Annotated in this window: 48 protein-coding genes and 2 tRNA genes (2 of these 50 cut by a window edge); 21 read left to right on the forward strand and 29 right to left on the reverse strand. The window is 35.6% G+C overall.

Annotated features, from left to right (window positions below):
* From OD90_RS10345 to OD90_RS10365, 5 genes are all read left to right on the forward strand, one after another.
* On the forward strand, positions 1–186 hold the 3' portion of the coding sequence (locus OD90_RS10345; RefSeq protein ID WP_144669094.1) for an MGMT family protein. It extends 153 nt beyond the left edge of the window; only the last 186 of its 339 coding nucleotides appear in the window; the start codon falls outside the window, past its left edge; it ends in the stop codon at positions 184–186.
* Between the two features lie 217 nt (positions 187–403).
* On the forward strand, positions 404–1,540 hold the full coding sequence (locus tag OD90_RS10350; RefSeq protein WP_144669095.1) for an Mrp/NBP35 family ATP-binding protein: 1,137 nt from the start codon (positions 404–406) through the stop codon (positions 1,538–1,540).
* 1 nt (position 1,541) lies between these two features.
* Positions 1,542–1,784 carry a NifU family protein gene (locus OD90_RS10355; RefSeq protein ID WP_144669096.1) on the forward strand — a complete coding sequence of 81 codons (243 nt, stop codon included), beginning with the start codon at positions 1,542–1,544 and terminating at the stop codon, positions 1,782–1,784.
* Positions 1,785–1,886: 102 nt separating this feature from the next.
* Complete coding sequence (locus OD90_RS10360) at positions 1,887–2,939, forward strand: NAD(P)/FAD-dependent oxidoreductase (protein ID WP_144669097.1); 1,053 nt, start codon at positions 1,887–1,889, stop codon at positions 2,937–2,939.
* 35 nt (positions 2,940–2,974) lie between these two features.
* Complete coding sequence (locus OD90_RS10365; RefSeq protein WP_144669098.1) at positions 2,975–3,304, forward strand: 2Fe-2S iron-sulfur cluster-binding protein; 330 nt, start codon at positions 2,975–2,977, stop codon at positions 3,302–3,304.
* A 7-nt stretch (positions 3,305–3,311) separates the two neighbouring features.
* Here the strand turns inward: OD90_RS10365 and OD90_RS10370 are convergent, their stop codons facing one another.
* Positions 3,312–4,208: a metallophosphoesterase gene (locus OD90_RS10370; protein WP_144669099.1), complete on the reverse strand. Its 897-nt coding sequence runs from the start codon at positions 4,206–4,208 to the stop codon at positions 3,312–3,314.
* 134 nt (positions 4,209–4,342) lie between these two features.
* Here OD90_RS10370 and OD90_RS10375 point away from each other — a divergent pair, with 134 nt between their 5' ends.
* Positions 4,343–5,356: an LLM class flavin-dependent oxidoreductase gene (locus OD90_RS10375; RefSeq protein ID WP_144669100.1), complete on the forward strand. Its 1,014-nt coding sequence runs from the start codon at positions 4,343–4,345 to the stop codon at positions 5,354–5,356.
* Between the two features lie 91 nt (positions 5,357–5,447).
* Here OD90_RS10375 and OD90_RS10380 read toward each other — a convergent pair whose 3' ends face one another.
* Together OD90_RS10380 and OD90_RS10385 are read right to left on the reverse strand one after the other, a co-directional pair.
* Positions 5,448–7,070 (reverse strand): OmpA family protein, encoded by a 1,623-nt coding sequence (locus OD90_RS10380; RefSeq protein WP_144669101.1) that lies wholly within the window; start codon positions 7,068–7,070, stop codon positions 5,448–5,450.
* Positions 7,071–7,232: 162 nt separating this feature from the next.
* Complete coding sequence (locus OD90_RS10385) at positions 7,233–8,750, reverse strand: GH3 auxin-responsive promoter family protein (protein WP_144669102.1); 1,518 nt, start codon at positions 8,748–8,750, stop codon at positions 7,233–7,235.
* Between the two features lie 99 nt (positions 8,751–8,849).
* Between OD90_RS10385 and OD90_RS10390 the strand changes: the two genes are divergently transcribed.
* A complete protein-coding gene (locus tag OD90_RS10390; RefSeq protein WP_144669103.1) occupies positions 8,850–9,644 on the forward strand; it encodes a DUF2797 domain-containing protein in 795 nt (264 codons plus the stop codon).
* A 10-nt stretch (positions 9,645–9,654) separates the two neighbouring features.
* Here OD90_RS10390 and OD90_RS10395 read toward each other — a convergent pair whose 3' ends face one another.
* On the reverse strand, positions 9,655–10,281 hold the full coding sequence (locus OD90_RS10395; protein WP_144669104.1) for a hypothetical protein: 627 nt from the start codon (positions 10,279–10,281) through the stop codon (positions 9,655–9,657).
* Between the two features lie 168 nt (positions 10,282–10,449).
* On the opposite strand from OD90_RS10395, the gene der reads away from it, so the two are divergent.
* The 3 genes from der (at position 10,450) to OD90_RS10410 (ending at position 16,031) form a co-directional block, all read left to right on the forward strand.
* Positions 10,450–11,754, forward strand: coding sequence for a ribosome biogenesis GTPase Der (der, locus tag OD90_RS10400; protein WP_144669105.1), 1,305 nt, complete (start codon positions 10,450–10,452; stop codon positions 11,752–11,754).
* A 491-nt stretch (positions 11,755–12,245) separates the two neighbouring features.
* Positions 12,246–15,026, forward strand: a complete 2,781-nt coding sequence (locus tag OD90_RS10405) for an outer membrane beta-barrel protein (protein WP_144669106.1) — start codon at positions 12,246–12,248, stop codon at positions 15,024–15,026.
* 87 nt (positions 15,027–15,113) lie between these two features.
* The gene (locus OD90_RS10410) at positions 15,114–16,031 is read left to right on the forward strand and encodes a patatin family protein (protein ID WP_144669107.1); all 918 of its coding nucleotides are present in this window, start codon (positions 15,114–15,116) and stop codon (positions 16,029–16,031) included.
* Positions 16,032–16,043: 12 nt separating this feature from the next.
* Here OD90_RS10410 and OD90_RS10415 read toward each other — a convergent pair whose 3' ends face one another.
* Positions 16,044–18,677, reverse strand: coding sequence for an AsmA-like C-terminal region-containing protein (locus OD90_RS10415; protein ID WP_144669108.1), 2,634 nt, complete (start codon positions 18,675–18,677; stop codon positions 16,044–16,046).
* 92 nt (positions 18,678–18,769) lie between these two features.
* Positions 18,770–19,483 carry a queuosine precursor transporter gene (locus tag OD90_RS10420; RefSeq protein ID WP_144669109.1) on the reverse strand — a complete coding sequence of 238 codons (714 nt, stop codon included), beginning with the start codon at positions 19,481–19,483 and terminating at the stop codon, positions 18,770–18,772.
* Positions 19,484–19,589: 106 nt separating this feature from the next.
* On the opposite strand from OD90_RS10420, the gene folK reads away from it, so the two are divergent.
* Positions 19,590–20,711, forward strand: coding sequence for a 2-amino-4-hydroxy-6-hydroxymethyldihydropteridine diphosphokinase (folK, locus tag OD90_RS10425; RefSeq protein ID WP_315897483.1), 1,122 nt, complete (start codon positions 19,590–19,592; stop codon positions 20,709–20,711).
* Here the strand turns inward: folK and OD90_RS10430 are convergent, their stop codons facing one another.
* Entirely contained in the window at positions 20,712–22,133 is a 1,422-nt protein-coding gene (locus OD90_RS10430) for a CotH kinase family protein (protein ID WP_144669111.1), read from the reverse strand. It abuts the gene before it with no gap.
* A 176-nt stretch (positions 22,134–22,309) separates the two neighbouring features.
* A complete protein-coding gene (locus OD90_RS10435) occupies positions 22,310–23,284 on the reverse strand; it encodes a polyprenyl synthetase family protein (RefSeq protein WP_144669112.1) in 975 nt (324 codons plus the stop codon).
* 185 nt (positions 23,285–23,469) lie between these two features.
* On the opposite strand from OD90_RS10435, the gene OD90_RS10440 reads away from it, so the two are divergent.
* The 4 genes from OD90_RS10440 to OD90_RS10455 are packed head-to-tail and all read left to right on the forward strand — an operon-like array spanning position 23,470 to position 30,204.
* Positions 23,470–24,075: a TetR/AcrR family transcriptional regulator gene (locus OD90_RS10440; RefSeq protein ID WP_144669113.1), complete on the forward strand. Its 606-nt coding sequence runs from the start codon at positions 23,470–23,472 to the stop codon at positions 24,073–24,075.
* A complete protein-coding gene (locus OD90_RS10445; protein WP_144669114.1) occupies positions 24,076–25,431 on the forward strand; it encodes a TolC family protein in 1,356 nt (451 codons plus the stop codon).
* A gap of 53 nt (positions 25,432–25,484) precedes the next feature.
* On the forward strand, positions 25,485–26,654 hold the full coding sequence (locus OD90_RS10450) for an efflux RND transporter periplasmic adaptor subunit (protein WP_144669115.1): 1,170 nt from the start codon (positions 25,485–25,487) through the stop codon (positions 26,652–26,654).
* Between the two features lie 4 nt (positions 26,655–26,658).
* Entirely contained in the window at positions 26,659–30,204 is a 3,546-nt protein-coding gene (locus OD90_RS10455) for an efflux RND transporter permease subunit (RefSeq protein WP_144669116.1), read from the forward strand.
* A 129-nt stretch (positions 30,205–30,333) separates the two neighbouring features.
* On the opposite strand, the gene OD90_RS10460 is transcribed toward OD90_RS10455, so the two are convergent.
* Both OD90_RS10460 and OD90_RS10465 read right to left on the reverse strand, forming a co-directional pair.
* Positions 30,334–31,656: a RagB/SusD family nutrient uptake outer membrane protein gene (locus OD90_RS10460; protein WP_144669117.1), complete on the reverse strand. Its 1,323-nt coding sequence runs from the start codon at positions 31,654–31,656 to the stop codon at positions 30,334–30,336.
* Positions 31,657–31,667: 11 nt separating this feature from the next.
* On the reverse strand, positions 31,668–34,619 hold the full coding sequence (locus OD90_RS10465; protein ID WP_144669118.1) for a SusC/RagA family TonB-linked outer membrane protein: 2,952 nt from the start codon (positions 34,617–34,619) through the stop codon (positions 31,668–31,670).
* A 305-nt stretch (positions 34,620–34,924) separates the two neighbouring features.
* On the opposite strand from OD90_RS10465, the gene mutS reads away from it, so the two are divergent.
* Complete coding sequence (gene mutS, locus OD90_RS10470; protein ID WP_186434780.1) at positions 34,925–37,516, forward strand: DNA mismatch repair protein MutS; 2,592 nt, start codon at positions 34,925–34,927, stop codon at positions 37,514–37,516.
* A gap of 57 nt (positions 37,517–37,573) precedes the next feature.
* Here the strand turns inward: mutS and OD90_RS10475 are convergent.
* The 4 genes from OD90_RS10475 to OD90_RS10490 form a co-directional block, all read right to left on the reverse strand.
* A tRNA-Leu gene (locus OD90_RS10475) sits at positions 37,574–37,657 on the reverse strand.
* A gap of 62 nt (positions 37,658–37,719) precedes the next feature.
* Positions 37,720–37,791, reverse strand: a tRNA-Gly gene (locus OD90_RS10480).
* Between the two features lie 184 nt (positions 37,792–37,975).
* Positions 37,976–39,256: a metal-dependent hydrolase family protein gene (locus OD90_RS10485; protein WP_144669120.1), complete on the reverse strand. Its 1,281-nt coding sequence runs from the start codon at positions 39,254–39,256 to the stop codon at positions 37,976–37,978.
* 9 nt (positions 39,257–39,265) lie between these two features.
* Positions 39,266–40,399 carry a DegT/DnrJ/EryC1/StrS family aminotransferase gene (locus OD90_RS10490; RefSeq protein ID WP_144669121.1) on the reverse strand — a complete coding sequence of 378 codons (1,134 nt, stop codon included), beginning with the start codon at positions 40,397–40,399 and terminating at the stop codon, positions 39,266–39,268.
* Positions 40,400–40,536: 137 nt separating this feature from the next.
* Between OD90_RS10490 and OD90_RS10495 the strand changes: the two genes are divergently transcribed.
* A complete protein-coding gene (locus OD90_RS10495; RefSeq protein ID WP_144669122.1) occupies positions 40,537–41,766 on the forward strand; it encodes a 3-deoxy-D-manno-octulosonic acid transferase in 1,230 nt (409 codons plus the stop codon).
* 30 nt (positions 41,767–41,796) lie between these two features.
* Here the strand turns inward: OD90_RS10495 and OD90_RS10500 are convergent, their stop codons facing one another.
* Positions 41,797–42,450: a DUF2461 domain-containing protein gene (locus OD90_RS10500; protein WP_144669123.1), complete on the reverse strand. Its 654-nt coding sequence runs from the start codon at positions 42,448–42,450 to the stop codon at positions 41,797–41,799.
* 145 nt (positions 42,451–42,595) lie between these two features.
* Between OD90_RS10500 and OD90_RS10505 the strand changes: the two genes are divergently transcribed.
* Both OD90_RS10505 and OD90_RS10510 read left to right on the forward strand, forming a co-directional pair.
* Positions 42,596–42,817, forward strand: coding sequence for a hypothetical protein (locus OD90_RS10505; RefSeq protein ID WP_144669124.1), 222 nt, complete (start codon positions 42,596–42,598; stop codon positions 42,815–42,817).
* Between the two features lie 42 nt (positions 42,818–42,859).
* Entirely contained in the window at positions 42,860–43,099 is a 240-nt protein-coding gene (locus OD90_RS10510; RefSeq protein WP_144669125.1) for a PepSY domain-containing protein, read from the forward strand.
* 52 nt (positions 43,100–43,151) lie between these two features.
* Here OD90_RS10510 and OD90_RS10515 read toward each other — a convergent pair whose 3' ends face one another.
* The 4 genes from OD90_RS10515 to OD90_RS10530 all read right to left on the reverse strand — a co-directional run bounded on the left by OD90_RS10515 (position 43,152) and on the right by OD90_RS10530 (position 45,928).
* Positions 43,152–43,922, reverse strand: a complete 771-nt coding sequence (locus OD90_RS10515) for a helix-turn-helix transcriptional regulator (RefSeq protein ID WP_144669126.1) — start codon at positions 43,920–43,922, stop codon at positions 43,152–43,154.
* A 98-nt stretch (positions 43,923–44,020) separates the two neighbouring features.
* The gene (gene fabD / locus OD90_RS10520) at positions 44,021–44,905 is read right to left on the reverse strand and encodes an ACP S-malonyltransferase (protein ID WP_144669127.1); all 885 of its coding nucleotides are present in this window, start codon (positions 44,903–44,905) and stop codon (positions 44,021–44,023) included.
* A 91-nt stretch (positions 44,906–44,996) separates the two neighbouring features.
* On the reverse strand, positions 44,997–45,482 hold the full coding sequence (locus tag OD90_RS10525) for a dihydrofolate reductase (RefSeq protein WP_144669128.1): 486 nt from the start codon (positions 45,480–45,482) through the stop codon (positions 44,997–44,999).
* Complete coding sequence (locus tag OD90_RS10530) at positions 45,479–45,928, reverse strand: 2TM domain-containing protein (protein WP_144669129.1); 450 nt, start codon at positions 45,926–45,928, stop codon at positions 45,479–45,481. Before OD90_RS10530 ends, OD90_RS10525 begins: the two co-directional genes overlap by 4 nt.
* A gap of 82 nt (positions 45,929–46,010) precedes the next feature.
* Here OD90_RS10530 and OD90_RS10535 point away from each other — a divergent pair, with 82 nt between their 5' ends.
* Entirely contained in the window at positions 46,011–47,090 is a 1,080-nt protein-coding gene (locus tag OD90_RS10535) for an aminotransferase class V-fold PLP-dependent enzyme (protein WP_144669130.1), read from the forward strand.
* Positions 47,091–47,113: 23 nt separating this feature from the next.
* On the opposite strand, the gene OD90_RS10540 is transcribed toward OD90_RS10535, so the two are convergent.
* The 10 genes from OD90_RS10540 to OD90_RS10585 form a co-directional block, all read right to left on the reverse strand.
* A complete protein-coding gene (locus tag OD90_RS10540; RefSeq protein WP_144669131.1) occupies positions 47,114–47,395 on the reverse strand; it encodes a DUF427 domain-containing protein in 282 nt (93 codons plus the stop codon).
* A gap of 50 nt (positions 47,396–47,445) precedes the next feature.
* Positions 47,446–48,414: an L-histidine N(alpha)-methyltransferase gene (locus OD90_RS10545; protein ID WP_144669132.1), complete on the reverse strand. Its 969-nt coding sequence runs from the start codon at positions 48,412–48,414 to the stop codon at positions 47,446–47,448.
* 28 nt (positions 48,415–48,442) lie between these two features.
* Entirely contained in the window at positions 48,443–49,612 is a 1,170-nt protein-coding gene (egtB, locus tag OD90_RS10550) for an ergothioneine biosynthesis protein EgtB (protein WP_144669133.1), read from the reverse strand.
* Between the two features lie 240 nt (positions 49,613–49,852).
* Positions 49,853–50,260, reverse strand: coding sequence for an energy transducer TonB (locus tag OD90_RS10555; RefSeq protein ID WP_144669134.1), 408 nt, complete (start codon positions 50,258–50,260; stop codon positions 49,853–49,855).
* 38 nt (positions 50,261–50,298) lie between these two features.
* Complete coding sequence (locus OD90_RS10560; RefSeq protein WP_144669135.1) at positions 50,299–51,123, reverse strand: thymidylate synthase; 825 nt, start codon at positions 51,121–51,123, stop codon at positions 50,299–50,301.
* A gap of 127 nt (positions 51,124–51,250) precedes the next feature.
* Positions 51,251–52,525 (reverse strand): carboxypeptidase-like regulatory domain-containing protein, encoded by a 1,275-nt coding sequence (locus OD90_RS10565; protein ID WP_144669136.1) that lies wholly within the window; start codon positions 52,523–52,525, stop codon positions 51,251–51,253.
* A gap of 210 nt (positions 52,526–52,735) precedes the next feature.
* On the reverse strand, positions 52,736–54,172 hold the full coding sequence (locus OD90_RS10570) for a NupC/NupG family nucleoside CNT transporter (protein ID WP_261374498.1): 1,437 nt from the start codon (positions 54,170–54,172) through the stop codon (positions 52,736–52,738).
* Complete coding sequence (locus tag OD90_RS10575; protein ID WP_144669137.1) at positions 54,150–54,764, reverse strand: bifunctional nuclease family protein; 615 nt, start codon at positions 54,762–54,764, stop codon at positions 54,150–54,152. The genes OD90_RS10570 and OD90_RS10575 overlap by 23 nt, the downstream gene beginning before the upstream one ends.
* A gap of 163 nt (positions 54,765–54,927) precedes the next feature.
* Entirely contained in the window at positions 54,928–55,890 is a 963-nt protein-coding gene (locus OD90_RS10580) for an electron transfer flavoprotein subunit alpha/FixB family protein (RefSeq protein ID WP_144669138.1), read from the reverse strand.
* Between the two features lie 117 nt (positions 55,891–56,007).
* On the reverse strand, positions 56,008–56,748 hold the full coding sequence (locus tag OD90_RS10585; RefSeq protein WP_144669139.1) for an electron transfer flavoprotein subunit beta/FixA family protein: 741 nt from the start codon (positions 56,746–56,748) through the stop codon (positions 56,008–56,010).
* A gap of 317 nt (positions 56,749–57,065) precedes the next feature.
* Here OD90_RS10585 and OD90_RS10590 point away from each other — a divergent pair, with 317 nt between their 5' ends.
* Positions 57,066–57,671 carry the 5' portion of a pyruvate dehydrogenase complex E1 component subunit beta gene (locus OD90_RS10590; RefSeq protein ID WP_144669140.1) on the forward strand. It continues 372 nt past the right edge of the window, so only the first 606 of its 978 coding nucleotides appear in the window; it begins with the start codon at positions 57,066–57,068; the stop codon falls past the right edge of the window.

Consider the following 57,671-nt stretch of genomic DNA (forward strand, 5'->3'; position numbering starts at 1 on the left):
GCAAGTAATTACCCAAGAGTGCCTGCACATAGAGTTGTTAATCGCGTAGGATTACTCACTGGCAAACATCATTTCCCACAAACAAACTTGATGCAACAATTATTAGAGAATGAAGGGTTGAAAGTTGTAAATAATAAAATAGAAGATTTTCATAAGTTTTTTTGGGATCCATGTATAGAATTATAGATCATGAATGATCTCCATTCTTGAGAGGTGTATTTATTCTAAATAAATTGATTTTTTAAATTTAACTGCGTAGTAATTTGGGTTTTGATTCATTGGAGATAATGACTTGGCAGTTGTATCTTTGCATTTAGAATCAGTCTAATTAAAAGCAGGTCTTTTGGTGTGTAAAAGCACTAAATCATACATTTAATAGAATCTGAAAAATTGCAAAAAAAGAATGAAATTACATAAGAAAGATATTCTTGAGGCTTTAAAAACAATTACTGCTCCTGGTGCCGGTGAAAATATGGTAGATAGTGGTGCAGTTACAAATGTCTTAGTTTTTGGAGATGAAGTAATTGTAGATATTACAATTAATAACCCAACACTACAAGCACGGAAGAAAGCAGAAGTTGACATCCTTAAAACAATACACGACAAAGTGTATGATAAAGCACAAGTAAAAGTGAATCTCAAAGTAGTAGCACCTACTAAAGAAGACAAAAATGAAATAAAAGGAAAAGCAATTCCTGGGATTAAAAATATTGTAGCTATTGCTTCTGGAAAGGGTGGCGTAGGTAAATCTACAGTTACCTCAAACATTGCTGTTACCCTTGCAAGAATGGGTTTTAAAGTGGGAATACTTGATGCAGATATTTATGGACCTTCTGTACCTATTATGTTTGATGTAGCAAGTGAGCGACCACTTTCTGTAAATGTTGATGGAAAATCAAAAATGAAACCCATAGAAAGTTATGGTGTCAAAGTCTTATCGATTGGTTTTTTTACTAAACCAGATCAAGCCGTTATATGGAGAGGTCCTATGGCAGCAAAGGCTCTAAATCAAATGATTTTTGATGCTGCATGGGGAGAGTTGGATTTTTTGTTATTAGACCTTCCTCCGGGCACAGGTGACATACATTTAAGTATTATGCAATCACTTCCTATAACCGGAGCTGTGGTGGTAAGTACACCACAAAATGTTGCACTCGCAGATGCAAAAAAAGGAGTTGCAATGTTTCAACAAGAAAGCATTAACGTACCTGTACTCGGTATAGTTGAGAATATGGCATATTTTACTCCAGAGGAACTTCCAGATAACAAATATTATATTTTTGGTAAGGAAGGAGCAAAGCACCTTTCAGAAGACTTAGGAGTACGTTTCTTAGGGGAGATTCCTATTGAGCAAAGCATTCGTGAAGCGGGTGATGTAGGTCGCCCTGCAGCGTTACAAGCAGGAACACCCACTATGGAAGCATTTGACCAGCTTACAAAAAATGTAGTAGAGGAGACAGTACGTCGTAATAAAGACCTGCCAGCTACAGAAGCTATTAAAATAACGACAATGGCAGGATGTTCTGCCGTAAAGAATTAATATGGAAACGGCGCAATTAACAGAAAAAGTAGAAGCGGCACTAGAAGAAATAAGACCTTTCTTACAGAGTGATGGTGGCGATATCGTGCTATTAGGTATAGATGACCTGAAAATTGTACGTGTACAGTTACAAGGCGCTTGTGTAGGTTGCTCTGTAAACCAAATGACCCTCAAGAGTGGCGTAGAAATGACAATAAAAAAGCATGCCCCACAAATTGAAGAAGTAATTAACGTGGTGGCATAGTAATATATACGCTTTCGCGAAACCGTATGCACCCCATAGACTTTTATCAGATTCATTTTACTTTAAACTAAGCAAACGAATCAATCTTGTATCAAAACACCTATGATTAAAACTGATATACTTATTATTGGAGCTGGTCCTACGGGACTTTTTACAGTATTTGAAGCTGGCTTATTGAAATTAAAATGCCATCTTATCGACGCATTACCACAGCCTGGAGGCCAGTGTGCAGAGATCTACCCTAAAAAACCTATCTATGATATTCCCGCTTTTCCAGAAGTGTTAGCGGGAGATTTAGTAGATAATTTAATGAAACAAATAGAGCCATTTCAACCCACATTTACACTCGGTGAGCGTGCACAAACTATAGAAAAACTAGAAGATGGTACTTTTATTGTTACGACAAATAAAGGAACCAAGCACCATGCACCAGTGGTTGCCATTGCAGGTGGTCTAGGTAGTTTTGAGCCTCGTAAGCCTAAAATTACAGGACTAGAAAATTTTGAAGATCGAGGCGTAGAATATATTATTCGAGACCCTGAATTATATCGCAATAAAAAAGTAGTTATTTCTGGAGGAGGTGACAGTGCATTAGACTGGAGTATTTTCTTAGCAGATATAGCAAGTGAAGTCACTTTAGTGCACCGTCGTAATGAATTTAGAGGAGCCTTGGATAGTGTAGAGAAAGTCCAAGACCTAAAAAACCAAGGTAAAATAAAACTTATCACTCCCGCAGAAGTGATAGATGTAGTAGGAGAGTCTTCAGTGCAAGGTGTTTCCATAAAGCAGGGAGCCGAAGTGTTTAATGTTACCTGTGATCACTTTGTACCACTTTTCGGACTTGCACCCAAGCTTGGACCCATAGCAGACTGGGGGCTAGAAATAGAAAAAAATGCTATTAAAGTTGATAATAGTCTAGACTATCAAACTAATATTCCTGGTATTTATGCAATAGGAGACGTAAATACGTATCCAGGAAAATTAAAGCTAATACTTTGTGGATTCCATGAGGCAACATTGATGTGTCAAAGCGCTTATCAGCGTATTTTTCCAGAAAAGAGGTATGTAATGAAATATACAACTGTAGGAGGTGTTGAGGGGTTTGACGGAACTAAAAAAGAAGCTCCTAAGGCAGTTGTAAAAGCCATAAACTAATTTTTACTATTACAAAAAGCTTACATACAAAAACTATGTCTGACATACAGATTGTAATTACAGATAGAGAAGGAGTCACACATAACGTTTCTGCTCCTACAGATATGAATATGAACTTGATGGAAGTGGTCCGTTCATACGAGCTTGCTCCAGAGGGAACTATCGGAATATGTGGCGGGATGGCTATGTGTGCAAGTTGTCAGTGCTATATAGAAAGTGACCACCAGTTGCCTGAGATGAGTGATGATGAAGATGCTATGCTAGCAGAGGCTTTTTATGTTGAGGATAATAGTAGGTTAGGCTGCCAGATCCATATCGCTCCAGATATGGATGGATTACAAGCGAGGTTAGCTCCAGAGGAGTAAAGCACAATCATGTGGTTTTGTAGGATTCTAATTTTTCAGGTCCTTCTAGAATAATTCTAACCACCCTTAAAGTTCCATTAGTAGCAGTAGCTATTTTCCATTTTATAAGTGATATACACCCATTTTCTATTTCAATACCTGTGATACTTCTGGGGTGAACACAGCTACCGTCATTAAAAAATGCAATATCACCAGGCTCTGGAAAACGAGGCCTATGTGTATGTCCAGTGATCTTGAGAATATTGTTGTTTTCTGTTATCCATTTTTTTATACGACGTTCAACTTTTATAAGCTCTTTATAATTTTTTGCGGGACTCGTAGGATCCGTAATACCATAAATCTGTAGAGGTTTCCATAAAAATCTAACTAAGAGCCTATTTAACTTCCATGCATGATAGTTCATCCAGTCTGCTTGATGACCGTGCAACAAAAAAATTTCTTGTCCCGTACTTTGATATTCTAATAAAATAGCTTCATGGTATTCAAGATTTTCAAACAGTATTTCTTCTCTGCCGTCTTTTTTATCAAAATAAGTGCTTAAATGTTTTTCTACATAGGCTTTATTTTGATACACCATATCGTGATTTCCCCAAATGAGGTGCAGCCTATTCTCTTCGTGAAATTTCTGAAAAAGAGTGTATACATTTTTATGAGAATATAAAATATTTTCAAAAGAGCTATTTTTCCAGAGCTCATCTCCATCCCCTAGTTCAAAATAATTAAACCCTTCATTGTAATAGTGTTGTAGAGCATGATAATAGATGTTTTCATTCTTAGCAAAATCGTCTGCATAGCTCTTGTCACCACGATGGCAATCTGAAAAAAAGACCAATTTCTTATTTTCAGAAAATCTTATTCTCTTAGATTCTCTATAGGCTCTATCTAGTCTCTTACGTGAGTTCATTATGATAAAGATCGCTATTTATGATGAATTATAGGTTTGAGAATAGTTACGCTTTCGCGAAAGCGTAGTCTCCTCAAATTTGATCAATACAGTTTATCTTTGAGTTAAAAATTAAATCACTTGATACTAGAGAAATGGAAGTAGGTATAGATAGTTTTGCAATAGCACCCAAAAATAAAAGTGAAAGCGCAGCAGACTCCTTAAGGTTATTGATAGAGAGAATTGTTCATGCAGACAAAGTAGGTATAGATAGTTTTGGGATAGGAGAACATCACAGAAGTGATTTTTTGGATCAATCACCAGCTATGATCTTGGCGGCTGCAGCCGCTATGACAAAGCGTATTAAACTTACAAGTGCAGTTACCGTTTTAAGTGCTGCAGATCCAGTGAGAGTCTTTCAAAATTATGCTACGTTAGACCTCCTTTCTGGTGGAAGAGCAGAAATTGTCGCAGGTAGAGGCTCTTTTACAGATGCTTTTCCATTGTTTGGATTTAATCAAGCAGATTACAATGCTGTCTTCAAAGAAAAGTTAGAGCTCTTATTAAAGTTAAGGGAACAAGAAATAATAACTTGGTCTGGAAAATTTAGACCAGCACTTCATAATCAACCTGTTTTTCCAAGACCACTACAAAAGAAGCTTCCCATTTGGTTAGGGGTAGGAGGAACCCCAGAATCATTTGTAAGAGCTGGTGAGTTAGGTTTACCACTTATGATTGCAGTGATAGGTGGTCAGACACATCGATTTGCACCATTAGTAGATTTATATAGACAAGCAGGCATAAAGTCTGGACACAGTCCAGAAGATTTAAAAGTAGGCTTGCACTCCCTGGGCTATGTAGCAGAAACAACAGAGGATGCTATCAAAGACTACTTTCCAGGATATCAAGAATTATTTACAAAAATAGGTCTAGAAAGAGGATTTCCAGCACCTACTAGACAAAGTTTTGATGCTCAAAACAGCGTTCCACAGGGTGCTTTACTAGTAGGTAGTCCAGAAGATGTAGCTAAAAAAATTCTTCACCATAGCGAGGCTTTAGGAGGAATTTCAAAAGTCACGTTTCAAATGGATGTTGGTATTCCGCATGATAAATTAAAAAAGGCTTTAGAGCTTATAGCAACAAAAGTTAAGCCTCTTTTGAATTCTTAATATGTTATGTTTGACCTTCAAAAAAAACAGCCATCAGTCCCCCAACTGATAGCTGTTTCCTTAACAATGATTTATTACAATTGTTAAGAATCTATTCTTTGATTACGATAAATTCTACTCGTCTGTTTAATTCATTTTGAGCCGCAGAGCAGGGTGAACATTTGATAAGTAATTCTTCTTCTCCGTATCCTTGAGAACTCATTCTTTCTTTTGAAATTCCTTTATTAAAGAGATATTTTAATGCAGATGCTGCCCTCCTCATAGAAAGTTTTTTGTTGTAGATAGCACTACCTTGTATATCTGTATGCGCTTTAATGTGGATTTTTATAGAAGGGTTATTATTTAATGTTGCTACAATTGAATTGAGCGTAATAGTAGAAATAGGCTTAATCCTTGCACTGTTTGTATCAAAAAGTATATTTTCTATTTCAATAATAGTCTCTTTCTCATTCTCTATAATTGCTGCAGGTATTGCTTCTAATGCAATATCATTAACAAAAGTTTTATTTACTTGTGCAGAAGTGTTTATAGAACTTGTTGCTTGCTCAAAACCATCTTTATAAACAATAACTGTATAATTTAAGAAAGTATCTACAGGAAACTCATAGGCGCCAGTTGTAGTAGAAGTAGTATTTGCTACTTCTTCTCCATACTCGTCTATAAGTACAACTTTTGCGTTTTGAAGTGCTATTTGTGTTTCACTATCATATATTTTTCCTGAAACAAATACATTTACAGGCAACTCTCTAACTTTATATATATCATAACCACCCTCGCCACCTTCTCGATTAGAAGTTAAATAGCCAACAGTTGGCGTGGCTTCAATATATGCGATATCATCTGCTTTAGAGTTAATTGTATTTCCTAAATTTCTAGTAGCGACAAAACCTCTAGCTGTTTTTCTCGATCTAAATACATCAAAGCCTCCTTGAGAGTCATGACCTTTTGACGAGAAATATAAATATTTACCATCTATAGATGTACGCGGAAACTTCTCGTCTAAAACAGTATTTACACTACCTTCAACACGCTCTACTGGACTTCTAAAACGACCCATTTCTTGTATAGAAATATCTTTTTCTAGGGCGATTCTAAAAATATCAAATCCTCCGATAGCTTCTGGGCGGTTAGAGGCAAAGTATAGCCAATCACCATTTTTTGAGATATGTGGGTTTTCAATTGAAAAGTCTCCATTAATAGCTAATGAAACAATATTTATCCATTCACCCTCTCTTTTTGGATTCATATCTGCGCGATAGAGTTCAAAACTTTGACTATCAGACTTCTTACTCTTAGTAAAATATAAAGTATTCCCATCCTCTGTAAAAGTTACGCTTCCTAAATTTTCATACTTGTTGAGTATAGATGAGAATAGTTGTGGAGTTCTTAAATCATATTCGTAGGTAATATCAGAACAATATAATTTAGTAAAGGGTTCGCCTGTGTTAGGATCTTTTTTGGCTAAAGCACCTATTTTTCTAGCAGAAAAAGAAATAAATTTTTCTCTAAAAAAACCTACTCCATAGTCGGCATATTTAGTATTTATACCCGTAGTAAAGGTTTCAAATTTAAAACCATTGTCGCTGTAAACTTCTTTTTCATTTTTTGTTTTACTATAACCTGTATCAACAACAGTGTTTGTGTTCTGAGAAAAAATATTGAGGCTTGAGAATAAGCACAGGCTCAATAAGCAGTAAAAAGATAGTTGTTTCATGGGGGATAAATTCGACTGGTTAAAGCCTCCAACAATCGAAAATAATGCTCTAAACTACTTGATTAAAAGAATTTTAAATTTTTTAGACAAGATGAGTTGTTTTGTCGGTGAGACGCTGTATTCTACATGAAGAATGAACTTAATTTTATGTAGGGAGTAGCGTTAGGATTTTTCTAAGCTTATTAAATCTTCTATAAAGTCTCTTTTATTAGATAGCCTAGGAATTTTATGCTGTCCTCCTAACTTGTTTTTTGAACTTAACCAGTCATAAAAGAGATTCTTTCTCGCTACATGTATTGTGGGCGCATTGAGCGTAGTATTATTAAAACGTTTTGCTTGATAATCACTGTTTACTTCTTGTAGCGCTAGATCGAGTTGTTGGTTAAAAGTAGTTATGTCTTTTGGGTCATTTTTAAATTCGATCATCCACTCATGAGCGCCCTTTTCTCTACCTTCCATAAAGATAGGAGCAGCAGTATAATCTTTTATTTCTGCGCCTGTGGCAAGCGATGCTATTTGCAATGCTTTTTCTGCATTTTCAATTATAAGTTCTTCCCCAAAAACATTAATATGATGTTTTGTTCTGCCGCTTACTTTAATTTTATAGGGGCTGAGAGAAGTAAATCTTACAGTATCTCCTATTTTGTACCTCCATAACCCAGCGTTTGTAGTGATGATTACCGCATAATTTTTATCTAATGCTACTTCATTTAAAGGAATAACTTTTTCATCTAAAGTTCCGTAAGTATCCATCGGTATAAATTCATAAAAAATACCGTAATCGAGCATTAATAATAGTTCCTTAGAATCATTTTGATTTTGAATTGCAAAAAAACCTTCTGAGGCATTATATATTTCGTAATACTTAAATGAGTTTGAGGGGAGTATCTTCTTGTATTGATCAATGTAGGGGTCAAAACTTACGCCACCATGAAAATAGACTTCAAGATGAGGCCAGATTTCAAATAAACTAGTTTTACCTGTGGTTTCTAAAACATTATTCAACAATACAAGCATCCATGATGGAACTCCCGCAAGGCTGGTTACATCTTGTTGTATGGTTTCGTTTACGATGGCTTGCATTTTTATTTCCCAATCATCAAGAAGCGAAACATCACTAGTAGGAGTGCTGCTAAATTCTGCCCAAAAAGGCATATTATCAATTAAAATTGCAGAAAGGTCACCATAAACAGTTCCCTTATCTTCATATAACTTCTTACTGCCACCTAGTCGTAAACCTTTGCCAGAAAATAATTGAGACCCTTCATTATTATTAAGATACATACATAGTAAATCCTTACTTGCTGCATAATGACAATCTTCTAGCGACTCTGTACTAACAGGTATATATTTACTACGAGCATTTGTTGTCCCACTACTTTGAGCAAACCATTTAATAGGTGATGGCCATAAAATATTTGCTTCCCCACGGCGACTCCGTTCAATAAACTGATGGTTTTCTTCGTAAGATGTGACAGGCACCCTTTCGGCAAATTCTCGGTAGGTTTTAATAGAAGCAAAATCATATTTTCTCCCTATTTCTGTATCCTTAGCTTTATCTAGAAGCTTTATGCGCAATTCTTCTTGAACCTCTGCAGGGTACTTCATAAAAAGCTCCATCTGATGGATACGCTTTTTGAGAAACCAAGAAGCTATAGAATGGACTAAAGGGATCGCCATAAAGTTGCTATATTTACCGTAGTTTTTATGTTAAGATTATGCTTTCGCGAAAGCTAAATTAACCTTTTTCCTCGCATCTTAAAACCAAAATTTTCATAAATGCAATATCAAGGCGTCCTTAGAAAAATGCAAACGGAGCATACAGATCCTATTAATTATTATTTGATAATGGGCGACGATTTTATTCAAATGAACCAGCTCATTGATAAAAATGTGCATATTGAGTTTTTAAAATACGAATGCCTCGCTTGTGGTGAGAATAAAAAAATTTACAGACAAGGATATTGTTATGATGATTTTTTTAAAGTTCCTCAGGCTGCAGATTGGATAATGAAGCCAGAGCTCTCAAAAGCTCATCTCGATGAAGAAGATCGCGATCTTGAGTATGAGAAAAGTGTACAGTTAAAACCACATATTGTTTACTTAGCAAATTCTAGCAATGTAAAGGTAGGGGTAACACGTAAATCTCAGGTCCCCACAAGGTGGATTGATCAAGGAGCGCATGAGGCAATAGAAATTGTTGAAGTACCAAATAGGTACTTAGCCGGTATCACAGAGGTAGCTCTAAAAAAACACGTTGCTGATAAAACAAACTGGCGCAAAATGCTCAAAAATGAAATAGAAGACCTCAATCTAAAAACTTATCGCGATCATCTTAAACAATTTATACCAGAGGAGGCTCAAAAATACTTTATAATTGAAAATGATGAGACGCATATACACTTTCCTGTATTGCAGTATCCAGAAAAATTGAAAACATTAAATCTAGATAAGACGCCCGCTTACGAAGGTTTGTTGAAAGGTATAAAAGGTCAATATTTACTATTTGATGATAATACTGTTTTTAATGTGCGAAGTTGGGAAGGATATGTAGTTAGAATCGAGATATTATAAATGAGGTTAATCAACTCATATCTACAATAAGCTTTATGGACTGAAAGGTAGCTGCAAGTAGCAATACTATTCCTATAATTTTATTTAACTTTCCCTTAAAGGCAGAAAAATTAGATGTCATATAGTCGCTTAATCTCCCATATAAATATAAAACACCAAGTTTACCTAAAAACACTCCTAGCAAAAATAGTATAATAACGAGCCAAGGTGAGTTATCGCTTATTTGCAAATATTTTGAAAGCATGGACAAAATGGCTGTCCAATAGATAAACATAGGGATATTTAAAGTGCCTAAAAGCAATCCATTTCTAAAACGCACACTTTGAGTTGAAGATATATTTATTTGCTCTTGAGCAGGCTTTCTAAGGAAATAAACTCCAACGAGAATCATAAGTATAATAAAGACTATTTGAATCCAAAGGTTGTTTTCATAAAGATTTTCAATTAACACACCAAATGTTAGTGCGAGACTGGCTACGACAACCTCTCCTACTGCAGCACCATATGCAAATTGCATAGCTTTGGAGATAGTACCATCTGCCGTATACTTCAATACCCCAAGATTTGTGGCGCTGGGGGGGAGCGTGTTTATGGCTGCTGCAATAGCTCCTATTAATAATACTAGTAGTATGATCATAAGTTAAATAGACAGCAAAATTAATCTTTCTGCTCTGTTTTTGTTTTAATTTATAATTTCATTAGTGTTTTTTATAAAAATCTAAAATATTTACAGACATCACAGGACTTAGTTTTTGACTATATAGCGCGATAAAAGCCTATCTTTGCACACCTTAAAAAAATAATAATGAGTACCATAGTAGCTATTGTAGGACGACCTAATGTTGGGAAGTCTACATTTTTTAATCGATTAGTACAACGTCGCGAGGCCATAGTAGATGCCGTAAGTGGTGTGACGAGAGATCGCCATTATGGAAAAACAGATTGGAACGGTCGAGAATTTACAGTGATTGATACGGGTGGCTATGTGCTAGGAAGTGACGATGTTTTTGAAGCCGAAATTGACAAACAAGTAGAGCTGGCTATCGATGAGGCAGATGCAATCATATTTATGGTAGATGTAGAGCACGGTATCACAGGCATGGATGAGGACGTAGCAAAGTTATTACGACGTACTCAAAAACCTATTTTTCTAGCTGTTAATAAAGTAGATAATAACAAGCGAGCAGCAGATGCTGTTGAGTTTTATAACCTAGGATTAGGAGACTATTTTACAATTGCAGCTACTAATGGAAGTGGTACTGGTGATTTGCTAGACGCAGTTGTAGAGGCACTGCCAGAAAAAGAAGAAGAGCCAGAGACAGATTTACCTCGTTTTGCCGTAGTAGGTAGACCTAATGCAGGTAAATCTTCATTCATTAATGCACTCATAGGTGAAGATCGATATATTGTAACAGATATAGCAGGTACCACACGTGATGCGATGGACACAAAGTACAATAGATTTGGATTTGAGTTCAATCTAGTTGACACTGCAGGAATACGACGTAAAGCAAAAGTAAAAGAAGATTTAGAGTTTTACTCAGTAATGAGATCTGTTAGAGCGATTGAACATGCAGATGTCGTGATTCTTATAGTTGATGCCACTAGAGGCTTTGATGGACAGGTGCAAAATATATTTTGGCTTGCAGAACGCAACCGTAAAGGAATTGTTATTCTCGTTAATAAATGGGATTTGGTTACTAAAGAGACCAACACGATGAAAGAATTTGAGAAACACATTCGCTCTCAAATAGAGCCTTTTACAGACGTACCTATTGTTTTTATATCTGTGCTTGAGAAGCAACGTATTTTTAAAGCTATTGAAACGGCAGTAAAGGTTTATGAAAGCAAAACTAAGCGTATCAAGACAAGTGAGCTTAATGAATTCTTTCTGCCACTAGTAGAGGCGTTCCCGCCACCAGCAATTAAAGGAAAATATGTAAAAATTAAATACTGTATGCAGTTGCCCACTCCACAGCCACAATTTGCACTATTTTGTAATTTACCGCAATACTTAAAAGAAGGGTATCGTCGATTTTTAGAAAATAAATTAAGAGCAGCCTACGACTTTTCAGGTGTGCCTATTTCTATCTATTTTAGAAAAAAATAATAGATTGGCAAAGCGTTGATACTGATTAATTTCCGCTTTCGCGAAAGCATGCATTGCTCCGTTAAAATACTTACATAAATGTATAGCAAAATAAAAAAAGGGTTTTGAAATCTACACTTCCAAACCCTTTTTTCTGCTTTGTTATATGAACACATTCAGAACTTTTTAACCGAAAAGTCCTAGTAGCCAAAAAATGATAAAAAAGACGATGATGGTGCTTATACAGCCACCACCTAATTTTTTTGCGCCATAAGCTGCGATAAGTCCGCGAATTAATTTATTCATTTGATCAGGTTTTAAGTGTATAAATGTAACTGTTTATAATAAAGCTAGATGATAAGAAAATGTGAATATTTCTAAGATCAAGCATGGCCGTGTTGTTAAAGGTTTCTTAAAACTCAATTTATGCATATGACTGGTTTTAAAGATTGTTGATTTTTACACAAAATCAATCAATCAATCAGTCAATCAATCAATCAATCAATCAAAAAATGAAAATAATTCAAATACTATCTGTAGTAGGGGTGATATTTACGTCTACTGGTTTGATATCACAAAACTTTACAGTATCAGGAACATTAAGAGATAGTGAGTCAAAACAATCCCTAGAGGCTGCTACTGTATTTTTAGAAACCATAAAGGATAGCACCTTAATAACATATACAATCACAAATCAAGAAGGGTTTTTTCAATTAGAAGGGCGATCACAAACTAGTGATGCACGTGTAAATATTTCTTTTTTAGGATATGAGAATTTCTCAAAAATAGTTGACTTAAAACAAGGTGAGATCTCATTAGGCAGTATAGATCTTGCTACTGCTGCAAATACGCTAGGGGAAGTAGTACTAAAAAGCCGAGCACCTATTACTGTTAAAAAGGATACTCTTGAGTTTAATGTTTCTTCCTTTAAGACTAAAAAGGATGCAAATATTGAAGATTTATTGAAAGAATTACCTGGAGTAGAGGTTAATGATGCAGGAGAAATAACAGTAAACGGTAAACCAGTAAATAAGATCTTAGTGAATGGCAAACCTTTTTTTGGTGATGATCCTACAATTGCAACTCGCAATCTTACTAAGGAGATTGTAGAAAAGATTCAAGTGACAGATACAAAAACAGATGACGAAGCCTTTGCTGGTGAGGATGGAGATCAAGAAAATAAAACAATTAATCTAACCATATCAGAAGAGAAAAATAAAGGAATCTTTGGTAGAATCGCTGCTGGAGGGGGAACTGATAATAGGTTTGAATACGCAGGTATTTTAAATGCTTTTGATAATGATAGAAGAATAAGCGTTCTGGGCGGAGGAAATAATATTAATTCTGCCGGATTTAGTTTTGGAGAGATACGTAAAATGTTTGGTGGAGGCCGTTCAGTTAGATTTAACAGCAATGGAAGTTTTGCTATAGATGGTAGAAGTTTTGGAGGCGGTCAAGGCATTGTAAACAGTCGCAACATTGGTGCAAATTATACAGATCAATATACAGAAGAACTAGATGCAAGTATGGATTACTTTTACTCTGGAGCAAACGCATATGATGAAACCATAATTGCTAGAGAAAATATATTACCACAGGGAAGATTCTTTTCAAATAGTATATCGAGAAGCGATAGTAATGGAGATAATCACAATGTAAATACGGAGCTTAATTTTAAAAAGGATTCTACATTGCTAGTTAATATTAAGCCTTCATTTGAATTTGCAAATAGTGATTCTCGATATACAGCAGATGAAGAATCTTTAAATGAGATGGGAGAAAGAATTAACCAGTCATCAACTATTAATACATCCAATCTTACTGGACGTAATTTTGAAAATAGGTTGAGTGTAACAAAAAAGTGGGGGGATAGAGGTTCTTATTTGAGAGCACGTGTGAATACTGAATATAATCAACAAAAAAGCGAGGACTTTGTAGACTCTAGCACTGAGATTTTTGGAGATAATCCTGATACGATTATAAGAAATCAGTTTACAGATGGATCAACAGATTTAGAAAATTACAACCTTAACCTTACCTATAGAATTCCTTTAGTTTCAAAAAAACTTTTTCTGGATTTAGACGTAGGTCACCGCAATCAAAATAGAGATCGAAAGCAAAGTACGTTTGATTTTGATGAAGCAACACAACAATATTCTTTGTTTAATCAGACGTTGAGTACAAATTTTGAATCTCAAAATTTAAGTACAACTCCAGAAGTAGGGATGAATTATAATTCAAAAAAATTCAATGCAAATGTTAACGTAGGATATGTTTTTAAAACACTAGAGAACAAAGACAGACTTAGACCAGCTTCAGATATTGAACAAGATTTTGAAGCTTTAGAGTTTAGCACTTATATTAATTATAGATTTAGCCCTAAGATGTCACTGTATGCTAATCTTAGTAGACGTAATCAAACTCCAAAATTAGAACAGCTTAACCCATTTGTAGATGTTTCTGATCCTTTAAATATAACCTTTGGAAATCCCAATTTATCTCCATCAAATGCTTATCAATTTTATGCGGGATTCAACAACTATGATTTCCAAAAGGGTGGAGGATACTATTTTAATGCAAATGGAAGTATTACAAATGATGCAGTCATAGGTAAAACTTTTGTAGATGAGAATCTCGTACGTACAACAACCTTTGATAATGTAGATGGTAACTATAATGTAAGCGGCGGCGGCGGTTATAGCAAAAATGTCAAAATTGATTCTTTGAGAACCTTAAAATATGGCGTGGGTGCTTATGCCGTTATAAATCGTAATATCAACTTCTTTAACGGAGTACAATATGCTAGCAATACCAATTCGATTACCCCAAGAATAAACGTTACTTTTACTTGGAAAGATTTATTTGAAGTTAGACCTAATTATAATATCTCTTTTTCTAAGACAAGATTTGGCATAGATAGGTTTGAAGATCAAGAATTTATCACCCATAATCTTGGAATTAATACAGCACTATTTGTTCCAAAAAATTGGGAGTGGCGCAATGATATTAATTTTAATTATAATCCAAATATTCAATCAGGATTTCAACGAAGTGCTTGGTTTTGGAATACAACCTTAGCTTATTCATTTGCAAAAGATAGAGCGACAACAACCTTAAAGGTTTATGACGTGCTCAATCAAAATACAAATGCTCGCCGTACGGCAAATGCAAACTTTATACAAGACGTTCAGAGCACCGTTCTTGAGCAATATATAATGCTTAGTTTTAGCTGGAAATTTAACACGCTAGGTAAGAAAGGAGAGACTGGTAATGGAGGTATGCATTTCTTTTAAGATTACGCTTTCGCGAAAGCGTATACCTCTCACTTAAGATTTTACATATAAAATTGCTATTTTAGGATATCTTAAAATCTAATTATAATGCGTGCACTAGTCATTTCTGGGGGAGGAAGTAAAGGAGCTTTTGGTGGTGGCGTGGCTCAGTATCTGCTGCAAGAGATGGGCAAAAAGTATGATTTATTTGTTGGTACCTCAACAGGTAGTTTACTAGTACCTCATCTTGCTATAGATAACCTAGCAAAAATCAAAAAAATCTACACGTCTGTAAATCAAGATGCCATTTTTAATGTTTGCCCATTTGTTGTCAAGAAAGATAAATGGGGTGAGCAAACAATAGCTATAGATCATTTTAGTGTGTTGCGCAATTTTCTAAAGGGCTCAAAAACCTTTGGAGAAAGTAAAAAACTACGTAAACTTATAGAGAAAACCTTTACTAGAGCAGACTATGAAGCGTTGAAATCGAGTGGTAAAGAGGTTCTAGTTACGGTATCAAATTTATCTCTTCATAAAACAGAATATAAATCTAGTAAAGAAGAAACTTACGAAGATTTTTGTGACTGGGTATGGATGTCTTGTAATTACATACCATTTATGAGCCTTGCAAAAAAGAATGGTTGTGAGTATGCAGATGGAGGGTTTGGGAGCTTAGTTCCTATACGAGAAGCTGTAGAACGTGGCGCCACCGAAATTGATGTAATAATATTAGAAACAGAGGTTACATATTATAATAATTTACCATCTACAAATGTATTCTCTCTACTTAGTAACCTACATGAATTTATGATGGATCGTATTGAGAAACAAAACATAGCTATAGGTAAATATGCTGCAAATCAGCACGAGGCAATCATAAATTTTTATTACACTCCCACAGTACTCACCACAAATTCTCTTATTTTTAATAAAGAAAAAATGAAATTATGGTGGCAAAGTGGTTTTGACTACGCAAAACATAAAAATAGCGAACTCAATGAAATAAAGGTAGACGATGAGGTCTAGTCATTTCCTGCATTAATTTACGGTGTCTTTTTTAACTTCCTTAACGGGTTTCTTTTTCCCAAAGAGACCACCTATAATATCTTTTGCAACGTCTTTAATCACTGCATCTGTATTAACTGGAGGATCTATAGTACTAGTATTTGTAGTGTCTGTTGGTTTCTTTTGTCCATTGCCTAGAATATCCCCTAAAACATCGTTTATTTTATCACCTGCTTTATTCTTAACTTTTTTCTTTTGAATTTCAACAATCTTTGCGGTCAGACTAGAAATAGCAGCTTTTGTATTTACAGAGACGTTAGGTGATGTGAATTTACCAGAAAGTGTTACAGGAAGGATAACAGTTAGGCCCTCTTGTTCCTCTTCAGTGAGTTTAGAAAGCAGTTGTCCTAAGTCGCTTCCAAAATATTTTGCAGGCACATCAAGCCCTAATGTATAATTCATATCATTAGTAAAACTATGACCTCCAGATACATTTACTTTGATACCTTTTACATCAAAATCAAATGGCTTTACAGCTACTTTCCCATTACTAAATGTTAAGGCAGTTTGAAGATTATCGAGATTGATATCACTTAAATTCATAAAGTTAAGTTTTGAATTTAAAACCTTAAGAAGTGGCATCTGCTCTGGGTTTACTTTTGCTGTAAGTAATTGAGCAAATGCATCTCCAGAGATTGTATTTAAAACGGGGCTAAAGCTCTCGTCTAGATCACCGCTAACGTTAATATTAGTATTTAAACCACCTTTTAAGGCTTTTGCAATAGGAGCTAGACCTTGCAGCATTTTAAGGTTTTTGAATGATTGATCAATATCAATCTTTTTAAGGTCAAGAATGACACTAAATGTAGGTTTCCCTCCCCTTGAGGTCACATTACCTGAAAGGCCAGCCTCTCCACCAAAAATTCCAGAATTCAACCCTTTAATTTCGGCTTGTTCATTTGCAATTGATAAAGTCCCTCGAGCATTTGTGAGTTCAAGATTATCATAAATTACCTTTTTGGCTTTAAAATCCATATAAGCATCAAGAAAAGCAGGTATTTTAATGGCACTATTACCGCGAGATAGAGTTTTGTCAGTTGATACAGTTGTCTTTGTAGTGACAAAATCATTAAGGTTAAAAACATTTGAGGTAACTTTAAAACTCCCTTTGAGCACCTCGTCAGAAATCATAAAAGGTATTAGATTTTGAAGATTGCCTGTGGCGTTAATGTCAGTTGTGCCACTTTTAGCAGCAAACGAGTTAAGGCTAATGTTAGCAGTATTAAACGTGATTTGAGCCTTAGAAACTGTGATCGGATTGGGGAAATCTTCAGTGGCATATTGAAAATTAGATAGGCTGGCAACCCCAGTACTTTTAATATTTTGGTATTGTTTCTTTTCTATAGAATTCATATCAAAGGCGGTGGTCATATCTGTCACAAGCCTTCCTTGAAGTGGGGTGTCTAATTTTACTGGATACGCTTTTTCAATATTACTAAGATCAATCGTACCTTTTACAGCTAGGTCTACCAGCATATTACCTGTGAGGTTGCGCAGTGTTCCATTTGTGGTAAATGCATCTTGTTCAATCATAAATCTAGCATCATTTATTTCAATAAATGTTTCCTCCGCGATTCCTGTATTGTTGATAACCTTTATATCTAGGTTAATGTTACTAACACCTTTAGGTAACTGCGGGAATTTAAAGGATGCATTGTTTGAAATAATTGAGATATCTAAGTTTGGAATAGTTGTATCAGTTGTTTTGCCTTTTATAATTCCGCTTACGCGAAAGTCGCCACTAGTTTGTACGCCATCCAAATTGGACCTGTAGGTACTTGGAATGACGGCTAGAAAATTTTTAAAATCAGAATCTGGAGTTTTAAATGCTATATCCATTGCAGTACCATCGTCTACAAGTTGTACATAGCCATTAAATTCTAATGGAAGTTGATTAATAAAAGCCGTATTTTCTTTGAAAGTATATTTGTTTTGATCAAGATCCATTTCAAATACAGCGTTAAGCTTAAGCTCGTGGTTATCTAAATAGTTTATATTATCATAATCAAGAGAAACCATTGCCATTGTTTCTGTATTTAATTCTCCAGCTATGGCTGAAAAATCTCCAGATCCTTGGTGATGTATTTTTGTGAGATGAAGATGAGTTTTGTTAGAAAGATCTTTGTAATTGATTGTGGAGTTATTAATGGTATATTGCTGTAAGTTAAATACAAATGGAGTAGCTAGCGTATCTTGGCTAGCTTCTTTAGTTATGTCGTAATTTGTATTTTTATTTTTATCAACAAGAATATTAAGAACTGCATCATCAATCGTAAGTGCATCTACTTTTATAGGATCTTGAGAAGCATTTTTAAACAACTGCTTTACGCCCATTTCAAGCTGTATGCGTCTCCCCATAAGCAATGTGTCTTTTGAAAATGGAACCTCTGGAATTACCGTAAAGTTATTTACAATAACCGTTGCATCAGGAAAACTTCTGAATAAACTCAAATCCATAGATTCCCATTCCACTTGGGCAGTGAGATTGTTATTTATTGTTTTCTTTAGTAAATCCTCTAGTTTTCCTCTAAATAGAAAAGGAGAAGCTGCTAGAAGTAGCACTAGTACCAGCAAAACTATTCCTGTAATTTTTAATATTTTTTTCATATCAATCTTATATTCTTTTTTTGCCTAAAATACTTTTGACTCATTCTAGTCGTGTAGGGTGTATTACGCTTTCGCGAAAGCGTATTTAACCTTTAATAAGGTACTATTAATTCTTCTCCTTTTTTTAAATTGAAGCGTTTTCTAAGCAGACCCACCCCTAGGTATAAAAAGGGAGTGTCTATTGCAGCTATGATTATTTTAAAAAGTACACCAGAAGTAAATAATATTGGAAAAATGTCCCATTCTAGAATATTAAAAACACATAGAAGCCCAGTTACCGAAGCTGTGTCTATTATTTGAGAAATGAAAGTAGAAAAATTGTTACGAAGCCATAAATGCTTGCCCTTTGTTAGTTTTTTCCAAAAATGATAGATATGAATGTCTATATATTGGGCAAAAAGATATGCGGTCATGCTTGCAAATACTGCTAGAGCGGTAGCTCCAAATACTTGAGAAAATAAAGTATCATTTACTGGTGAATCTGCCATAGCGGGGACACTATCTGCTACGTAGACAATAATTAATGAAAATAAAGATGCAAAAATACCAGCAGTCACCATTTGATTTGCCTTTTGCTTACCGTAAACTTCACTTACCAAGTCAGTTATTAGAAATGTAATGGGGTAGGGAAGTAATCCTACAGAAATTTTAAAGTTGTAGATGCCAAAAGGCTTCCAAGTAAAAAACTTTTGAAAAATAAGATTTGATACCACTAATGCACATATAAATAGCGCACCTAGTATGTAATAAACGCGATAAGCCGTACGTAAATCTCTTGGGGAATTAAGTGGTATTTCAGGGTTCATTTTTCTTAATAACTTCAAGATCAAAAGTACTTCTTTGTGGTTTTGATTTCCTTAATTTGTTGTGAAATGTTAATGACTTAAATAAATAGCTATTTCTCTACAAACCATTTATTTATCGCTAGGAAGTAATCAAGGAAACACATATGATTTACTTAATAAAGCTGTTCAGTTGTTATTTGAGCACGTGGGGCCATTGATTAAGATCTCTCCAGTGTATAAAAGTCCTGCATGGGGTTTTGAGGCTCCAGACTTTCATAATTGTGTGGTAAAAATGAGCACTTCGCTTTCTCCAAGTAGCCTCTTAAAAAAGACACAGTATATAGAGAAAAAATTAGGACGGGTAAAAAGTGATAATAAAGGTTATGAATCCCGCCACATAGATATTGATATATTACTGTATGGTGATCTTATTGTAAATGAACCTAATTTATCTATTCCACATCCATTAATGCTAGACCGTAAGTTTGTATTGCAACCACTGGTCGATATTTGTGGAGATGAATTTTCTGAAGTTTTTTCAAAGACTTACAGTAGTATTTTTGAAGATTGTAAAGATCAAAGTAAATTAACAAGACAATCTAAGTGGTTAAAAAATCCTATAGATAATATTGATTTAAGCTCTTATAATTATATTGCTATAGAGGGTAATATAGGTGCAGGAAAAACGAGCCTTGCCACAATGATCTCTGAAGAATTTAATGCTAAGCTCATTTTAGAACGTTTTAAAGACAACCCTTTTTTACCAAAATTTTACAAAGAGCCAGATCGTTTTGCATTTCCACTAGAAATGTCATTTCTAGCAGATAGATACCAGCAATTACTTGATGATATAGGCCAGTATGATCTATTTAAGGACTTTATGTGTGCAGATTACGATCGTTATAAATCACTCATTTTTGCTCAAGTTACCCTCCAAGAGGAAGAGTTTGCATTATATAAACGACTCCATGAAATGATGTATAGAGAGATGCCTCAACCTGATTTATATATTTATTTATATCAAAATACAGAACGACTGCTTTCAAATATCAAAAAACGAGGACGCGCTTACGAAAAAGGAATTGCACCTGAGTATCTTGAAAAGATTAATCAAGGATATTTAGATTTTATAAAATCACAACACAATCTCAATGTAAAGATTATTGATATTTCTTCATTAGATTTTGTAGAAAATAGAGAAGATTTTTTAAGTATAATAAATAAGCTGGGGAAAGGGCTTGTAAATTAATTACTTTTTTAAAGCATCAATATAATCATCTAAAAATAACAGACGTTTCTTTGTCCAATCCTGCATATACGCTAAACCTTCTTCGTCATAAATGAAGTCACCCCAAGCTAACGCCTCTCTTTCAAAAATGAGATTTTCTTTTAACGAGAAATAGGTTTTACGTTGTTTTTCTAATAGATTTTTTTCGCTGAATTCGGTTGCTCTAAGTGTTTTCCAGCGTTCTTGAAATTTTGAAATAAATCCATCTGCATCGGTTGTAATGAGCCTTCTTAATAGACCATTTGATAGAAAATCTTCTGTGGTGGGAATACGCTTTCCACTAAAAATGGTTCCAAAGCTGCCATCAAGATCCCAAGGTGCATAAAAATAGGGTTCTCCAGCATCATAACGTATGAGATATAAATTCTTACCTAAGTTATCTGGTGCTCTTAACGCGTTAATATATAAAAAGTAATCAATAGCGTTATTGATAACGAATTTATCTTTAATCTCTCTAGAAAAAGTAATATCATCACTCTCTATGACAAATTTTGTAAATGGATACACATTATCCCAATAGTGATTAGTAGGAGTAGGATATTTGATGTCATATCCACCCCAACTTGCTAAGTAATTTTTCTTTACTGGAATGGAGTCAAATGAGCTAGCCCCAAGATAACGTGCGCCTTGAAAAATCTCTCCACGTATGGTATCACCTTTAATTTTTTTAACTTTTACAAGCTTACGATCTACTTGCTCTTGCAATAAAAAAAGACCTTGATAATTATTATTTACAAATACCTCTGCATATTTTCCTGTAGCGCCAGCTTTTGCTTTAGGCTCTTTCTCTAGATAATGAGGCTTATAAATATCATTCCATAAATTAAGAGAGAGATATGAGCGCATTCTTAAGGGCTCATTATATAAACCATCTAGAATCCAATCATCATCACTTCTCATTCCAGCCAGTTTAAAATCTTGATTTTCCTTAGCATCCCCATCTTTGTAAAAATTAATATCATAAGTTTTTTTTGGAAATGCAATGGAGCTACTTCCTCTCAATTCAATCCCTGCATAGGAGGTAAGTGTTGTGTCTTTATAGGCATATGATATTTGTGACATACGCTTAGGTTCATTTACGATACCATCTGGCGCATCTATTTGAATAAGTGGTAGTGAGGTGATAAACGCTTTATAGGTTTTAGTACTTGAACTCAATATATGGGATGCTTCATATATATTTTTCTTTGATTCTAGCACAAGAGTATAATTGCTATTACCTAAAGTAAAAGAGGTTTCCTTATCTAGAGAAATAGATTCAGGTATTTGAATGACAGCGATTTTTAGTGAATCGTCTAGTGCAACTGTTTCAGATGTGAGATTAACTTGCGCGCAAGAAATGAGCGTAAAAAAGCAAGCACAGAGTAATAAGTAATATTTCACGATAGAGTGTTTTAAGGTGATAAAAGTAAAACAATCAGGGTGCCACAAATGACTAATTAAGAAAATATTAGTGTCAATATGTGTAAAAGTCTATGCTTGTACTTTTTAAAATCACCTTTAGATCCATAGCGAGATAAACCTTTAAGAGATGATGATTAAGTTAAATCTTAAATATTTTAATACGTTCGCTTCATCAAGCCTTTTCCAAAAATGCGCAGCAATTCTTTTTTATCTTCAGAAATATCTACATTCTCTAATGCAGTAAATGCTTGATTAGTGTATTTTGCTATTTCTTCCTCCGTAGCTTTAGCGGCGCCGCTATCTAAAAAATGCTGTTTAACCGTTTCAATCTTTTCTGAAGGATTTACAGGTGCAATCGAGAAAAAATGTTCTAACTCTTTTGCGTCATTTTTAGATGAATTTGCCACGGCTGTTAGATATAAAAAAGTCTTTTTATTTTCAATAATATCTCCACCTACTTGCTTGCCAAAGGTTTCTGGATCACCAAAGGCATCTAAATAATCATCCTGTAATTGAAATGCAATACCAAGGTCACGACCATAGTTGTAAATCGCTTGTTGACATTGCTCAGAAGCTCCTGCTACGATCGCACCCATTTTAAGTGCTGCACCTACAAGAACTGCGGTTTTATATTCAATCATTTTCATATACTCAGAAATGGTTACATCATCTCGAGTTTCAAAATCAACGTCATATTGCTGGCCCTCACAAACTTCTATAGCCGTTTTAGAAAAAAGCTGTGCAAGATTCTTGAATACAATACCATCGTAATTTTCAAAAAGCTGGTAGGCAAGAATAAGCATGGCATCTCCAGAAAGAATTCCAGTATTGATGTCCCACTTTTCATGTACCGTTTCTTCTCCACGTCGTAAAGGGGCATCATCCATAATATCATCATGTACAAGAGAGAAATTATGAAAGATCTCAATAGCAAGTGCTGCATCTAATGCTTTTGTGTACGATGTGTCAAAAAGGTCACAAGCTAATAATGTCAACACAGGTCTTAAACGCTTTCCACCTAAATCTAAAATATAATTTATTGGCTCGTAAAGATTTTTAGGTTCTTTATTGAAAGAATGACTTTTGAGATAGTCAATAAATACAGAAGTATATTCTGGAATAGAAAGCATATAAGGCAATTTTTTCGGTAAAAATACATCACAAGATCATATTATAAGCCATACAATTCTCAATAGTCTAGATAACAGATATAAATATAGTATAGCTCTAATTAAAAATATTTTAGTGAAAAATGTTAAAAAAAGGAAACTTCAAAAACTTTTAAAGTTTCCTGCGTACTTTTGTAAAACTTTATATGAAAGAAGAAATTTTAAAAAAAGCTACTCAATTATTTTTAAATCAAGGATTTAAGAGTATTACTATGGATGATATTGCTCGTGAAATGGGTATGTCAAAAAAAACAGTGTATACTTATTATAAAAATAAAGAGCACATAATCTCAGAAAGTGCCTCCTACCTTTTTACGTCTATTACAGGAGGTATCGATATAATTTGTAGTCGTAAAACAAACCCTATTCAAGAGTTGTATGATATTAAGCGGTTTGTACTTGAGCACCTTAATGGCGAGCGTACTTCTCCAATGTATCAGTTACAAAAATACTACCCTAAGATTTATCAAAAAATGAGACAAGGCCAGTATGATTACATGCAAAGTTGTGTTACAGATAACCTACAAAGAGGTATAGAGCAGGGACTCTTTATAAGTGATATTAATGTTCAATTTGTCTCTCGCATTTATTTCACTGGGATGACAGGAATCAAGGATGAAGGTATTTTTCCACAATCTCAATTCCCAGCTACAGATCTGTACGAAATGTATTTAGAGTACCACATACGAGGCATTGTAACTCCAAAAGGGCGTAAAATTTTAAATAAAATTATCCAATCAAATCACGAGTAAATGAAACACCTATTATTTTTAATGTTGTTAATGAGTTTCGCTTTCGCGAAAGCGCAAACTCCTCGATCCTTCACTATAGAAGAAGCAGTTAGCTTTGCCTTAGATAGTAACTATACGGCTATCAACGCACGTAGAGATATTGCAAAAGCAATTAAGAAAAAGTGGGAAACTACAGCGACGGGACTACCTCAAGTAAACGCTGTTTTAGACTATAACTACCAGATAAGACAGCCTACGCAGCTTATACCTGCAGAATTTTCAGGAGGAGAAGCAGGTACGTTTATACCAGTGGTTTTTGGCACACAGCAAAATGCCACCGCAACTGCAACTCTTACACAATTAATATTTGATGGATCCTATTTAGTAGGTCTTCAGGCAGCAAAAACATTTTTAGAATTTTCAGAGAATGCAAATGAGAAGACACAACTAGAAGTACGCAAAGGTGTTATTAATGCATATGGGGCAGTTCTATTAGCCGAAGAGAATGTGAGTATTCTCGATAGAAATATAGCCACATTACAAGAGAATGTGCGCGAGACTCGTATTATTTTTGAGAATGGATTTGCCGAAGAAGAAGATGTAGAGCAGCTACAAATTACATTACTTTCTCTCGAGAATCAACGAGCCAATTCTCAACGAATGGTAACCATTGCACGACAGATGTTTAATGTAGCAATAGGACTTGATATAGAAGAGCCTATCGTGTTAGTAGAATCTCTAGAAAGCTTAGCTATTCCTGCTGTAGGTTTATTAAATAATAGTGTAAACTTAGATCAAAATGTTGATTATAAGATAAGTAATAATTTAACCGAACAACGTGAGCTAGAACTAAAGTTAGAAAAGAGTAAAGCATTGCCAACTTTAGGGGCATTTATCAATTTAGGCACCTTTGCAGGAAGAAATGAATTTAACTTCTTTGATAGTGATAGAAAATGGTTTGCTTCTTCTATTACAGGTTTTTCTCTTAACATCCCTATTTTTAGTAGTGGAATGCGCAATGCTCGTACTGCGCAGGCAGAGATAGCCCTACAGCAAGCTCAAACAGATCGCAAGCAAACCGCACAAGAAATTTACTTGGCATACGCTTCTGCAAAAAGTGATCATGAATTAGCCATTGATAATTATACGACTGCTCAAAAAAATTTAAGACTCGCAGAGCGTATAGAAAATAAAAATCAAACAAAATTTAAGGAAGGGATAAGCAGCAGTTTTGATCTAAGACAAGCGCAAACGCAACTGTACCAAGTACAACAAGAATTATTACAGTCTATGTATCAAATGATAACGACAAAGGCAAGTTTAGAAACAATTTTAAATGTTCCTAATTATCGCAAAGATCAGTCACCTAGCAAATAAATTTACACCTGAGTGTAGATCATAAAATATAAACCACTATTAAACTCATAGAAATGAAAAATATTTTAGCCGTATTAATAATGCTTGTTCTTGCCTCCTGTGGAGATAATACTAGTGAGCAATCTGTAGAAAATGTAATTGCATCTGGATCAATAGATGAGATGGAAGCAAAAAAAACAGCTTTAAAAGATGAAGTAAGCTTACTTAATGAACAAATAGCAACACTAAACAGTGCAATTCAACAAAAGAATCCGCGTGATTCAAAGCCAGTGTTAATAACCACAAAAATGGTAAAGGATACTATTTTCAATCACTATGTTGAGGTTCAAGGTAATGTGGAAACTAAGAAAAATGTACTTGTATATCCAGAGTATCAAGGTACTTTATCCCGTGTGTATGTTAAAGAGGGACAGCGTGTTTCAAAAGGTCAAACACTAGCAAGAATAGATGATGGCGGTTTAAGTAGTCAAGTTTCACAAGCAGAGGCTCAAGCTGCACTAGCAAAAACGACTTTCGAGAGGCAACAAAGACTTTGGGAGCAAAAAATAGGTTCAGAAATACAATATTTGCAAGCGAAGACACAATATGAATCTGCACAAAGCCTGCTTAGGCAGGCTAAGAGTCAGTTAGGTAAAACTACGGTTAGTGCTCCTTTTTCTGGAGTAATAGACGAGGTAGTAACAGATCAGGGTACGGTGGTAGCTCCAGGTGTTGCTCTTTTTAGAATTGTCAACTTAGATGATATGTATGTAACTGCAGACATTCCTGAGAGTTATTTACCTACCGTTACAAAAGGTAAAAAAGTAATGGTAGCATTTCCAGTTTTAGGAGAAAGCGTAGAGGCAACGGTGCGTCAAACGGGTAATTATATCAACCCAGCAAACAGAAGCTTTACTGTAGAAGTGGATGTGCCAAATAAAAATGGAAGAATCAAACCTAACTTAACAGCAAGACTTTCTATCAATGATTATACTTCAGAGAATGCGATTCTAGTTCCATTAAATGTGATTAATGAAAATGCAGATGGTGAACAATATGTGTATATCGCTTCCGCGAAAGCGAATGAAAATAAAATGGTAGCTCAGCAAAAAATTATTACTACTGGAAAATCTCAAGGAGACCGTATTGAGATTTTATCTGGAATAAACGCAGGAGATAAGATTATTGTAGAGGGCGCGAGATCTGTAAAAGATAATCAAGAAGTAAAAATCTTAACATACTAGAGCAATGACAGATAAGAAAAAGAAAAATGTAGACAAGGAGTTTGCCATTTCTAGCTGGGCAATTGATAATCCAACGATTATTTACGTTCTAATGGCATTGTTTCTAGCCTTGGGAATGGGCGCATACCTAGGCATGGCACGCGAGAACTTCCCAGAGATAAATGAAACTAAGATATACATATCTGCTCCCTACCCTGGTAATACAGCAGAGGATATTGAGCGGCTCATTATTGATCCCCTAGAAGATAAACTTCAAAATTTATCTGGGGTAGTAGAAGTGTTATCGACCTCTCAAGAAGACTATGGTATTATCACTATAGAATTTAATGAGAATGTAGATGTTCAGGTCGCAAAACAACGGGTTAAGGATGAGGTAGATTCTGAAACTGCAAATGAAGACTGGCCTACCTTTAATAACGCAAAAGTAGAGCCTAATGTATTTGACCTTAGTATGTCTGAGGAAATTCCCATTCTTAATGTCAATGTATCTGGTAATTATCCAGTTATTAAACTCAAAGAATTTGCAGAGTACTTACAAGATGAAATAGAGAGTCTTAAAGAAATTAAAGAGGCAACAATACGGGGAGCTCAAGATAGGGAAGTTGAAGTGGCTGTAGATGTATATAAAATGATTGCTGCTCGTGTAAGTTTTGATGATATTTTACGGGCTATTGGTAATGAAAACATGACACTTTCTGCAGGGAATTTGGTAAGTAGCGGCCAGCGTCGTAACATTAGAGTCATAGGAGAAATCCAGAGTCCTGATGAACTTGAGAACTTTGTGATCAAGTCAGAACGGGGTGCAGTTTATCTTAAGGATATTGCAGAGATACATTTTACAGAAGAAGATAAAACTACGTATGCGCGTGATCTCACACTTTACGAGGGAGAGTCTGTTAATAATGATGAGATAAGTGAGACGGTAGTAATGCTTGATGTAAAGAAACGCTCTGGTGAAAATATGATTGAGGCAGTAACTCAAATCAACGAGATCATTGAAAAAGCAACTACAGAAGTCTTTCCTCCAGATGTAACCGTACGTACCGCAAACGACCAAAGTGCAAAGACAGAAAATCAAGTAAATGACTTGGTAAACAATATCATTTTTGGAATTATCTTGGTTGTAGGCGTCTTAATGTTTTTCCTAGGTTTTAAAAATGCACTCTTTGTTGGTTTTGCTATCCCAATGTCTATGTTTATGAGTTTTATGATTCTCAACCTCATGGGCTATACAATGAACACGATGATTCTTTTTGCACTTATTATGGGACTGGGAATGCTGGTAGATAACGGTATTGTAGTAGTAGAAAATGTCTACCGCTTAATGGATGAAGAAGGAATGAGCCGAATCGAAGCTGCAAAAAAAGGAATAGGAGAAATCGCTTTCCCTATTATAATATCAACCTTAACAACTGTTGCAGCTTTTGTGCCATTAGGTTTATGGCCAGGTATTATGGGTCAATTTATGATTTACTTTCCTATAACCTTATCAGTTGTTCTAGGATCTTCGTTATTTGTAGCAATCTTCATAAACTCTATGCTAGTTTCTCAATTTATGAAGACTGAGGAGAAACCGCTTTCGCGAAAGTTTTTAATTCGCACCACTTTAATAATGATACCTATTGGGTTAATGATTTTATTCTTAGGTGGAAGTATAAGAGGTTTTGGGAGTTTAGTATTAGTGACAATTGCCTTTATGTGGATTTACAAGTATGCGTTGAAAGGTGCAGCAGATGTTTTCCAAAAAAGGTTCCTTACATGGTTAGAAAATAAATATAAAGCTTTCTTAGGATGGTCAATTAGGGGGTGGAAACCCGTTGGATTTGTAGGCGGAATTTTTTTATTATTAATTCTAACGTTCATGGCTTTTGGAGGTTCAGTAAGTGCAGGAAGAACAGCCATCGAATTTTTCCCAGATAATAAGCCTAATCAAATTATTGTATACATAGAATATCCGGAAGGAACCGCTATTGCAAAAACAAATGCAATTACAAAGGAAATTGAAGACCGTGTATTTCAGGTATTTAATGATCAAGAATATCTTGAAGGAGGAGATTATAATGCTTTGGTAGAAACTTCTGTTTCGCAGGTAGGAGAAGGAGCAGGAAACCCACAAACTGACGGGGGGAGTGCTGCAGAAATGCCACACAAAGCAAAAATCACGGCCACCATGCGGGAGTACAAATATCGTAATGAGGCAGATAGTGAAGAACTGCGATTTAAAGTGCAAGAAGCGGTAAGAGGTGTTTATCCAGGAGTTGTCATTACTGTAGAAAAAGATGCTGCAGGACCACCTCAAGGCTATCCAGTAAACATAGAGCTCGAAGGTAAGAATTATGAAGAGCTTATCGTGGCTGCAGAAAAAATGCGGAATTACATTAACAGTAGAAATGTTCCAGGTGTAGATGAGCTTAAGATTAATGTAAATAGAGGAAAGCCAGGAACAGAAGTGATTGTTGATCGGGAGAAGGCAGGTGAGTTAGGTATTGCAACAGGTCAAGTAGGGATGCAGTTAAGACGCTCTATATTTGGAGATAAAGCTGGAGTCTATAAGAAAGACGGTGAAGATTATGATATTTATGTACGCTTCAATGAAGAGCAGCGCTATGACAAGTCAGCACTGTTTAATCAAAATATTACTTTTAGGGATCCTGCTACTGGGCAAATCAAAGAAGTACCTATTGCTGCAGTAACCAAGACAAAAAACACTTCATCTTTTAGCGCAATTAAGCATAGAGACTCAAAACGCGTAGTAACAGTATATTCTAATTTAGCAGCTGGATATACAGATGCTGGAGTCGTAGTGGCTGCGGTACAAGAAGAAATGAAAAACTTTGAGGGTATGCCTAAGGATATCAAAGTAAACTACACAGGCCAAATAGAAGAGCAACAAAAGGAGATGAATTTCTTAGTAAGCGCATTTTTTGGAGGGCTTGCTCTAATTTTCTTTCTTCTAATTTTTCAGTTTAGCTCGATATCTAAACCTATTATTATCATGATCGCTATATTCTTAAGTTTTATAGGTGTTTTTGGAGGTATTATTATAAGTGGTTCTTCATTTGTAATTATTATGACGATGATGGGAATCATTTCTCTAGCGGGAATTGTAGTAAATAATGGAGTGGTACTACTAGATTACACACAACTATTAGTAGATCGAAAAGAAGTAGCCTTAGGACTCGAGGGCAAACAAATGTTAGATAAAAAGACGACCCAAGAACTTATCATTGAAGGTGGTAGAGCTCGATTACGTCCAGTTTTACTAACAGCTATTACAACAGTATTAGGATTAATACCGCTTGCGATAGGTATTAATATAGATTTCTTTGGACTATTTCAAGATTTTGATGCTGGAATATATGTTGGGGGTGATAACGTGATTTTCTGGGGTCCACTCGCATGGACAGTAATTTATGGATTAATCATCGCTACTTTTTTAACCTTAATTATTGTCCCATTACTCTATTATATAGTCTATAGAATTAAGCTTAAAGTAAGAGGAAGTAAGGCTACATCGAGAGATGAAGTGAGTTTTCAAAAAGCTTCATAGAAAATTTACAACGAAATGAAAAAAGCGTTAAATAGTATTTAACGCTTTTCTTGTCTCTGAAGTTACGCTTTCGCGAAAGCAAAAAACCCTCAGTGAATAACTGAGGGTTTACTATTTAAATTTAAAATTTTAGTTGTTTTCTGCCAGTGGTACTGGTAGTGTTGTGAAAACCTGATCACCACTACGATCTATAGGAAGTGATCCCTCTAGGTTGTAACGACGCACATCATACAATCTACTATTTTCAGCCCATAGGGAATATCTACGTTGTCTAAGTAGCTCAGAGGTCAAAGCCGCCTCACTCTCGTCACCCGTATAAGGGTCTAAAGTTGCAGAAGTACGAATTCTTGAGAGTGCAGTTACGGCATCATCAAAATTTCCAGCAAGTATGCTTGCTTCAGCATAAATAAGAATTAATTCTTCATTTCTAAGAATATCAATAGGAGCCGTTTGACTTGAGTACAATCTAGTTTCATAAGCCCCTGTGAGCCCATCTACCGATGCAGTTGGATCTGGTCGTAAAGCAGTTTTTGTAGTAACTCTTGAATCTCCAGATTCTGCATCATTAATCCAGCTATCATGCACAATGATATTATCTCCATTGTTTTGATCTTCCACAGTATTTGAAGGTGCTTTAAAAAGGCCATTTAACTGGTTTCCTCCACCAGCTCCAAAAATATGCTTAGGACCTGTGGTTAAATCACCATTTATACTAAAATAGGAGTTATCCAGCGCTGTTAATGCACCGTTTCCATCACCGTCATATACTGCAGCCATGGCTGCTATTGCTCTATTAAACTCAGAGAATGTAAAATCACCGTCAAAACCACTGCTTAATGTGAAAATTATTTCACTATTGTTTAATTCTTGGTTTGCTTCATCAAGAAGATTTCTAACAAATGAAAGAACTTCACTTTCACTAAGTAATGGACCTAAATTCTCAGGGTTTGCTGTATCAACACGAGCCGTTCCATAAGATTTGATCATTTGTATTAATTCGTAAGCAATCAAAGTTTTTGCAAATCCAGTATATCCATTGCGTTCTTGTTCGTCAATATTATTAGAATTAGTTGCAGCTTCAATAAGCAAATTAGCGTTTTTAATACAACGATAACTACCGTTCCATTGCGTAGTGCTGTAAAAAGAGTTATTGTCGAGCTGAATGCCATCTTTACCTAATAAGTCTCCAGTATTACGTGGGTCAGCATCAAATAGGTATAGCTCTCTAGCCATAGTTCCACTAGCAGTTGTCTCTACTGCTATGCCATTTCTTAAAGTGGATTCTACTCCTACTACAAGTTCATTAAGTTGCCCTCTCGTAGCATTTTGGATCACCCCATCTACACTAGGGCCATCTGGATCTATTACCTCATCTAGCGAGCAAGATGTCACTATTAACAGCGTAGCGGAAATTGCCAGTGCTTTTGAAATATTATATATATTATTTTTCATGATATTATTAATTAAAAATTTACATTCAAGTGAAAAAAGAACTGTCTTGTACTTGGAAAAGGAGTTACCTCAATTCCAGAAGATAGGCCTTGACCTCCATTTACAGAGACCTCTGGATCGTAACTGCTATAGTCAGTAACTGTAAAAATATTTCGACCTGAAACGCCTATTTTAACACCTTCAATTGCATTTCCTAAAACTCTTGTAAATATGTTTTTAGGGAGTCTATAATATACAGCGGCTTCTCTTAAACGCAAGTAGCCAGCAGGCTCTACGAATCGGATAGCATTGGCAGGACTCTCACGGCGTGCTTGTCCTGAAGGGGTCTCAAGATCTGGAGTAGTTCTTCCAATATCTGTTAAGTATTTTGAGAGGTTTAAATTTTCACCTCCAGACTTCAATTGAAATAATAAAGAAAGGTCGAAATTTTTATAGAAAGTCATGTTATTGCTCCATCCCATTTGAAAGTCTGGCTCTGTATTTCCTACCTGAGTAGGCTCAACTACGCCATCCTCGTCAAGATCTAAATTACCAACTATTTGAGTCACTGGTTGACCTTCCTCAATATATATAGAACCAAGTCCTAATCCAAATCCAGCTCCTGGAAGCGCAAATGCAGGGACATCAAGTCTTGTTACCTCGGAAGTATTCTTGTACCATTGCAAATTGGTATTCCAACTAAAATTGTCACCTTGTATTACATCAGCTTGCAAAGCAAGTTCTATACCCTTGTTTTGAAGCTCTCCTAAATTGGTTATTTCAGATGTAAAACCTGAAGAGCCAGGAAAATCTCTCTGTAATATAAGATCTTTTACTGTTTTTATATAGTATGTAGCAACAAGTGATATGCGATTATCAAAAAATCCAACATCAAAACCAGCTTCAAATTCTTGAGCAGTCTCCGGTTGTATATTTGGGTCGCCTTTTGCTCCAGCAACTGTTTGTCCGATAGGTCCACCTAAATTCACAGGGGCTAAGCTTGTGAAAGTTGATCCAAATCGAGCTGAATTCCCCGTTTCTCCATAAGCTGCTCGCAGTTTAAACTGGTTAATTACATCCACAGTCCAGAAATCTAGATTAGCAACATTCACTGCAACAGAGGCTTTCGGAAAGCCATATAATTTATTTTCATCACCATTTCGTGTTGATTTGTCCAGTCTATAACCTATTGTTCCTATAAATTGATCTTTATAATTAGCCTCAACCTGCCCAAAATATCCAAATTCTTTTTCTCTGCTTCGAGCTTGACTTACTTGTTGTGCAGCTGTTTGTTCCACACTCGTCTGGTTTGCAGCTAAACCATTACCTCTCGCATTGACAATATTTGCGTCTTGATAGAGATATGCTGTCCCTAATTGTGTAGTAAATGCAAGATCACCTTCCATTGCATCATGATCCCAAACCAGAGCAGACTGTGTGTTAAATTGCGTAAAGCTATTTTTACCTTGTGCTATAAATCCTGGATTGTCAAGTCCAACTTGAGCTTGATGTGTTTCCGGTACATATACAAAGGTCTCATTAGATAAATAATCCACACCAGCTCGGTTCGTAAAGCGAACTCGATTTTTATCATTGGTAAATAGTTTAGTGTTTACAGATAGTCCTTGTATAATTCGATTGTTAGAATCATCATTTTTTGCTTTGTCTCTTACAAAAAGTGGATTACCTGAAGCTGTTGGATTATTAGGATAGTTACCTTCAGCATCAGGATAAAGATTAGACCACGCACGAGTAAAAGCAAGATTATAGCCGTAACTAAGCCCACCATCATTTTCATTTCCAGTAAAACTTCGTTGTGCATTACTACGTACAAAATTTGTTGAAGAGGATATATCAAATACATCAGATATCTTATGATCTATATTTGCTCTCATCGATAATCTATCAAATCCAGTATTTTTTATAATACCTTCTTCATCCCTGTAAGACCCACCTACATAAAATTTAGTTTTTTCATTACCTCCCGAGGCACTTATTGCGGTTTCTGAAATGATACCTGTATATCCATAAATTTCATCTTCATAATCATAGAGTTTACCGTTTGCGGCGATAGTAGCATTATACTTATCTGCTTCATCTTGGCCATAAGCTTCGAGAACAGAAGCTTCAGTCCATGGTCTTAGTCCCAAAGGGTTTTGAATTTGGTTAATTCCAGAATCTTGTCTAAAATTAATCCGTGTTCTACCACCTTTTCCTCTTTTGGTTGTAATTATAACTACCCCAGCACTTCCACGTTGACCATAGATTGCAGCTGCAGAAGATCCTTTTAATATTTCAATGTTAGCTATATCATTAGGGTCAATATCTGCTAGTCTATTTCCTGCATTCTCTTCACTACCGCGATTAGCTCCAGAAGCAAATCGAAGCCCTGATGGAATCTCTACATTATTTACATACACTCCATCAATTATAAATAGTGGCTGATTGTTTCCTAGAATAGAACTAATACCTCTCAGTCGTACTGCAAATCCTCCTCCTGGTGCTCCAGATGATGATGTAATGTTTACACCTGCAACTTTACCGTATAGAGCTCCATCCACAGTGGACTGACTGGTTGTTCCAACAAGCTCTTCAGATTTAACTGTTGAAACTGCATTTGCAAGATTTGATCTTTTAATAGAAGAGGCAAGTCCAGTTACTACTACTTCACTTAATGACTCTGCAGATTCTTCTAAAATAATATTCATTGTTTGTGAACCCGATATAGGTATTTCTTTTGTTTTGTACCCTAGGTAAGAAACTTCAAGAGTACCGCTGTTACTATTTAAGGTTATTGAAAAACTACCATCAAAATCTGAGGTGGTACCGTTAGTGGTACCTTTTTCAATAACGTTAACAAACGGTAGGGGGTTGCTGTTTTGATCACTAATCGTTCCTGTAACTGTCCTTTGTGCGAGCAGCGCATAAGGAATTGATACTAGCAAAAAGAGAACCATCTTGAATAATGGATGCTTTTTTTTCATTTGTTTTAATTTTAAGTTTAAGAATCTAAATTATGTATTTAATAGATAAGAGCCTAGGAATGCTAATAATATCTTAATGAAAGCCTTAATTTTTCACAAATTAATCTGTGTTTGTCTAAAATTTAAAAATATTTTGAAATTTCTTATTTAAGTTAAAGGTGATTACGCTTTCGCGAAAGCGTAAAAAAGCCTTGTTAAAAATTGAGAATAACTAGTGTTGTATATGGGTAAGAGACCCAAAAGATTAACGTATTTTTATTTTCACTAAAATTGAAGATTTGGCAGCAAAGAAAGTAACTCCATTAATGAAACAATACAATGCGATCAAAGCAAAATACCCTGACGCATTATTACTCTTTAGAGTGGGAGATTTCTATGAAACTTTTGGAGAAGATGCTATTAAAGCTGCCAGAATTTTAAACATTACACTAACAAGTCGTAATAATGGTGGAGACCGAACAGAACTTGCGGGTTTTCCCCACCACTCTCTAAATACCTACTTGCCAAAGCTCGTAAAAGCGGGTTGTCGCGTGGCTATTTGTGATCAGTTGGAAGATCCAAAACAAACCAAGACAATTGTAAAGCGTGGTGTAACCGAGTTAGTCACTCCAGGAGTAGCAATGAATGACGACATTCTTTCTGCCAAAACGAATAATTTTTTAGGAGCTATTTATTTCAGTAAAGAGATAGTAGGAGTTTCATTTTTAGATGTTTCTACAGGAGAATTTTTGACTGCTCAGGGAGATACAGCTTATATAGATAAACTATTACAAAATTTTACACCAAGCGAACTTCTAATCTCCAAAAAACAGAAAAAAATGTTTTTTGAAACTTATGGCTCGGAGTATCATACCTTTTATCAAGAAGATTGGGTGTTTCAAACGGATTACGCGACAGAGTCTTTGCACAAGCACTTTGAAGTAAATTCTCTCAAAGGTTTTGGCGTTGAGCATCTAGAGGCCGGGATTATAGCCTCTGGAGCGGCATTGCATTACTTAGGAGAAACCCAACACCATAAACTTAACCATATCACACACATTAGTCGTATCGCTGCAAATGATTACGTGTGGATGGATCGCTTTACGATACGTAACTTAGAATTATACAATTCATCTTATGGTCTTAAGGCAATAACTTTGCTAGATGTGATAGATAAAACAACCTCTCCTATGGGAGGACGTTTACTCAAACGCTGGTTAGCACTACCATTAAAACGTCTAGATCAGATTGAACGAAGACATGAGGTGGTTTCGTTTTTACTTGATAATAGTAGTATTTATGATAAGATACAGTCTAATATTAAGAAAATAGGAGATCTGGAGCGACTTGTAAGTAAAGTGGCAACTGCAAGGATTAATCCGCGGGAGGTAATACAATTAAAAAACTCACTGGAGGCTGTCGTTCCTATAAAATCTATTGCCTCTAAAACCGATAACGAATCTCTTAAATTAATAGCAGAACAGCTTAAAGATTGTGAGGTGCTACGTTCAAAAATTAAAAAAAGCCTCAAGGAGGAAGCACCTGTATCTATTTTAAAAGGAGGTGCCGTTGCTTCAGGATTTCACCAAGAGCTTGATGATCTACGAGCCTTATCTCAAGGAGGAAAAGATTATTTAGAGAAGATGCTAGAACGCGAGACAGAGCGCACCGGTATCACTTCTCTTAAAATAGCATCAAACAATGTATTTGGGTATTATATAGAGGTACGTAATACGCATAAGGATAAAGTTCCTGAAGAATGGATACGCAAGCAAACACTGGTAAATGCAGAACGCTATATTACAGATGAGCTCAAAGAGTATGAAGGGAAAATTCTAGGAGCAGAGGAGCGTATACAGGCGATAGAACAGCAATTGTTCTCAGAGTTAGTGAATTGGATATCGACATTTATAGAACAGATACAGGCTACTGCAAGCCAAATTGCACAACTTGACTGTTTGCTCGGTTTTACTCAATTAGCTAGAGAGAATAATTATAAAAAGCCTACGCTAGATGATTCAAAAATTATTGACATCAAAAAAGGACGTCATCCTGTGATTGAAAAACAACTGCCACTAGGTGAACAATATGTAGCTAATGATGTTTTACTAGACAGTGATGACCAACAAATGATTATGATCACGGGCCCTAATATGTCTGGAAAAAGTGCTATTCTTCGTCAAACAGCTTTGATTGTTCTACTTGCCCAAATGGGGAGTTTTGTGCCAGCTGAGGCTGCACATATAGGTCTCGTAGATAAAATTTTTACAAGGGTAGGTGCAAGTGATAATATCTCGATGGGCGAGAGTACCTTCATGGTAGAGATGAATGAGACGGCTAGTATTCTTAATAACCTTAGTGATCGAAGTTTAGTATTACTTGATGAAATAGGGCGTGGGACAAGCACCTATGATGGAATTTCTATCGCTTGGGCTATTAGTGAGTTTTTACACGAACATCCAGGAAGACCTAAAACACTTTTTGCGACTCATTACCACGAACTTAATGAAATGAGCGATTCCTTCCAAAGAGTGCGTAACTATAATGTTTCTGTAAAGGAGCTTAAGAATAACGTATTATTCTTGCGTAAATTAGTCCCAGGCGGCAGCGCACACAGTTTTGGTATTCATGTAGCAAAAATGGCAGGAATGCCACAACAAGTATTGCGACGTGCTACTAAGATGATGGAAAAGCTAGAAAAATCTCACGGGAGTGAAAAGCTTACGGAAACACTTAAGAAAACAGCTGAAGAAGAAATGCAATTAAGCTTTTTTAATCTAGATGATCCGCTACTAGAACAAGTAAAAGAAGAAATTTTACATACAGATATTGATACGCTAACTCCTGTGGAAGCATTAATGAAGCTGAATGAGATTAAGAGGATGTTAGTAAAGAAAAGCGGATCTAAAGCGCACTAGGGGACTTTAAATTATAGAACATAAAAAAACCTCTTTATCAATGATAAAGAGGTTTAGTACTCGAGACGGGACTTGAACCCGTACGTCCTAATGGACATTGGATTTTAAGTCCAACGTGTCTACCAATTCCACCACTCGAGCATTTTCGCAATTGCGAAAAATTGGTATGTTTTATATGCCGCTTTCGCGAAAGCAGCAATAAGAGCGAAAGACGGGATTTGAACCCGCGACCCCCACCTTGGCAAGGTGATGCTCTACCCCTGAGCTACTTTCGCAGTATGTTTATGAACAAATGCTATTTCTCATAGCGGATGCAAATTTAAGTTTTTTCTGTAGTAAACAAAGTGTTTTTTATAGTTTTTTTTTATCTATTTCAGTTTATAGATAAAAATTAAAGATATTTTACTGGGCGCTAACGAAATCGGGGATTAAAATAATTCAAGTAAATTAATACTTCCACTATTTATTTTTATAAACCACCCCATTTTTCATAACAAACATAACGTTTTCTGTTGTTGAAATATTCTCAATAGGATTCTCTTTTGTGGCAATTATATCAGCAAAAGCACCTTCAGAAAGAACACCTATGTTACCTTCCATATCTAAAAGTTTTGCGTTAGTCACAGTTGCCGATTGTAGAGCAAACAAAGGAGACCAGCCGTAATCTACCATGTATTTAAATTCTTTTGCATTTTCTCCGTGTGGAAATACACCAGCATCCGTTCCAAAAGCGATATTTACATCAGATTGTGCTAGCATAGTAAAAGTTTGTTTAAGGGTTGCATCTACCTTCTCAATTTTAGGGATGATGATGTCTGGATAATATCCTTTTATCTCAGCTTTTGCTGCAACATACTTCCCAGCAGACAGTGTTGGGACAAGATGGGTACCGTATTTTTTCATAAGGGCTACAGTTTCTCTATCCATAAAAGAACCGTGCTCGATCGTTTGTACTCCAGCTTTTATAGCCCGTTGCATACCCTCTTTACCGTGAGCGTGAGCAGCGACATGCATTCCATATTCTTTTGCAGTTCGTACAATCTCATTGACTTCCTCCTGTCTAAATTGCGGATTTTCACCATTCTTGCTTATACTCAAAACGCCGCCAGTTGCGGTTATCTTAATCAAATCAGCGCTATTTTTATAACGTTGTCTAACCGCTTTTCTAGCATCATCAACACTGTTAATCACACCTTCTGCAGGCCCGGGATCGCCCATGAGTGAATTTTTATAGCCATTGGTAGGATCAGCGTGACCGCCTGTGGTGCCTATCGCTTTCTCCGCAGTAAAAATTCGAGGTCCCTTTATAGTGCCAGCATTTATGGCATTTCGTAAAGAAACGTTTACTCCTGTGCCACCCAAATCTCTAACGGTGGTAAATCCTGCGTTGAGGGTTCGCTCTGCTATTTCGGCAGCAGTAAATGCGATATCAGCCTCATTTTTAGTAAAGGTTTCTAAATATCTCTTGGGATTTGTTTCACCTTCAATATGAACATGCATATCAATAAAACCAGGCATTACTGTATATGCTTTGAGATTAATTATGTGTTCGTTCGATTTCGCGGAAGCGTAACCAGCTTCTACTTTGATAATTTTATTTCCAGAAACTGTGATGGTTTGTTTTGAAAGTACTTTTCCATTTTGAGTGTCTATAAATTTACCACAGTGAATAAGTGTTTCTTGTCCATAAAGCATACTGCTAACTATGAAAGTAAGCAGTATAGTGATGAGGTATTTCATAAATATGTTTTATCTACTAATAAAATTAATCACAGTCTGGGTGATAAAGGCAATCTGCTCATCATCAAGTTCCGTATGCATAGGGAGCGAGATACAATCTTTAACGATAGCATTGGTCACTGGGAAATCTGATTCATTGTAACGCTTGTCTTTATATGCCTTCTGGCTATGTAATGGTATAGGATAATACACACCACAAGGAATTCCGTTTTCATTTAAATGTGTAACTAAAGCATCTCTATTTGTATCCTTTACACGAAGTGTGTACTGATGAAAAACATGACAGTCACAGCTATCACAAATGATAGGAGTAATTATTTTTTCGTGATTTGAAAAAGCATCTGAATACTTCCTTGCGGCATCTCTTCTTGCAGTGTTGTAGGCATCAAGATGAGGTAGCTTTGCGCGTAGCACAGCGGCCTGTATAGAATCAAGTCTACTATTAACCCCTACTACATCATGATGATAACGCTCATACATACCATGATTCACGATACCTCTTATTGTATGTGCAAGCTTATCATCATTTGTAAATATGGCGCCGCCATCACCATAGCATCCTAGATTTTTTGATGGAAAAAAAGAAGTGGTGCCTATATGTCCTATAGTCCCAGTTTTAACTTTCTGACCGTTACGCCCAGTGTACGTTGATCCTATTCCCTGAGCATTATCTTCAATTATATATAGGTTATGTTCTTTTGCTAGATCCATGATGGCATCCATATTTGCTGCCATTCCAAATAAATGGACAGGTACAATAGCCTTAGTTTTTGGAGTAATTGCTTTTTTGATAGCTTCAATATCAATATTGAAATTTACTGGATCTACATCAACAAGTACTGGAGTGAGTTTAAGAAGCGCTATGACTTCTACCGTTGCTGCAAATGTAAAATCTGCAGTGATGACTTCATCTCCTTGTTCTAGACCTAAACCCATCATAGCAATTTGCAGTGCATCTGTACCATTTGCACAAGGAATTACGTGCTTAACATCAAGGTATTCTTCAAGCTCTTTTTGAAATTGATGTACTTCAGGGCCATTTACAAATGAAGTAGTTTCAATAACTTCCATAATGGAGGTATTTACACGATCTTTAATTTGCTGGTATTGGCCTTTGAGATCGACCATTTGTATTTTTTTCATTGTATGTGGGAGCGTTGAAAGTACCTACGCTACGGAGTATTTATTATAATAAAGACACTAAAATAGGTCTTAAACGAAAATACAAAATCTCTATCCCATGAACAATTTATTTATAGACAAAGCACTACTTTTACGAGATGCAGAGCCTCTATTCTTTCGTAATCATACTTGCACAATTATTGTTGCCAATTGTAGGATTTTTTAATAAAAAAATCAGAAAGTCTGTGATAGGAAGAAAAAATACAATGGCAACACTCAGGAGTGCTTTAGAAAAAGGTCCGCCTGTGATGTGGATGCATGCAGCCTCTCTAGGTGAATATGAGCAAGGTCTTCCAGTGATGAAAGCTTTACAACAACGATTTCCTAATCATCAGTGGGTGGTTAGTTTTTTCTCTCCTTCTGGATATGAAATAAAAAAGGATAACGCTTTCGCGAAAGCAACCGTCTATCTACCTATTGATACACCTGCTAATGCTTGTGAGTTTCTAGAAATCTTATCTCCAGATATGGCTTTATTTGTAAAATATGAATTTTGGCCAAATTATCTAAATGAATTAAAACGCCAAAATGTACGCACCTTTTTGATATCTGGAGTATTTAGAGAGAGTCAACCATTTTTTAGATGGTACGGCAAGTGGATGAAAGAGTCACTAAAAAGTTTTGAATATTTCTTCCTACAAGATAAAGCCTCTTCGGAAGCTCTAAAACAGTTAGGTTTTACAAATTATGCTGTAAGTGGGGATACCCGTTTTGATAGAGTAAGTCATCAAATTGAGATGGACAACACTTTAGATTTTATCGAGACATTTAAGCAAGGTAAACTTTGTGTCGTTTGCGGTAGTACATGGTCAGAAGACGAGCAAGTATTGCTTTCATTTATAAATGATGCTTCTTCTGATATTAAGTTTATTATAGCTCCACACGAGATAAAACCTGATAAAATTGCAGATTTAGAAAGTAGATTACTTGTTAAATCAACACGTTATTCTCAATACACTGAAGAAAATTTAAAGAAGGCTCAGGTTTTGATTATCGATACAATCGGACTACTTGCAAAAATTTACAGTTATGCAGATATTGCTTATGTGGGTGGGGCTATGGGAACAACAGGTTTACATAATATATTAGAGCCTGCCACTTTTGGCACACCGATAGTTATTGGCTCAAATTTTAAAAATTTTCCAGAGGCAAAACGCTTACAGCAATTAGCTGGGCTGTATTCGGTGTCTAATCAGGAGGAGTTAAATAAAATACTCACTAAATTAACCACTGATATAAATTTCAGAAATCAAACTGGGATGATCGCTGGACATTTCATCAACAGCAATACTGGAGCCACTAAGGCTGTATCAAATTATTTTGAATAATTGATTTTCTTTCCCAAGCTAAAAATTATTTTACACAGAAACAGCTTCCCGTAGGTATCTTCTAAAGGGCAGCATCTCTTGGTAAGCTGTAATAATAGTATCCTCAAAACCTGAAGAAACTACTTGCTTTCGCGTAAGCGTTAGTTCAACAGCAAATGTTTTCTGCCTAAGTAAATTTATATGAGGATGTTTCATTGAGTACCCTTTTGGCGCAGTAATTAATTGATGGTCTGTATACAGCCCTCCAAATAACTTCTTAAATGATTCTTTCTCTAGAATAGCTTTAAGATTTTCCCCATTATAATCAATTGCTTCACGAATACTATTTAAAATTTCTTTCTTGGGTCTCCAGTAGCCACCTGCAATTAAGTTCTGGTGTAGGCCAATTTCTATATAAAAATCACCTTGCTTTGTTTTTTGATCAAGACCTGCTCCAAAATGATCTTTATAAATAGGTTTTGTGGGATGAAATAACAAATTATTATTAATTCTATTGATAGCTTTCTTTCCAGGTGTATCAAAGTAGTCTTTATCAATCTTTAGGAACTTGTCATTTAGGTGGTCTAGCCATTTAATGTATAAGTCACGTACATGGTGATATTCTTTACGGTGGGTATCCATCCATTCCTTAGAATTATTTTTTTGCAATGTCTCTAAAAAATTGTACAACAACTCGAAATCCATAGGGTTATTTTAATTTAACAGTTTTTGGCGATAAAGATTAATAAGTATGAAATGTTAACTAATTTTTTAGAAATAATTGGTAATCAATTATCAAAGGTGTTGTTAATACCGACATACATTTGTCCCACTAATTAATATTATAATTATGAAATTACAAAAAGTAGCTATTGCAGCTCTAATTTTAGTAGGATTAAGTTTCACTAGCTGTAGGGAGACAGAAACCAAAGAAACAACAGTAGTCCGCGAGGTAGAAGTTGAAACTAGTGATGATGATGGTGGTATATTAGAACGTACTGCAAAGAAAGTTGACGATGAGGTAAATAAAGAAATTAACGAAGAGATTGAAAAGATAGGAGACGATAACTAAATTCTATTTGTTGATTTTATTAACTCAATAAATTTAAAAATTATGAAAACTCTGAAAATAGCAGTTGTAGCACTAGGTGTTGCAGCAATCTCACTTTCTTCTTGTAAAGAGAAAAAAACCGAAACTGAAACTTTGATCGAAGAGGCAAAAGAAAATGGCGCTGATATCAAAGAAAAAAACACAGATGACGGCTACAAATTAAAAGTCGAAGACGCCAATGGCGACGAGACAAAAATTAAAGTAGACGAAAACGGTGAAGTAAAAGTAAAAACTGACGATTAATCTGAAGTTTTTATAAATTTAAAAGAGTCAATACGAAAGTATTGACTCTTTTTTATGCTTTAAATTTTGTCATTTGTGCTTTTAAATCCTCCATAGATTGCTGGAGTTCTTTTAGTAAATTATTACTACTATTTTCATCTAAGCTAAAGGTCAACTTACTGTTAACTTGCCATATTTCTTGTATATTACTTACTTCAACCTCATAGGGAGCATATTCCTTGTTTATTGAAATAAGTAAAACTCGTGATGTATCTGGAAGCTTTTGTAGTTTCTTTATCACTACAGCATCCTGCATCACAATCACATAAACTTTATTGTCGCTAGCACTTTCTAATCCTTCTACGCCCTTTGCTAGTACCCAGTCTTCTGGTCTAAAATTGGGTAACATACTATCTCCTTCTACTTGAAAACCTCGGTAGGTTGCATTGCGATACTGTGGCAATGGTAAATCAAATGCGGGTAATTTTTGATACCACTCGACATCTGCAATATTGTTAGGGTAACCTGCGGCTGCTTTTTGATTAACTAACACCATATTTTCTTGATCGTCTTTATCTACTACAACGACTTTAGGACTTACGTCTCCTTTGTCAGTATTAAGGTGTTTTTGATTACTATATCCATAAATCCATAATGGATTGATCTGAAATAATCGGAGCAATTCTGTGATTACTTGACCAGAGAGTTTTGTACGACCACGTTCAATATCTGCTGTTGAGTTCTTTATTCCTAATTGCTCTGCAAATTCTGCTTGAGTAAAATCGTGATCTTCACGTACTTCTTTAAATCTTCTTATTTCTGAAGGTAAATCATTTATGCCCATAAGGTAAATATAAGTAAATTAGGAATATTTCCAATATGTCATTTAAATTATTCAAAAAAAAAAATCTCGGATACCGAGATTTTTTTTATAATTTTTTTCTATTCAGGAAGCTGTGCACTGCCTGCTGTAGCACTACGGTCAATTTTCTTAACAAGACCTTGTAAAACACGTCCGGGACCCACTTCAATAAATTCTGTCGCTCCATCTGCAATCATTTGTTGTATTGTTTGCGTCCATTTTACAGGAGCTGTCAATTGTGCGATGAGATTTTTTTGAATTTCACTTGCACTTGTAACGGCTTTAGCGGATACGTTTTGATAAATAGGACATATAGGGTCCTTAAAGATCGTTTGCTCAATAGCTTTTTCTAATTCTTCTCTTGCTGGCTCCATCATGGGAGAGTGAAAACCACCACCTACAGGAAGTACTAAAGCTCTCTTTGCTCCGCGCTCTTTCATAGTGGCGCAAGCAGCATTTATCGCATTTACCTCACCAGAAATTACTAATTGCCCAGGGCAATTGTAATTTGCAGCTACCACAATACCATCGGTTCCTTCACAGACTTCTTCCACAACCGAATCTTCTAGCGCAAGTACAGCTGCCATTGTTGATGGTTGTAATTCGCAAGCTTTTTGCATTGCTTGTGCTCTTTTACTTACTAGTAAAAGAGCGTCTTCAAATGAGAGCGCACCACAAGCTACCAAAGCAGAAAATTCACCTAAGGAATGTCCTGCAACCATCGCTGGGTCAAAATTTTCAAGAACAGCTTGAAGCGCTACTGAGTGTATAAATATGGCGGGTTGTGTCACCTTAGTTTCTTTAAGATCTTCGGCCGAACCTTCAAACATGGTTTCAGTGATATTAAACCCTAGAATGTCGTTTGCTTTGAGAAATAAGTCTTGAGCTACTGGATACTTTTCAAAAATATCCAGTCCCATTCCTGTAAACTGAGCTCCTTGACCTGGAAATATATATGCTTTCATAATAGTTAGTTTCAGTTGTAAAAATACAAATTGTATGTTGGAGATTCCGCTTTCGCGAAAGCGGAATTAACATTCTTAAATTCAATTTAAGCTACCTAACTTTCTTATAAGTCTCGTAGGTAAAACTATAGTTATGATTATCGTCTTTTTTGTGATGATGGTTCTCTATTAATTCCCATTTATCTTTGTCAATCACAGGAAAAAAAGCATCTGCATTAAAATGACCGTGAACACGTGTTAATTCTATATGAGTAGCATAGGTCAAGCCCAGTTTATAAATCTCTCCACCACCTATAATAAAAGTATGATCGTCGTCTTTACTATACGTAAGCGCATCCTCTATATTATGTACAACTATTGCATTTTCTGCATTATAATTTGATTTTCTAGTAATTATAATGTGAGTGCGGTTAGGTAGGGGGCGAGGAAAAGATTCCCAAGTTTTACGACCCATTATTATGTGATGACCCGTTGTGAGTTTTTTAAATCTTTTAAAATCATCGGGTAAATGCCATACGAGATCACCATCTTTCCCCAATTCGTTACCTTCTCCTGCCGCAGCAATCATTGTAATCATAGGGGAGTATTTTGATCTGTAAGTGGAAGATTCGGGTCTTTTAAAGATGGCTTTTTTTTTTCAGGGAGAGGCATTTTTTGTTGTATGGCCTCGTCTAACTCTGCAATTTTTAATTTTTGCTTAGTAACAAGTTTATCAAGTTGTTCTTTCTCCCATTCTTTATTCATAAAGCTACTCATAAATACGACATTTATTATGTGTACAAGAAAAAAGAAAGACCATAAGAGAATAGCCCAGACAAACCAGTCAATATTTAGGATTTTAAATTCTTTTCCTATGCCTAGGGCAAGGTTGAGAACAATTAATACGATTGCTCCAGCTAGAAATAAAACAAAGTGACGATAGAGTTTCTTTTTTTGTTTAATACGAGCCTGTGCATTCTCTATAAGTTCTCTTTGCTCTGGATCTATAGAAGAAGTGTTGGTTTTTTTTGAGAATAATGACATAATATGCGACCTTTAGTGGTGAAAGCTTGATAAGCTTTTGCTATATAAAATTACTATTTTACTAAGCAACAATAGAAGGCTTATGAAAAATTTTGCAAAACTATTTCCCATACTGGATCAATATACATATCTCAATACTGCGGCATCCGGTTTATTGCCACTTCCCGTAATGGAATGGCGTAGGCAGCATGATGCAGATTTTTTAGAAAAAGGAAGCATTCTCAAAGAAAATCAGGGCACTATTTTGTCTGAGGTTCGAGAAAAAGTAGGTAGGTTATTTTCTTGTGCATCAAATAGAGTAGCCCTGGTACCTAATTTTTCTTACGGTTTTAATACGTTGTTAGAAGGAGTTATACATTATAAAAATGTTTTGCTGCTAGATGGGGATTATCCATCTGTGAACTGGCCTTTTGAGAGCAGGGACTTTGGGATTAATTATGTTTCTATAGATGCAGATCTTGAGAATAGAATTGAAGACGCTTTTTCAAAATCCCAGCCTGATATTTTTGCATTTTCATTAGTTCAGTGGGTATCAGGGATAAAAGTGAATCATCAGTTTCTAAAAGATCTTAAAGCTAAGTATCCATCTACTTTGTTTCTTGCTGATGCAACGCAATATGTAGGCACTGAGGTCTTCGATTTTGACAACTCTGGTATAGATGTTATAGGAGCCAGTTGCTATAAATGGATGAATGCAGGTTATGGCAATGCCTTTTTTTTATTTAAAGAAGTGATTGCACAGCAAGTAGCTCCAAAAACAACAGGATTTAACTCTTTTCAGGGAAAATACAAGCCACAAGAAGGAAATTTCATAGGCCGTTTTGAGCCAGGACATCAGGACACATTAAATTATGGAAGTTTAGGAGTGGCTATAGATTTAATTAATGATATAGGAATGGACGTTATTCAATCAAACTTACAAAGTATACATCATAAAGTAAGTATTGCTTTTAAAGATAGAGGTTTATTAGAGGCTGATGTTGCAAACCGTATGGATCATGGGTGTTTTTACAATATTTCTGGAGATGAACATCTTTTGAAGTCTTTGCGTAGCAATAACATCATTGCTTCGTTACGCGGAGATGGTTTAAGGACAAGTTTTCATTATTTTAATACAGAGCGCGATTTAGAAGAATTGCTACACTATTTGGATAGACAATAAAAATGTAGTAGACCTGCTGTAATCTATTCTATGATAGAAACTCCTTTCCAGAAAGCCACTCTATTTTCTATATTTTTTGCTTTGTTTTTGGTATTTGGGTAAAACCATGCTGCATCAGTATTTTCTTTACCGTTGACTGATATTGAATAATAGGAGGCCTCACCTTTCCACGGACAAGTGGATTTCTGTCTGCTAGGTTTAAAAAACTCTTTTTTAAGGGTATTATGAGGGAAATAATGGTTGTTTTCTACAACAATGGTATCCTCGCTTTCCGCAATGACTTGGTTATTCCAGATAGCTTTCATATTTGATATTTTTTAAGGTGTTTCATTTTTGCTTTCGCGAAAGCAGAACCCTATCTTTTTGTAAATACATAGTTTTTGTAATATGAATTTTTATCTGTGAATTGATCAATAATTTGAAGTCCAGATTCTCCTGACAACCACTCGACGATAGTATCATCATATTTTTGGCTTATTTCTGTATGGATTGATTCCCAAGGTGTAAAATGAATCGTCAGGCCTAGAGAATTGATTGAAACAGATTGCTCTTTTGTACTTACTAAATAGCTTTTTGCAGTTCCAGATTCTGGATTGTAAACTTCCCAATGTTTGAAAGAATCTACGTCAAAATTTGCATCCATTTCATCATTGATACGGTGGAGTAAATTTTTATTGAATGCTGCTGTTATTCCTTCTGGGTCATTGTAGGCATCAAGAATAGTTTGTGGGTTTTTCTTTTGATCAAAGCCCATAAAGAGCAGATCTTTTTGACTCATTGCTTCTTGAATATTAGTCAAAAAATCTATGGCTTGAGGGTGTAAAAGATTTCCAATGTTAGATCCTAAAACCATAATCACTTTTTTACGACTATTATAATCTGCTACACTTTCTAGAACGTCAAAATACGAACCTTGCTGTGGTTTAATGTCTACTTTAGGAAGCTCCTCCTGTACACTTTTCTCCAGACCTTCTAGTACATTATGGCTTATATCAATAGGTAGATAGCAAAAATCATCATCCCGAGAAACGAGGTGTCTTAGTAATATTTTTGTTTTTTTACCGTCACCTGCTCCTAGTTCAATTAGGTCAAATCCAGAGGGGCTTGTAAAAGCCTCAGAGATAGCCTCCTTGTGTGTTTCTAAAATTTCAAACTCGGCGCCCGTAAGATAGTAGGAGGGCATTTCCATTATATCTTGAAAGAGTTTATCTCCTTTTTTATCATAAATATATTTTGAAGAAAGATATTTTGGAAAAGAACTAAGACCTTCTGCAGTGTCTTTTTCAAAATTAGAAGCGTATGTTATTTTTCTTTTAGTCGTCATAGACTTTAGCTTAACTGATAATATTGTATTACTTTTTCACAAGGCGAAGTCCAGTAAATTGCCACCTCAAGCTTGTTTGAAAAAAATTGCGGTAAGTGTGTCGTGTATGTTTATTGGGTGTGGCAACAGATCCTCCTCTTAGCACTTTTTGGTTAACCATAAACTTACCATTATATTCTCCTAACGCTCCTGGTGCTTTAGTGTAATTTGGGTAGGGTAGGTAAGCACTTTCTGTCCACTCCCATCTATCACCCCAATTAAAATGTTTATTTGCAATTTCCCACTCAAACTCTGTAGGTAAACGCATTTCCTTCCACTCTGCATAAGCAAATGCTTCAAAATAAGAGATATGAGATACAGAAGCCTTTAAGTCAATTCTCTCAAGAGCATTATCTAAAGTGTATTGATACCACTCACCATTGACTTTATGCCAATACATAGGTGCAGTAATAGCATTATTCTGAACCCAATCCCATCCCTCTGCATGCCAAAGAAGGGTTGATGTGTAACCACCAGCATCTATAAAATCGATCCATTCACCGTTAGTAACGAGTCGTGTAGATATTTCAAAATTTTGAATATAGACTTTATGTCTACTTAGCTCATTGTCATAACAAAAGCCTGCAGTTGCATGTCCTATATCATAAACTCCTTCCTTGATATTAATAAATGCGGGTGTAGAAGTTTTTTCGCTTTCGCGAAAGAGTATATCTCCCTCATATTTTGGCATTAAAGGGTTGTTCCCTAAAATATATTTAATGTCTGTAATGAGTAATTCTTGATGTTGTTTTTCGTGGTGGATGCCTATGGTGAGTAATTTTTTTACTTGTTCTGTTATTGGTTCTTCTAGTAGTTCCTCTATAGATTGCGTAACATAATCTCTATAGGAATATACTTGTGCTACTGTGGGTCTTGAGAGATTACCACGATCTGTGCGAACCACTCTTTTTCCTACGCTCTCGTAGTAACTATTAAACACAAAAGCAAAATCATCACTAAATAATTTATAACCTTGCTTGTGAGGTTTGAGAATAAACTCTTCAAAAAACCAAGTTGTATGACCTAAATGCCACTTAGGTGGAGAAACGTCAACTACAGGTTGGACTACATAATCTTCTACTTCAAGGGGTTTACAAATTTGCTCAGAATAAGCTCTAGTTTCACTAAAAAAATTAACTATTGTTTGTGTGGTGCTCATAGAGATATTTTAAGAAATTGGGTAAGGTTGTAGGAGCCAAGATCTTTATTTCTAAAATTACGAGTTTTTTAGAGAGATGGTTTAATTAATAACATAATTTTAAGTGGATGTAATTTAATAGGACACGTTACGGATGATAGTGGGTTACAATAAAACTAAAAAACTCCGCAAAGCGGAGTTTTAAAATTGAATACTTAATGAAGTGGTTTTAACCACTTATGAAATTGATTTACAATTTTTTTAAAATTGAAATGGTAATTCAAGTTTGCTTTCTTTTTTGGTTCCTCCCATATGACCTGGTTTTAATGTGGGAATGGTCATAACCGCATCACGTACTGCAACTTGCATTCCTGAGGTTCCGCCAGTAATCTTGTTAATGACGGGTTTACCTTCTTTACTAATTACCATATCAACAATCACCCTGGATCCGGATTTGTGATCATTAGAGAATTTCATATTTTTTACTACATGAGTAGCAAGTTTTTGTCTTAAGCAGTTGCTTTTTTGATTAATTGATCCTGTACAACCTGGCCATGTAGGAGGCACTTCTTCAATTTTTAATACGGTAGAGCGTTTCATCGTTACACCTTCTTGAGCCATAAGGGTCGCTCCTGCGAATAAAAATAAAAATAAAAATAAGTTCTTCATTAGTTTAATTGGGTTTGATTTGGGGATTACTAAATTATTTAAACGGCGACAGCACCTTTAATATGCGGATGTGGGTCATAATTTTCTAAAGTAAAGTCGTCAAAAGTAAAGTCAAAGATATTTTTTACCTCTGGATTTATTTTTAAAGTAGGTAATGTACGAAAATCCCTTGATAATTGAAGTTCAACTTGTTCTAGGTGATTACTATATATATGTGCATCCCCAAAGGTGTGAATAAAATCTCCTGCTTCGTAACCACAGACTTGAGCCATCATCATTGTGAACAGAGCGTAACTAGCGATGTTAAATGGTACTCCTAGAAAAATATCTGCACTGCGTTGGTATAACTGGCAGCTTAATTTTCCATCTGCTACATAAAATTGAAAAAAGGCATGACAAGGAGGAAGTGCTGCCTTTCCATTTGCTACGTTAGTTGAAAAAGATTCTTTAGTATCAGGTAAAACAGACGGGTTCCAAGCACTTACCAGCATACGTCTGCTATTTGGATTTGTTTTTAATGTTTCTACAATATCAGAAATTTGGTCAATTTCATCACCATTCCAGTTCCGCCATTGGTACCCATAAACGGGACCTAGATCTCCGTTTTCATCTGCCCATTCATTCCAGATCCTAACGCCGTTTTTTTGGAGATAATTAATATTTGTATCTCCTTGTAAAAACCATAGGAGTTCGTAAATAATAGATTTAAGGTGTAATTTTTTCGTGGTCACCATTGGGAACCCTTTAGATAAATCAAAACGCATTTGATACCCAAATACACTCTTGGTACCAGTTCCTGTTCGATCTCCTTTTTGATTACCATTTTCTAAAACGTGCTTTATAAGATCGTGGTATTGTTTCATTGTTTCAATAATATTATTTCAGTGAGTTCAAATATTAGTTTTAGAATCTGAGCTAATTTTATGCAAAATAAAGACACCTTCTGTTTTTAACAACAAAAGGTGTCTTGTGTTATAAAAAAGTTATACACTAGTTAGAACTCAGTGATGCTCTAAAATCATCATCTTTTTCGAGCTTACGTTGAATTTTTTTTATGGCAGTTTCAATAGATTTCTCAGGCTCTATGACATTAAATTCACCCCAAAAATCTGGGTCCTTAAATCCTATTCGTTCATTTGCCATAATGATAGATGGTTTAATAACTCTTCCTTTAAGAAGTTCTTCATTAGGTAAAATACGCCAGTCCGTAATTGCCATCTCGCAAGACAGAGTGTATATGGATTTGAATAGTTTACGTGGTTTTTTTACTTCAAAAGATAAGTTTGCTTTACTGTAGCCGTAATACCACTTCCCATCTTTTTCCCTATAATCAACTATATACGAGATGTCTCTTGCTTTCACGCGAACATCACTTGGTTTCTTTTTTACAAACATTTTATTCACCTCAGAGCTATTTTTGAGATCAAGGCTAAATGTAGCTTTCTGCAAAGCAAGATCGTCTGTACTTATAAAAAGTTCGCCTTTATAAAGTGGCGTTATAACATTCGGGTTTGGTTTAAAAGCAACAATCAACACATCTCTACCATTGAGGTTCGTAGTATTATTGAATGAGAAATCATAGGCACCCATAGCCTCTGGTGTAAAAATATACTCTGGATACTTCATAAGGTCAACATATAGTGTACTAAATGGACCTCCTTGCAATTTTAAAGTGATGGTATCTAGTTTACTATAATCAGTATCTTTTCTTGATTTTATAAGGCTAACCTTGTCATCTTTATTACTCGAATAGGGTTGCTTTTCTATAGAAACAACAGCCTCAGCAAGAGATGCATTTTTTCTCCTACTTTTTATCGTCTCTCGATAAAAGGCCATCATTTTCACCTTCTCTTGACTATAATTTATTCTTTTTTTGTCAAAAACTTTTGAGACAAGATCTTGAGCACTTTTGTAAGCGATAACCTCCACCTCATTAAGGCTTATCTCACTTGGCGTCATTTTGATTTTTAGTTTTTCAGATGGATCTATGACATCAATTATTAGATCTTTGTACCCAACAGCTTTTACCATCAGTGACGGTAATGTAGCCTGTTCAGGAAATTTGATAACAAAATCCCCTTCGCTATTAGTGATTGTACTTGTATTTGTGTTTTCTATTGTAATAGTAGCTCCTATTAATATGTCTTTAGAATCTTTGTCTTTTACAGAACCTTCTAAATTGATGAATTTTGTTTGAGCAATTAATGTTATAGGAAATACACATAAGATTAATAGCAAACGATGAGGAAGTATTGACGTTTTCATAACTATAATTTTTTTGAAGGGACGTAGGGAGACCTTAATGAACTTTTGAAAGTAAGAATTTTTTTTGAATACTTCACTAACATCACTGTTAATATTGTAATGATTGTCAATTAGTTGCCTTCAAAAAACACAGCTTGGTTTCACGAGGTGTAGAATTTACAATAGATTAAGTACAGGTGTATGTTTTTTCTAAGATGGCATGAAATAAATCTAGCCAATAAGCATCCCTGCGATGGTTGCTGTAAGAAGTGCTGCTACTGTACCGCCTATTAAAGCTTTGATACCAAAGACAGCAAGTGTCCCACGCTGTCCAGGCGCTAATACACCTATGCCTCCTATCTGTATACCAATAGAGGCAAAATTTGCAAACCCACAAAGTGCGTAAGTTGCAATGACTATAGATCTATAATTTGTAATAACTCCGCTAGCCTTTAGGGTGCTTAGGGAGCCATATGCATAAAACTCATTCAGTATTGTTTTTTCTCCTAAAAGTTGACCTACTGTGGTTATATCTTCGCTAGGTACGCCTATAAGCCAAGCTACAGGAGCAAAGACATTCCCTAAAATAAATTCCATAGATAGGTCATCATATCTACCATCTGTAACACTAGCAATGAGTCCGTTTAAGCCAGTAATATCACCTATTAAATCCCCAAGAAGCCAGTTAATAACACCCATAAGAGCAGTGAATACTAGTAGCATCGCTCCTACATTTACAGCTAGTTTTAAACCATCTGTTGTCCCTCTTGAAATTGCATCAAGAATATTAGAACCCACTTTTTCTTTTGAAATATCCAAAGTTCTGCTTACTTCTTCTGTTTCTGGGTATAGCATTTTTGCAATGATAATCGCTGCAGGAGCAGACATAATAGAGGCTGTAAGTAAATGCTTTGCAAAAATGGCCTGCTCTGCAATATTATCTCCTCCTAAAAATGCTATAAACGCTGCAAGTACGCCACCAGCGATGGTCGCCATACCGCCTACCATTAAACATAGCATTTCTGATTTTGACATACTTTCTAAATAGGGCTTAACCACCAAAGGGGCTTCTGTTTGACCTATGAAAACATTTGCAGCCGCAGCTAAGCTCTCTGCTCCAGAGAGTTGCATTGTTTTACTCATCACCCAAGCAAGACCTTTTACAATTATTTGGAGTATACCTAGATAATACAAAAGTGAAGTAAATGCAGAAAAGAAAACAATGGTAGGTAATACTTTAAAAGCAAAAATATATCCCATACTTGCAGAAGGATCTACTAATTTTCCGAAAACGAATAATGCTCCTTGTTCTGCGATATTTAAAAACTCAACTACTTTTGTTGAGATGTAATCGAAACCAGCAGCTACAAAATTTACTTTAAGAACCAATATGGCAAACAATAACTGCAAACCTAAACCTGTGAGTACAAGTCTCCAATTAATCTTTTTTCTGTTACTACTTAAGGCAAAACAAACACCCATTAAAAACAACATTCCTAATATACCCCGCCCTATACTATTAGCAGAAAGTCCAAGACTCACATCTGGATCAAGAGCAATACGGTTTGTGGAGTCTTGCGCAATAGCACTTAGTGATGTAAATACAAAAAGCACTAGTAATAAAAATTTACGCATAGAAATGGGGTTAGTTACGTTTTGAGATTTCATCTCTAATTTTTGCAGCAGCTTCGTAATCTTCATTATTAACCGCCTGTTCGAGTTCATTGTTAAGTTCTTGAAGAGACATGCGTTTATAGTCTCCAGCCTCATTTGAGGAGTCCTCCTCAAGAAGAATTTCATCCATCAAAACCTCGTCGTTGTCTGTAAATTCTTCAGGATTAGTATTTCCCTTAAGAAATATACCAGCTTTATCTAGAATATTCTTATAAGTGAATATAGGTGCTTGGAAGCGTAAAGCTAATGAGATAGCATCACTAGTACGTGCATCAATAATTTCTTCTATTTTATCTCTTTCACAAATAATACTAGAGTAAAACACACCATCAACTAATTTATGAATAATAACCTGTTTAATGATAATGTCAAAACGATCTGCAAAGTTTTTAAACAAATCATGTGTGAGGGGTCTAGGTGGTTTGATTTCTTTTTCTAAGGCAATAGCTATTGATTGTGCCTCAAAAGCACCTATAACAATGGGTAATTTACGTTCACCATCTTGCTCCGTAAGAATAAGGGCATAGGCACCATTTTGTGTTTGGCTGTAGGATATTCCTTTAATATTTAAACGCACTAAACTCATAAGTTGCAAAAATAGTAAAAAGCGTTAACAACTTGTTAAGTTAATTTGTTAAGGTAGTTACTTATAGTTGTCTTTTTTGAGAGTTTTATAATTCATTTAAATAAAAAATGAGCTAAAATATTTCTATTTAGCTCATTTTTAGATTTATAAACAAGAATGTATTCTAATTGTTTGCTGCCTTGAAAGCTTTAAGTTTTTCATTAAGTTGAGGTACAATTTCAAAAGCATCACCTACCATTCCATAATCTGCGGCTTTAAAGAAAGGAGCCTCAGGATCATTATTAATTACCACTTTTATTTTAGAAGCATTAATTCCTGCAAGATGCTGTATTGCTCCAGAAATACCGATAGCAATATACAAATTAGCAGCTACTGGCTTTCCAGTTTGACCTACGTGCTCTCCGTGTGGTCTCCACCCAAGGTCAGATACAGGTTTAGAACAAGCAGTTGCAGCGCCTAGTATGTCCGCCATTTCCTCTATCATCCCCCAATTTTCAGGCCCTTTAAGTCCGCGACCTGCAGATACTACAACCTCTGCATCTGCAATAGATACCTTATCTGTGGCTTTATCTACAGATTGTACGGTTACTCCTAGGTCACCTACCTCTGGATTAAACTCTTCTGTAGTAGCAGCGCCTGTACTTTCTTTAAGACCGTATGCATTTTTACCTAATCCTACTATTTTTATCGCTGTAGTAATCTCGGTATTATTAAAGGCTTTATTTGTAAAAGCAGTACGCTTTACTTTAAAAGGAGCAACACTTTCTGGAAGCGCGACTACATTAGACGCATAGCCTGCTTCAAGCTCGATGGACAATAGGGGGGCAAGATACTTTGCGTTTGCGCTCTGGCTTACAACTACTACTTTTGCATCCTCTGCTTTTGCTGCCTGTGCAATACTTTTTGCATAAGCTGCGGCATTAAACGCAGTAAGACTATCATTTTTGATGTTTAAAACTTTTTCTACGCCGTAATTACCTAAGGCAGATGCGTCACCTCCATTTACAGCAACTGCAGTAACAGATGTCCCCATCATATCTGCAATTCCTTTTGCATAGCTAGCTACTTCAAAAGCTGTTTTTTTGAAGTCTCCATTTTCTGATTCTGTATATACTAAAACTGACATATATTAATTTTTATAATTAAGAAATAAGAGCTTCATACTTATTGAGTTCCTATATTCTAAGGTGTGTGATAATTTAAGTGGTATACTAATGCTTTCGCGAAAGCGAATAAACTTCCACTAGATTGCTTTTGCTTCGTTGTGTAGTAAGTCAATTAACTCATCTACGCTATCTACAAGCTTTACGGCTCCTTTAGGTGCTGGTTTTTCAAAAGAAGCAGAGACTGTTTCTGTAGTTGCGCCTGTTGCTTCTACAACATTGAGTGGTTTTTTACGAGCCATCATAATACCTCTCATATTTGGAATACGGAGATCGCTTTCTTCTACAAGACCTTTTTGTCCACCTATTACTAATGGGAGAGAAGTGGCAACAGTTTCTTTACCACCATCAATCTCACGTGTAGCTGTAACAGTCGTACCATCTATGTCTAAACTAATACAGGTGTTTACAAAATTTGCGTCTATAAGTCCAGCAAGCATTCCTGGAACCATACCACCGTTATAATCTATAGATTCACGACCCGCAATCACAAGGTCATAACCTTCATCTTGGACTACTTTAGCTATTTCTTTTGCAACTTGATAACCATCTAAGGCTGGAGTATTAATTCTTATCGCTGTATCTGCACCTATTGCAAGTGCTTTACGTAATGTAGGTTCTGTTTCTGGACCACCTACATTTACAACATCTACAGAAGCGCCTTGTTTTTCTTTGAACCACATGGCACGCGTAAGTCCAAATTCATCATTGGGATTAATTACAAATTGAACACCAGCTGTGTCAAATTTTGTATCTCCTTCCGTAAAGTTGATTTTTGAGGTTGTATCAGGTACGTGACTGATGCACACTAAAATTTTCATATAATTTATTTTTTTTAAAGGTACGCTTTTATCTTATTGATAATATAATAGTGAAAAAAATGCGTTATCCTCGTTTTTTAATATTGCGAAACAAAAATAAGGTAAAAATTAATAATTTGCTATGCATGCATAGCAAATATTTTTAGGATTTTATGTTTTTTAGCCAATTGTTATCGGTAAGAGAATTGCTTATTTTTGATATCTTAAAAATTAAAAGAGTTGTATTGTATTACGATCTCTTATAATTATTAAAAGTTGATAACAAGTTTATATTTGCCTAGCAAATATTACAATATAACCAAAGGGGTATACTATTTATGAGAACGATCCAATTTAGAGAAGCTGTCTGTGAGGCGATGAGCGAGGAAATGCGCAGAGATGAATCCGTTTATTTAATGGGTGAGGAGGTAGCAGAATATAATGGTGCTTACAAGGCTTCAAAAGGAATGCTTGATGAATTTGGTGCTAAGCGTGTAATTGACACTCCTATCGCCGAGCTTGGTTTTGGAGGAATTGCTGTAGGAAGTACCATGACGGGATGTCGTCCTATCGTAGAGTACATGACCTTTAACTTTTCGCTAGTAGGTATTGATCAAATTATAAACAACGCAGCAAAAATCCGACAGATGTCAGGTGGTCAATTTCCTTGTCCTATCGTTTTTAGAGGTCCTACAGCTTCTGCAGGACAGTTAGGAGCTACGCATTCCCAAGCTTTTGAAAACTGGTTTGCAAATACACCTGGTCTTAAAGTAATCGTTCCTTCTAATCCTTATGATGCAAAAGGATTGCTCAAAGCCGCTATTAGAGATAACGATCCTGTGATCTTCATGGAGTCAGAACAAATGTATGGTGACAAAGGGGAAGTGCCAGACGGAGAATATATATTGCCTATTGGAGTAGCAGATATAAAAAGAGAGGGTACA

The sequence above is a fragment of the Dokdonia sp. Hel_I_53 genome (assembly GCF_007827465.1).
Classification (GTDB): domain Bacteria; phylum Bacteroidota; class Bacteroidia; order Flavobacteriales; family Flavobacteriaceae; genus Dokdonia.

Bases quoted from the DNA above. Each gene is read 5' to 3' on its own strand.
- OD90_RS10435 (WP_144669112.1), bottom strand. From the start codon at position 23,284: ATGCTTTCTATTCCAGAATATACTTCTGTATTTATTGACTATCTCAAA.
- OD90_RS10365 (WP_144669098.1), top strand. From the start codon at position 2,975: ATGTCTGACATACAGATTGTAATTACAGATAGAGAAGGAGTCACACAT.
- OD90_RS10485 (WP_144669120.1), bottom strand. From the start codon at position 39,256: ATGAAATACCTCATCACTATACTGCTTACTTTCATAGTTAGCAGTATG.
- fabD (WP_144669127.1), bottom strand. From the start codon at position 44,905: ATGAAAGCATATATATTTCCAGGTCAAGGAGCTCAGTTTACAGGAATG.
- OD90_RS10390 (WP_144669103.1), top strand. From the start codon at position 8,850: ATGCAATATCAAGGCGTCCTTAGAAAAATGCAAACGGAGCATACAGAT.
- OD90_RS10540 (WP_144669131.1), bottom strand. From the start codon at position 47,395: ATGAAAGCTATCTGGAATAACCAAGTCATTGCGGAAAGCGAGGATACC.
- OD90_RS10440 (WP_144669113.1), top strand. From the start codon at position 23,470: ATGAAAGAAGAAATTTTAAAAAAAGCTACTCAATTATTTTTAAATCAA.
- OD90_RS10570 (WP_261374498.1), bottom strand. From the start codon at position 54,172: ATGAAATCTCAAAACGTAACTAACCCCATTTCTATGCGTAAATTTTTA.
- OD90_RS10490 (WP_144669121.1), bottom strand. From the start codon at position 40,399: ATGAAAAAAATACAAATGGTCGATCTCAAAGGCCAATACCAGCAAATT.
- OD90_RS10375 (WP_144669100.1), top strand. From the start codon at position 4,343: ATGGAAGTAGGTATAGATAGTTTTGCAATAGCACCCAAAAATAAAAGT.
- OD90_RS10465 (WP_144669118.1), bottom strand. From the start codon at position 34,619: ATGAAAAAAAAGCATCCATTATTCAAGATGGTTCTCTTTTTGCTAGTA.
- OD90_RS10515 (WP_144669126.1), bottom strand. From the start codon at position 43,922: ATGGGCATAAATGATTTACCTTCAGAAATAAGAAGATTTAAAGAAGTA.
- OD90_RS10580 (WP_144669138.1), bottom strand. From the start codon at position 55,890: ATGTCAGTTTTAGTATATACAGAATCAGAAAATGGAGACTTCAAAAAA.
- OD90_RS10385 (WP_144669102.1), bottom strand. From the start codon at position 8,750: ATGGCGATCCCTTTAGTCCATTCTATAGCTTCTTGGTTTCTCAAAAAG.
- egtB (WP_144669133.1), bottom strand. From the start codon at position 49,612: ATGAGCACCACACAAACAATAGTTAATTTTTTTAGTGAAACTAGAGCT.
- OD90_RS10495 (WP_144669122.1), top strand. From the start codon at position 40,537: ATGCAGAGCCTCTATTCTTTCGTAATCATACTTGCACAATTATTGTTG.
- OD90_RS10355 (WP_144669096.1), top strand. From the start codon at position 1,542: ATGGAAACGGCGCAATTAACAGAAAAAGTAGAAGCGGCACTAGAAGAA.
- OD90_RS10555 (WP_144669134.1), bottom strand. From the start codon at position 50,260: ATGAAGAACTTATTTTTATTTTTATTTTTATTCGCAGGAGCGACCCTT.
- OD90_RS10505 (WP_144669124.1), top strand. From the start codon at position 42,596: ATGAAATTACAAAAAGTAGCTATTGCAGCTCTAATTTTAGTAGGATTA.
- mutS (WP_186434780.1), top strand. From the start codon at position 34,925: ATGAAACAATACAATGCGATCAAAGCAAAATACCCTGACGCATTATTA.
- OD90_RS10575 (WP_144669137.1), bottom strand. From the start codon at position 54,764: ATGAGTTTAGTGCGTTTAAATATTAAAGGAATATCCTACAGCCAAACA.
- OD90_RS10455 (WP_144669116.1), top strand. From the start codon at position 26,659: ATGACAGATAAGAAAAAGAAAAATGTAGACAAGGAGTTTGCCATTTCT.
- OD90_RS10560 (WP_144669135.1), bottom strand. From the start codon at position 51,123: ATGAAACAATACCACGATCTTATAAAGCACGTTTTAGAAAATGGTAAT.
- OD90_RS10450 (WP_144669115.1), top strand. From the start codon at position 25,485: ATGAAAAATATTTTAGCCGTATTAATAATGCTTGTTCTTGCCTCCTGT.
- OD90_RS10405 (WP_144669106.1), top strand. From the start codon at position 12,246: ATGAAAATAATTCAAATACTATCTGTAGTAGGGGTGATATTTACGTCT.
- OD90_RS10500 (WP_144669123.1), bottom strand. From the start codon at position 42,450: ATGGATTTCGAGTTGTTGTACAATTTTTTAGAGACATTGCAAAAAAAT.
- OD90_RS10535 (WP_144669130.1), top strand. From the start codon at position 46,011: ATGAAAAATTTTGCAAAACTATTTCCCATACTGGATCAATATACATAT.
- OD90_RS10370 (WP_144669099.1), bottom strand. From the start codon at position 4,208: ATGAACTCACGTAAGAGACTAGATAGAGCCTATAGAGAATCTAAGAGA.
- OD90_RS10410 (WP_144669107.1), top strand. From the start codon at position 15,114: ATGCGTGCACTAGTCATTTCTGGGGGAGGAAGTAAAGGAGCTTTTGGT.
- OD90_RS10530 (WP_144669129.1), bottom strand. From the start codon at position 45,928: ATGTCATTATTCTCAAAAAAAACCAACACTTCTTCTATAGATCCAGAG.
- OD90_RS10460 (WP_144669117.1), bottom strand. From the start codon at position 31,656: ATGAAAAATAATATATATAATATTTCAAAAGCACTGGCAATTTCCGCT.
- OD90_RS10565 (WP_144669136.1), bottom strand. From the start codon at position 52,525: ATGAAAACGTCAATACTTCCTCATCGTTTGCTATTAATCTTATGTGTA.
- OD90_RS10585 (WP_144669139.1), bottom strand. From the start codon at position 56,748: ATGAAAATTTTAGTGTGCATCAGTCACGTACCTGATACAACCTCAAAA.
- OD90_RS10420 (WP_144669109.1), bottom strand. From the start codon at position 19,483: ATGAACCCTGAAATACCACTTAATTCCCCAAGAGATTTACGTACGGCT.
- OD90_RS10525 (WP_144669128.1), bottom strand. From the start codon at position 45,482: ATGATTACAATGATTGCTGCGGCAGGAGAAGGTAACGAATTGGGGAAA.
- OD90_RS10350 (WP_144669095.1), top strand. From the start codon at position 404: ATGAAATTACATAAGAAAGATATTCTTGAGGCTTTAAAAACAATTACT.
- OD90_RS10380 (WP_144669101.1), bottom strand. From the start codon at position 7,070: ATGAAACAACTATCTTTTTACTGCTTATTGAGCCTGTGCTTATTCTCA.
- OD90_RS10510 (WP_144669125.1), top strand. From the start codon at position 42,860: ATGAAAACTCTGAAAATAGCAGTTGTAGCACTAGGTGTTGCAGCAATC.
- OD90_RS10360 (WP_144669097.1), top strand. From the start codon at position 1,887: ATGATTAAAACTGATATACTTATTATTGGAGCTGGTCCTACGGGACTT.
- der (WP_144669105.1), top strand. From the start codon at position 10,450: ATGAGTACCATAGTAGCTATTGTAGGACGACCTAATGTTGGGAAGTCT.
- OD90_RS10445 (WP_144669114.1), top strand. From the start codon at position 24,076: ATGAAACACCTATTATTTTTAATGTTGTTAATGAGTTTCGCTTTCGCG.
- OD90_RS10395 (WP_144669104.1), bottom strand. From the start codon at position 10,281: ATGATCATACTACTAGTATTATTAATAGGAGCTATTGCAGCAGCCATA.
- OD90_RS10545 (WP_144669132.1), bottom strand. From the start codon at position 48,414: ATGACGACTAAAAGAAAAATAACATACGCTTCTAATTTTGAAAAAGAC.
- OD90_RS10415 (WP_144669108.1), bottom strand. From the start codon at position 18,677: ATGAAAAAAATATTAAAAATTACAGGAATAGTTTTGCTGGTACTAGTG.